This is a genomic window from Plantibacter sp. CFBP 8798 (assembly GCF_014841195.1).
GTDB lineage: Bacteria > Actinomycetota > Actinomycetes > Actinomycetales > Microbacteriaceae > Plantibacter > Plantibacter auratus.
Map to the genome: position 1 here is coordinate 395,765 of NZ_JACYTS010000001.1, position 57,432 is coordinate 453,196.

At 70.3% G+C, this 57,432-nt stretch carries 49 protein-coding genes (2 of these 49 only partly in view); 23 read left to right on the forward strand and 26 right to left on the reverse strand.

The genetic code is table 11. From position 1 onward, the window contains the following. Positions 1–681: the 3' end of a glycine--tRNA ligase gene (locus IFU30_RS01870; protein WP_064295424.1), read on the forward strand. It extends 711 nt beyond the left edge of the window; only the last 681 of its 1,392 coding nucleotides appear in the window; its start codon lies off the left edge, out of view; its stop codon occupies positions 679–681. 96 nt (positions 682–777) lie between these two features. Here the strand turns inward: IFU30_RS01870 and IFU30_RS01875 are convergent, their stop codons facing one another. Then, complete coding sequence (locus IFU30_RS01875; RefSeq protein WP_192004111.1) at positions 778–1,521, reverse strand: dienelactone hydrolase family protein; 744 nt, start codon at positions 1,519–1,521, stop codon at positions 778–780. A 251-nt stretch (positions 1,522–1,772) separates the two neighbouring features. On the opposite strand from IFU30_RS01875, the gene IFU30_RS01880 reads away from it, so the two are divergent. The 5 genes from IFU30_RS01880 (at position 1,773) to IFU30_RS01900 (ending at position 10,881) form a co-directional block, all read left to right on the forward strand. Next, positions 1,773–6,476 carry a type I polyketide synthase gene (locus tag IFU30_RS01880; protein WP_192004112.1) on the forward strand — a complete coding sequence of 1,568 codons (4,704 nt, stop codon included), beginning with the start codon at positions 1,773–1,775 and terminating at the stop codon, positions 6,474–6,476. A 35-nt stretch (positions 6,477–6,511) separates the two neighbouring features. Next, the gene (locus IFU30_RS01885; RefSeq protein ID WP_192004113.1) at positions 6,512–8,629 is read left to right on the forward strand and encodes an MMPL family transporter; all 2,118 of its coding nucleotides are present in this window, start codon (positions 6,512–6,514) and stop codon (positions 8,627–8,629) included. Continuing rightward, positions 8,630–9,637: a hypothetical protein gene (locus tag IFU30_RS01890; protein ID WP_192004114.1), complete on the forward strand. Its 1,008-nt coding sequence runs from the start codon at positions 8,630–8,632 to the stop codon at positions 9,635–9,637. It abuts the gene before it with no gap. Continuing rightward, positions 9,630–10,316 carry a 4'-phosphopantetheinyl transferase superfamily protein gene (locus tag IFU30_RS01895; RefSeq protein WP_192004115.1) on the forward strand — a complete coding sequence of 229 codons (687 nt, stop codon included), beginning with the start codon at positions 9,630–9,632 and terminating at the stop codon, positions 10,314–10,316. Before IFU30_RS01890 ends, IFU30_RS01895 begins: the two co-directional genes overlap by 8 nt. A gap of 64 nt (positions 10,317–10,380) precedes the next feature. Then, positions 10,381–10,881, forward strand: a complete 501-nt coding sequence (locus IFU30_RS01900) for a DUF2087 domain-containing protein (RefSeq protein WP_342450787.1) — start codon at positions 10,381–10,383, stop codon at positions 10,879–10,881. 168 nt (positions 10,882–11,049) lie between these two features. On the opposite strand, the gene IFU30_RS01905 is transcribed toward IFU30_RS01900, so the two are convergent. From IFU30_RS01905 to IFU30_RS01945, 9 genes are all read right to left on the reverse strand, one after another. Continuing rightward, the gene (locus IFU30_RS01905; RefSeq protein WP_192004117.1) at positions 11,050–12,681 is read right to left on the reverse strand and encodes a beta-N-acetylhexosaminidase; all 1,632 of its coding nucleotides are present in this window, start codon (positions 12,679–12,681) and stop codon (positions 11,050–11,052) included. Between the two features lie 115 nt (positions 12,682–12,796). Beyond that, a complete protein-coding gene (locus tag IFU30_RS01910; protein ID WP_079704496.1) occupies positions 12,797–13,147 on the reverse strand; it encodes a hypothetical protein in 351 nt (116 codons plus the stop codon). A gap of 354 nt (positions 13,148–13,501) precedes the next feature. Beyond that, positions 13,502–15,244, reverse strand: a complete 1,743-nt coding sequence (locus IFU30_RS01915) for a DUF5605 domain-containing protein (protein WP_192004118.1) — start codon at positions 15,242–15,244, stop codon at positions 13,502–13,504. Positions 15,245–15,333: 89 nt separating this feature from the next. Beyond that, positions 15,334–18,162 (reverse strand): family 78 glycoside hydrolase catalytic domain, encoded by a 2,829-nt coding sequence (locus tag IFU30_RS01920; RefSeq protein WP_192004119.1) that lies wholly within the window; start codon positions 18,160–18,162, stop codon positions 15,334–15,336. Next, entirely contained in the window at positions 18,159–20,636 is a 2,478-nt protein-coding gene (locus IFU30_RS01925; RefSeq protein WP_192004120.1) for a beta-glucosidase family protein, read from the reverse strand. The genes IFU30_RS01920 and IFU30_RS01925 overlap by 4 nt, the downstream gene beginning before the upstream one ends. Before the next feature lie 196 nt (positions 20,637–20,832). Then, positions 20,833–21,684, reverse strand: coding sequence for an ATP-binding cassette domain-containing protein (locus tag IFU30_RS01930; protein ID WP_064295413.1), 852 nt, complete (start codon positions 21,682–21,684; stop codon positions 20,833–20,835). Beyond that, positions 21,681–23,540 (reverse strand): dipeptide/oligopeptide/nickel ABC transporter permease/ATP-binding protein, encoded by a 1,860-nt coding sequence (locus IFU30_RS01935; protein ID WP_124768000.1) that lies wholly within the window; start codon positions 23,538–23,540, stop codon positions 21,681–21,683. Before IFU30_RS01935 ends, IFU30_RS01930 begins: the two co-directional genes overlap by 4 nt. After that, complete coding sequence (locus IFU30_RS01940; RefSeq protein ID WP_079704501.1) at positions 23,537–24,478, reverse strand: ABC transporter permease; 942 nt, start codon at positions 24,476–24,478, stop codon at positions 23,537–23,539. The genes IFU30_RS01935 and IFU30_RS01940 overlap by 4 nt, the downstream gene beginning before the upstream one ends. 161 nt (positions 24,479–24,639) lie before the next feature. Beyond that, the gene (locus IFU30_RS01945; protein WP_192004121.1) at positions 24,640–26,160 is read right to left on the reverse strand and encodes an ABC transporter substrate-binding protein; all 1,521 of its coding nucleotides are present in this window, start codon (positions 26,158–26,160) and stop codon (positions 24,640–24,642) included. Positions 26,161–26,407: 247 nt separating this feature from the next. Between IFU30_RS01945 and IFU30_RS01950 the strand changes: the two genes are divergently transcribed. After that, complete coding sequence (locus IFU30_RS01950) at positions 26,408–26,968, forward strand: TetR/AcrR family transcriptional regulator (protein WP_240043986.1); 561 nt, start codon at positions 26,408–26,410, stop codon at positions 26,966–26,968. Between the two features lie 96 nt (positions 26,969–27,064). Here IFU30_RS01950 and IFU30_RS01955 read toward each other — a convergent pair whose 3' ends face one another. Beyond that, positions 27,065–28,195, reverse strand: a complete 1,131-nt coding sequence (locus IFU30_RS01955; protein WP_192004122.1) for a VanZ family protein — start codon at positions 28,193–28,195, stop codon at positions 27,065–27,067. Between the two features lie 117 nt (positions 28,196–28,312). Between IFU30_RS01955 and IFU30_RS01960 the strand changes: the two genes are divergently transcribed. Beyond that, positions 28,313–28,912 carry an NAD(P)H-dependent oxidoreductase gene (locus tag IFU30_RS01960; RefSeq protein ID WP_192004123.1) on the forward strand — a complete coding sequence of 200 codons (600 nt, stop codon included), beginning with the start codon at positions 28,313–28,315 and terminating at the stop codon, positions 28,910–28,912. A gap of 182 nt (positions 28,913–29,094) precedes the next feature. On the opposite strand, the gene IFU30_RS01965 is transcribed toward IFU30_RS01960, so the two are convergent. Next, positions 29,095–29,832 (reverse strand): FadR/GntR family transcriptional regulator, encoded by a 738-nt coding sequence (locus tag IFU30_RS01965; protein WP_064295407.1) that lies wholly within the window; start codon positions 29,830–29,832, stop codon positions 29,095–29,097. Positions 29,833–29,995: 163 nt separating this feature from the next. Between IFU30_RS01965 and IFU30_RS01970 the strand changes: the two genes are divergently transcribed. The 8 genes from IFU30_RS01970 (at position 29,996) to IFU30_RS02005 (ending at position 39,069) form a co-directional block, all read left to right on the forward strand. Then, a complete protein-coding gene (locus tag IFU30_RS01970) occupies positions 29,996–31,375 on the forward strand; it encodes an MFS transporter (protein ID WP_229940051.1) in 1,380 nt (459 codons plus the stop codon). Further along, positions 31,372–33,156, forward strand: coding sequence for a dihydroxyacetone kinase family protein (locus IFU30_RS01975; protein WP_192004124.1), 1,785 nt, complete (start codon positions 31,372–31,374; stop codon positions 33,154–33,156). The genes IFU30_RS01970 and IFU30_RS01975 overlap by 4 nt, the downstream gene beginning before the upstream one ends. Then, on the forward strand, positions 33,153–33,623 hold the full coding sequence (locus IFU30_RS01980; RefSeq protein WP_064295405.1) for a ribose-5-phosphate isomerase: 471 nt from the start codon (positions 33,153–33,155) through the stop codon (positions 33,621–33,623). Before IFU30_RS01975 ends, IFU30_RS01980 begins: the two co-directional genes overlap by 4 nt. After that, positions 33,623–34,477 (forward strand): triose-phosphate isomerase family protein, encoded by an 855-nt coding sequence (locus IFU30_RS01985; protein WP_192004125.1) that lies wholly within the window; start codon positions 33,623–33,625, stop codon positions 34,475–34,477. Before IFU30_RS01980 ends, IFU30_RS01985 begins: the two co-directional genes overlap by 1 nt. Next, positions 34,474–35,271, forward strand: a complete 798-nt coding sequence (locus IFU30_RS01990) for a sugar phosphate isomerase/epimerase family protein (RefSeq protein WP_192004126.1) — start codon at positions 34,474–34,476, stop codon at positions 35,269–35,271. Before IFU30_RS01985 ends, IFU30_RS01990 begins: the two co-directional genes overlap by 4 nt. Further along, on the forward strand, positions 35,268–36,140 hold the full coding sequence (locus tag IFU30_RS01995) for a phosphogluconate dehydrogenase C-terminal domain-containing protein (protein ID WP_079704514.1): 873 nt from the start codon (positions 35,268–35,270) through the stop codon (positions 36,138–36,140). Before IFU30_RS01990 ends, IFU30_RS01995 begins: the two co-directional genes overlap by 4 nt. A 222-nt stretch (positions 36,141–36,362) precedes the next feature. Continuing rightward, on the forward strand, positions 36,363–37,115 hold the full coding sequence (locus IFU30_RS02000; RefSeq protein ID WP_192004127.1) for an SDR family NAD(P)-dependent oxidoreductase: 753 nt from the start codon (positions 36,363–36,365) through the stop codon (positions 37,113–37,115). Between the two features lie 10 nt (positions 37,116–37,125). Beyond that, entirely contained in the window at positions 37,126–39,069 is a 1,944-nt protein-coding gene (locus IFU30_RS02005) for a hypothetical protein (protein WP_192004128.1), read from the forward strand. A gap of 7 nt (positions 39,070–39,076) precedes the next feature. Here the strand turns inward: IFU30_RS02005 and IFU30_RS02010 are convergent, their stop codons facing one another. Further along, positions 39,077–39,592: a GNAT family N-acetyltransferase gene (locus IFU30_RS02010; RefSeq protein ID WP_192004129.1), complete on the reverse strand. Its 516-nt coding sequence runs from the start codon at positions 39,590–39,592 to the stop codon at positions 39,077–39,079. 220 nt (positions 39,593–39,812) lie between these two features. Here IFU30_RS02010 and IFU30_RS02015 point away from each other — a divergent pair, with 220 nt between their 5' ends. Next, on the forward strand, positions 39,813–40,091 hold the full coding sequence (locus tag IFU30_RS02015; RefSeq protein ID WP_138945899.1) for a hypothetical protein: 279 nt from the start codon (positions 39,813–39,815) through the stop codon (positions 40,089–40,091). Between the two features lie 10 nt (positions 40,092–40,101). Beyond that, complete coding sequence (locus IFU30_RS02020) at positions 40,102–41,421, forward strand: MFS transporter (RefSeq protein ID WP_192004130.1); 1,320 nt, start codon at positions 40,102–40,104, stop codon at positions 41,419–41,421. A 26-nt stretch (positions 41,422–41,447) separates the two neighbouring features. Here the strand turns inward: IFU30_RS02020 and IFU30_RS02025 are convergent, their stop codons facing one another. From IFU30_RS02025 to IFU30_RS02035, 3 genes are read right to left on the reverse strand one after another with little or no spacing between them, the layout of a single operon-like run. After that, positions 41,448–41,996 (reverse strand): PIN domain-containing protein, encoded by a 549-nt coding sequence (locus tag IFU30_RS02025; protein WP_192004131.1) that lies wholly within the window; start codon positions 41,994–41,996, stop codon positions 41,448–41,450. A 9-nt stretch (positions 41,997–42,005) separates the two neighbouring features. Continuing rightward, positions 42,006–42,521, reverse strand: a complete 516-nt coding sequence (locus IFU30_RS20810) for an excisionase family DNA-binding protein (RefSeq protein WP_192004132.1) — start codon at positions 42,519–42,521, stop codon at positions 42,006–42,008. A gap of 37 nt (positions 42,522–42,558) precedes the next feature. Then, positions 42,559–43,569, reverse strand: coding sequence for a diacylglycerol/lipid kinase family protein (locus IFU30_RS02035; RefSeq protein ID WP_124768036.1), 1,011 nt, complete (start codon positions 43,567–43,569; stop codon positions 42,559–42,561). A gap of 170 nt (positions 43,570–43,739) precedes the next feature. On the opposite strand from IFU30_RS02035, the gene pdxY reads away from it, so the two are divergent. Then, on the forward strand, positions 43,740–44,588 hold the full coding sequence (gene pdxY, locus IFU30_RS02040) for a pyridoxal kinase PdxY (protein WP_079704522.1): 849 nt from the start codon (positions 43,740–43,742) through the stop codon (positions 44,586–44,588). Positions 44,589–44,811: 223 nt separating this feature from the next. On the opposite strand, the gene IFU30_RS02045 is transcribed toward pdxY, so the two are convergent. From IFU30_RS02045 to IFU30_RS02080, 8 genes are all read right to left on the reverse strand, one after another. Continuing rightward, positions 44,812–46,320, reverse strand: a complete 1,509-nt coding sequence (locus IFU30_RS02045; RefSeq protein WP_124768040.1) for a PucR family transcriptional regulator — start codon at positions 46,318–46,320, stop codon at positions 44,812–44,814. Next, the gene (locus IFU30_RS02050; protein WP_124768041.1) at positions 46,317–47,372 is read right to left on the reverse strand and encodes a DUF917 domain-containing protein; all 1,056 of its coding nucleotides are present in this window, start codon (positions 47,370–47,372) and stop codon (positions 46,317–46,319) included. The genes IFU30_RS02045 and IFU30_RS02050 overlap by 4 nt, the downstream gene beginning before the upstream one ends. 9 nt (positions 47,373–47,381) lie before the next feature. Beyond that, a complete protein-coding gene (locus IFU30_RS02055; RefSeq protein ID WP_124768043.1) occupies positions 47,382–48,530 on the reverse strand; it encodes a DUF917 domain-containing protein in 1,149 nt (382 codons plus the stop codon). Continuing rightward, on the reverse strand, positions 48,527–49,621 hold the full coding sequence (locus IFU30_RS02060) for a DUF917 domain-containing protein (RefSeq protein WP_192004133.1): 1,095 nt from the start codon (positions 49,619–49,621) through the stop codon (positions 48,527–48,529). Before IFU30_RS02060 ends, IFU30_RS02055 begins: the two co-directional genes overlap by 4 nt. Further along, positions 49,618–51,171: a hydantoinase/oxoprolinase N-terminal domain-containing protein gene (locus IFU30_RS02065; RefSeq protein WP_192004134.1), complete on the reverse strand. Its 1,554-nt coding sequence runs from the start codon at positions 51,169–51,171 to the stop codon at positions 49,618–49,620. Before IFU30_RS02065 ends, IFU30_RS02060 begins: the two co-directional genes overlap by 4 nt. Positions 51,172–51,238: 67 nt before the next feature. Further along, positions 51,239–52,591, reverse strand: a complete 1,353-nt coding sequence (locus IFU30_RS02070) for a purine-cytosine permease family protein (RefSeq protein WP_192004135.1) — start codon at positions 52,589–52,591, stop codon at positions 51,239–51,241. A gap of 139 nt (positions 52,592–52,730) precedes the next feature. After that, on the reverse strand, positions 52,731–53,459 hold the full coding sequence (locus tag IFU30_RS02075; protein ID WP_192004136.1) for an alpha/beta hydrolase: 729 nt from the start codon (positions 53,457–53,459) through the stop codon (positions 52,731–52,733). A 62-nt stretch (positions 53,460–53,521) separates the two neighbouring features. Next, positions 53,522–53,809, reverse strand: a complete 288-nt coding sequence (locus IFU30_RS02080; protein ID WP_159876848.1) for a hypothetical protein — start codon at positions 53,807–53,809, stop codon at positions 53,522–53,524. A gap of 52 nt (positions 53,810–53,861) precedes the next feature. On the opposite strand from IFU30_RS02080, the gene IFU30_RS02085 reads away from it, so the two are divergent. The 3 genes from IFU30_RS02085 to IFU30_RS02095 all read left to right on the forward strand — a co-directional run bounded on the left by IFU30_RS02085 (position 53,862) and on the right by IFU30_RS02095 (position 56,017). Next, on the forward strand, positions 53,862–54,419 hold the full coding sequence (locus IFU30_RS02085; protein WP_192004137.1) for a GNAT family N-acetyltransferase: 558 nt from the start codon (positions 53,862–53,864) through the stop codon (positions 54,417–54,419). Between the two features lie 160 nt (positions 54,420–54,579). Continuing rightward, entirely contained in the window at positions 54,580–54,783 is a 204-nt protein-coding gene (locus IFU30_RS02090) for a hypothetical protein (RefSeq protein WP_124768057.1), read from the forward strand. 46 nt (positions 54,784–54,829) lie between these two features. Beyond that, the gene (locus IFU30_RS02095) at positions 54,830–56,017 is read left to right on the forward strand and encodes a cobalamin-independent methionine synthase II family protein (RefSeq protein WP_159876852.1); all 1,188 of its coding nucleotides are present in this window, start codon (positions 54,830–54,832) and stop codon (positions 56,015–56,017) included. A 21-nt stretch (positions 56,018–56,038) separates the two neighbouring features. Here IFU30_RS02095 and IFU30_RS02100 read toward each other — a convergent pair whose 3' ends face one another. Both IFU30_RS02100 and IFU30_RS20210 read right to left on the reverse strand, forming a co-directional pair. Beyond that, positions 56,039–56,947 carry a cation diffusion facilitator family transporter gene (locus tag IFU30_RS02100; protein ID WP_079704532.1) on the reverse strand — a complete coding sequence of 303 codons (909 nt, stop codon included), beginning with the start codon at positions 56,945–56,947 and terminating at the stop codon, positions 56,039–56,041. Between the two features lie 79 nt (positions 56,948–57,026). Continuing rightward, complete coding sequence (locus IFU30_RS20210) at positions 57,027–57,239, reverse strand: DUF2945 domain-containing protein (protein WP_192004138.1); 213 nt, start codon at positions 57,237–57,239, stop codon at positions 57,027–57,029. A gap of 145 nt (positions 57,240–57,384) precedes the next feature. Here IFU30_RS20210 and IFU30_RS02110 point away from each other — a divergent pair, with 145 nt between their 5' ends. Beyond that, positions 57,385–57,432: the start of a hypothetical protein gene (locus IFU30_RS02110; protein ID WP_192004139.1), read on the forward strand. 159 nt of this gene lie beyond the right edge of the window; the window shows 48 of its 207 coding nt (coding positions 1–48); its start codon is at positions 57,385–57,387; its stop codon lies off the right edge, out of view.

Sequence of the window (57,432 nt, forward strand, 5' to 3'; positions counted from 1 at the left end):
GCCTGGTTCATCGACCTCGGCATGACGCCCGACAACATCCGTTGGTTCGAGCACCCGCAGGAGAAGCTGGCGCACTACTCGAAGCGCACCGTCGACATCGAGTACAAGTTCGGCTTCGCCGGAAGCGAGTGGGGCGAGCTCATGGGCGTCGCGAACCGCACCGACTACGACCTCAAGGTGCACGCCGAGCAGTCCGGCAAGGACCTCAGTTACTTCGACCAGGCCAAGAACGAGCGGTACATGCCGTACGTCATCGAGCCGTCCTTCGGTCTGACCCGTGCGCTCATGGCCTTCCTCGTCGACGCGTACGAGGAGCAGGAGCTGCCGCCGAACGCCAAGGGCAAGATCGAGAAGCGCACCGTGCTGCACCTCGACCCGCGTCTCGCGCCCGTCAAGGTCGCCGTGCTGCCGCTGTCCCGCAACGAGGCGCTGTCGCCGCTCGCCCGCCAGATCGGCGACGAGCTGCGCGGCTCGTGGAACATCGACTTCGACGACTCGGGTGCGATCGGCCGCCGCTACCGTCGTCAGGACGAGATCGGCACCCCGTACTGCGTGACCGTCGACTTCGACTCGCTCGAGGACAACGCCGTGACGGTCCGCGACCGCGACAGCATGCAGCAGGAGCGTGTCGCCATCGACGAGCTGTACGCCTACCTCGCCACCCGCCTCAAGGGCGCCTAGGCCTCCGCCGTTTCACCCGAACGCCCGCTCGCCCATGTTTGGGCGAGCGGGCGTTTCTTCGCCCAGAAACGGGCGAACGGACACGGATGGCTCGGGCTAGGCGTTGCCGAGCGAGGTGTCGAGGAACGCGAGCGTCTTCACCCAGGCGTCGGCGGCCGCGTCCTCGCGGTACGTGATCGTGTTGGTGTCGTTGAAGAAGGCGTGACCGGCGTCGGGGTAGACGGTCGCGGTGAACTCGACACGCGCGTCCTCCATCGTCGTGGTCAGCTCGGGCAGGCTCTGCATGAGGCCCTCGTCCTGGTCGCCGTAGAACGCGAGGACCGGGCAGGCGATGCTCGTCACAGCCTCGGGCTCCGGCGGGTAGCCGTAGAACGGGACAGCGGCGCGGATGCGGCGGTCGGCCGCGGCGAGCGCGAAGCTGTAGCCGCCACCGAAGCAGAAGCCGACGACGGCGACGCGGCCGTCGATACCCTCCTCGTCGAACAGGGCGTCGACGGCCTTCCCCAGGTACCCGAGCGCCTCCTCGGCGTACTCGGGCGACTTCGAGGCCGAGAGCTTCTCGCGCAGCTTCGGCTGTGCCGCGGTCCTCGTCGCCTCGTCGCTGTTGAAGACGAGGCTCTCCAGCTCCGCACCGATGTCGGGTGTGACGCCGGCGCCACTCAGGATGTCGGGTGCGATGACGAGGTACCCCTCCGCGGCGAACCGGTCGGCGACGTCGGTGATGTGCGGGACGAGGCCCCAGATCTCGTGGATGAGCACGAGCCCGCCGCGGAGCTCGACGCCCTTCGGCGGGTCGGCGCGGTAGGCGGTGAGGCCCTTGGTCAGCGTGATGGTCGTCATATCGCCAGTGTTCCAGCCGACCCTCCGCACCGGCTGGGGGTTGCGCTGCCTCGCGAGTTATCCACAGATTCCGAACGAGCATCCGAACTGATGTTTCAGATGACTACAGTCGAGCTGTGGCGTGCCCACGGGCCGGCTCTCCTCACCGCGAGGCGGCCCCTGGACCTCGACCCACTCCGCTCGGAGTCGTCGACATGCCGACCTGCCCCCTCGTTCCATCCGCGATCAACACCCTCGGAGGTTCTCTCGTCGTGCCCGTTCGACCACTCGCCATCGTCGGCCTGTCCGCCCGCTTCGGTGGCGCGGCAGACGCCCACCAGTACTGGCGCAACATCCTGGCGGCCCGACGCAGCGGCTCCGCCGTCCCCCGCTCGAGATGGGATCACGCCTCCTTCTTCGCGCCGCACGACCCCCGAGCGGTGCATCACGCCTACTCCGACCAGGGCTCCTTCATCGACGACGTCGAGCAGTTCGCGGCACGGCACTTCCGCATCCCACCCAGCCGGGCGCACGCGATGGACCCGCAACATCGCCTGCTCCTCGAGGCAGCGCGAGCCGCCTGGATCGACGCCGGGTTCGAACGTCGTCGCATCGACCGGTCGTCCATCGGCGTCTTCGTCGGGATGGCGGCGAACGACTACCGCGAACTCTCCTCGCTCCGCATCCGGGCGCAACTCCTCGGCGACGATTCGGTCCACGCGGAACACGCCGGTCCCGACCTCACGGCGGCGATGGGCGCGCGCGTCGCCGGTGTGCGCCCGTTCCACGCGTTCTCGATGCCGGGATGCCTGCCCAACATGGGGCCGGCGCTGGTGAGCAGCACGCTCGACCTCGGCGGCCCGAGCTTCGCGGTCGACGCCGCGTGCTCCAGCAGCCTCGTCGCGCTCCACCAGGCGATCGCCGCCATCCGGTCCGGGCAGTGCTCGGCGGCGCTCGTCGGCGGTGTCAACCTGAGCCTCGTCCCGGATGCGATGGTCGCCTTCTCCCGGATCGGTGCGCTGTCACGGAGCGGCGTGTGCCGACCGTTCGACGGCGATGCCGACGGATTCCTCCTCGGAGAGGGCGTCGGCATGATCGTCGTCAAACCGCTCGAGGCCGCCATCGACGACCACGACGACGTCTACGCGGTCATCCGCGGCTCCGGGGTGTCCAACGACGGCCGGGCCGAAGGGCCGATGACGCCGACGACCGACGGACAGCTGGCAGCGCTCCGCCGGGCCTACGAGGACGCCGCTGCCGACCCCGCCGACCTGGGCGTCGTCGAGGCGCACGGCACGGCCACCCCGGTGGGCGACCGCACCGAGCTGGAATCGCTGGCGGCGCTGCGTCGTCTCGGGACATCGCCGCATCGGACCGCCACGGTCACGGCGGTGAAGGCGCTCGTGGGGCACACGATGGCGGCGGCCGGGATCGCCAGCATCGTCAAAGCAGCGCTCATGGCGAGGCATCGGGTCGTCCCCGGGCAGCCCCGCCTGCGTTCCGAGGCCCACGCCGAGACCCTCCGAGACGGCCGCCTTGCGCTCGCCTCCCGCACCATCGACCCGGGCGACGACGGTCTGGGCCTCATCGGCGTCAGCTCGTTCGGGTTCGGCGGCACCAACGCGCACGTGGTGCTCGAATCCCCGGCGACGCGAGCAGGTCGAGTCCGTCCGCGTGCCGCTGGGGGAGCGGCCGACGAAACGCTCCCGCACCTCCTCGTGTTCTCGGCCGCCGACCCCACGCTGCTCGGCGAGCACCTCCGTGCGGTCCTCGCCGTCCTCCACGCCGCCGACGCACCGTCCATCGCCGGCCTCGCACGGACTTTGAGCTTCCGCTCGCTCGCGAGCACCCGTCTGGCGATCGTGTGCCGCACCGCCGCCGAGCTGATCTCCGGGCTGTCGGTCGCCGTGGAGCAGCTCGCTAGCGGAGCCACCGGGGTGATCTCCGCGGACGTCTGCACCGGTGTCCGTGTCGACGAGGCCGCTCAGCGGATCGCCTTCGTCTTCCCCGGGCAGGGTAGCCAGACCCCGCGGATGCAGTCGGACCTCCTCGATCGATTCCCCGCCTTCCGTGCAGCGGCCGAGACCTTGAACGAGCAGGTGCTCGACGAGACCGGGGTCGATGTGCTCGCGGCGCTCTCCGCGGCCGACGCCGACACCCCCTCCGGAGTCGACCGTCTCACGTCCACCGAGGTCTGCCAACCCGCGCTCGCGGTGACGGCGCTCGCGGCCGTGGCGCAGTTGCGCGAGATCGGCGTGGAGCCCGACCTCGTTATCGGGCACAGTGTCGGTGAGCTGCCCGCCATGGCGACGGCGGGCGCGCTCGAGGCGCCCGCCGCCGTGCGGCTCGCCGCGGTCCGCGGACACCACATGCGGTCGGCTGCGACGCGACCCGGCGACGGCATGACGGCCCTCGGCTGCGACGCCGAGCGGGCCGCAGCGCTCCTCAGCGGCATCGACGACGCGTGGATCGCGGCCGCCAACGATCCCCGGCAGACGGTGGTGAGTGGAACCGGCGAGGCCCTGCGCACCGTTGCGGAACGGTGCGTCGAGCACGGGGTGTCGACACACCCGCTGCGCGTCGCCACCGGGTTCCACTCGCCCCTGCTCGAGCCGATCCGGCCGGCCCTCGTGGCGGACCTGTCGCGATTCCGGCCTCGCGCGCCGCAGGTGCAGCTCGTGTCGACCGTGACGGGCCGCGCGGTGGAGACGAGCGAGGAGCTGGGCCGTCAGCTCGAGGAGAACGTCTTCTCCACGGTGCGGTTCCGCGAGGCGATCGAGTCGGCGTCCGCATCCGACGTCGGTGTCTACGTCCAGATCGGTGGGGGTTCGGCGCTGCTCGGGTCCATCCGGCGCTCCCTGGGCGATGCGCCCGACGTGCACGTCATCCCGAGCAGCGCGTCGGCGCCGGACGGCGCGGCGACCTTCCTCCGACTGCTCGGCCGGCTGACGGTGCTGGGAGCCGACCTCGACCTGTCATCGCTCGTCCCGCCAGACACCGCGGGTGTGGCGCTGCCGATCGCGCCGCTGCCGACCGAGCCGTACTGGGTCGTCCGACCGGACGCCTCCGACCCGACGACCACACCCCGAGAACCCACATCTGAACCGCACCGACCACCCTCCCCCGTCGAACAGGATCCCCACTCCATGCACCACAACCCTCGCGATCTGCCGTCCTCCCCCCTCGCCGGACGACCGTCGGCACGACCGCCGATCCAGCCGCGAGCCGCCGACGCCCAGGCCGACCACCTGCCCGGACTGCTCGCCCTCATGAACCGCCAGCTGAGCCTCATCGAGGGTTCCGGGCAGGCCGGTCACGTGCCCGTGTCGACGCATCCGTTCCGCTGGTCCACGGAACCCGGCTCGCCGCAGGCGGAGGTGGTCGCCCGGATGGGCCTCGCAGCCTCCCGGTCGCATCGCGCCGAGTCCGACGCGGTCATCCTCGGCATGGTGTCGCGCATCAGCGGGTTCCCGCTGGACCTGATCCGGCCCGACATGCACCTCGTCGAACAGCTCGGATTCGATTCGCTGATGATGCGTGAGCTGATCACCCAGCTGCACACCGAGTGGCCATCGTTGCCGACCCCCGCCCAGCTCGGCGAGCGCTTCGCCGGGCGGCCCACGGTGGAGCAGGTGCTGGACGGCGTCGGCTCCCTGCTGCACCCGTTCGCCGAGGAGCCGCAGCACCGGCTTCCGCGGGTCGAGACGGAACCGGTGCCTGCCGCTTTCCCGGCGCCGGCCGACCGCCCGACCCGATGGGCCGAGGCCGACGCCCGCATCGAGTGCTTCCCGGAGGCGCTCGCCATGCGGGAACGCCGGCAGCAGACGGACCGCAACCCCTACTTCCTGCTCCATGAGGGGATCATCGACGCGACGACGACGATCGGCGACGCCCAGCTCGTGAGCTTCTCGAGCTACAACTACCTCGGTGTCACCGGCCACCCCGTGGTCGCCGAGACGATCGCCGACGCCGTGGCCCGATACGGCAGCTCGGTGTCCGCCAGTCGGTTCCTGTCCGGTGAGCGCCCGATCCATGCCGAGCTCGAGCAGGAGCTCGCCGACCTCCTCCAGGTGGAGTCCGCGCTCACCCTGGTGAGCGGCCACGCGACGAACGTGAGTGTCATCGGGCACCTGGTGGAACCGGGCGATCTCATCGTCCACGACAGCCTCGCGCACGACAGCATCATCCAGGGGGCGAAACTCTCCGGAGCCACCCGGCGGTCCTTCCCCCACAACGACCTGAGCGCGCTCGACGAGCTCCTCGGCGCGATCCGCGGCGGGTTTCGCCGAGTCCTCATCGTCGTGGAGGGCGTCTACAGCATGGACGGCGACCTCGTGCCGCTCCCGCAGCTCATCGAGCTGAAGCGGCGGCACGGCGCACTGGTGCTCGTCGACGAAGCGCACAGCATCGGAACGGTCGGCGCGAACGGGGGCGGGGTCGGCGAACACTTCGGCGTCGACCGCTCGGACATCGACCTCTGGTGCGGCACGATGTCGAAGTCGCTCGCCGGATGCGGCGGCTACGTCGGTGGCACCGCCGCCGCGGTCGACTACCTCAAGTACTCCGTGCCCGGGTTCGTGTACAGCGTCGGCATCACCCCGGCGAACGCGGCCGCGTCGCTCGCCGCCCTCCGGCTCATGCGCGACGAGCCCGAGCGCCTCAGCCGCCTGCGGCAGAACGCCGACCGCTTCCGCGAGACGGCCCGGGCCGCCGGCATCGACATCGGCGACAGCGCCGACTCGCCCGTCGTGCCGTGCATCGTCGGCAGCTCGGAACGGGCGCTCGCCCTGGCGACGGCGCTCTTCGACCACGGCTTCAGCGTCAACCCGATCCTGTACCCGGCCGTACCGGACGACCAGGCGCGGCTCCGCTTCTTCATCACCGCGGAGCACACCGCCGAGCAGATCCAGCGGGTCGTGGACATCACGGCATCCGAACTCAACCGCATCACCCACGACATCGAGGTATCCGCATGACGAACCACTCCAGAACGACTCCCAGACGACGGGCGGTGATCACGCTCCTGATCGGCCTGGTGTTCGCGATCGTGGCGGGCATCGCGGGGGCCGACGTCCTCGACAACCTCAAGACGGGCGGGTTCGACGACCCGCAGTCCGACTCCGTGGCTGCAGCGGACGTGCTCGCCGACCGGTTCCCCGGCAGCGACCCGAAACTCGTCCTCGTCGTGGACGTCTCCGACGGACTCGACAGCGCCGCCGGCAGGGAGGCGCTCGACGACATCGTCGGCGCTGTTGACGATGTGGACGGCGCCAGCGTCACCGGCTCCTACGCCGACGCGGAGCAGCTGCGGAGCGACACCGACCGCGGCGTCGTGCTCGTGGCGCTCGCCGGAGACGAGGACACCGTGCAACGCGCGACCACCGCGCTCCGCGGGACGATCACCGAGGAGGTGACGTCGGCCACGGTCCGGTTCGGCGGCATCGCGGGGATCAACGACGACCTGAACGCGCAGGTCAAGACGGACATCATCGTCGCGGAGACGATCGCCATCCCGATCACCCTCGTGCTGCTGTTCTTCGCGTTCCGCGGTGTGGTGGCCGCGCTGCTGCCCGTCGGCGTCGCGGGCGTCACGATCCTCGGTTCCCTCGGCCTGCTGAACGTGGTCGCGCAGCTCACCTCGGTCTCCCTGTTCGCAGTCAACCTCGTCACCGCGTTGGGCCTCGGACTCGCCATCGACTACTGCCTGCTGTTCCTCACCCGCTATCGGGACGAACGCTCGGGCGGAGCCACCGACGAGGAGGCGTTGCGGATCGCTCGGCGGACGACCGGCCGGACCATCGTGTTCAGCGGCGTCGTCGTCGCCGCGGCGCTCGCCACGCTGATGCTGTTCGACCAGTACTTCCTGCGCTCGTTCGCCATCGCGGGACTCGTCATCGTGGCCTGCTCCGTGGTGGGCGCGGTCGTCCTGCTGCCCGCAGCCCTCACCCTCCTGGGCCGCCGGATCGACTGGGGCCGTCTGCGCTCGCGGCGCCCGGCCGGGGCCGAGGGTCGGTTCTGGTACCGGGTGGGCGACCACGCGTATCGCCGTCCGTGGTTGGCAGTGCCCGTGATCGCGCTGCTCATCGCCATGGCCGCGCCGTTCGCGCACGCGGAGTTCGGGGTACCCGACGAACGAGTGCTCCCCGCCGACGCCGAGAGTCGTGTCGTGGCGGACATCATGCGGTCCGACTTCGACGTCGCCGAGGCGGACGCCGTCTCCGTGGTCACCGAGGACTGGGCGGGGACGGACCGCGAGCTCGAGGAGTACGCCACCGAACTCTCCTCGATCGCGGGCGTCGAGGCCGTCACGACGTCCCTCGGCAGCTTCGTCGACGGACGCCTCGTCGCCCCGGCCGACGCGCGGACGGAGCAGCACTTCCGCGACGGTTCGGCGCTCTGGCTCCAGGTCGCGACCGACGTCGTCCCGTACTCGCCCGAGGGCTCGGAGCTCGTCCGCGACGTCCGTGCGGTGGACCCTGGAGCCGGCTCGACCGTCCTGGTCGGTGGCCTCGCGGCGCAGATGATCGACATCGGTGACTCCATCTCGGCGCGTCTGCCGTTCGCCGCCGCGGCCATCGCGCTCATGACCCTGATCATCCTCTTCCTGTTCACGGGGAGCGTGCTGCTCCCGATCAAGGCGCTGGTGCTGAACGTGGTCGGTCTGGTCGGCATCCTGGGCGTCATCGTGTTCCTCTTCCAGGACGGCAATCTGTCGGACGTGCTCGGCTTCACCCCGTCGCCCATCGCCATCTCGATCCCGATCCTGCTGTTCTGCATCGCCTTCGGGCTCTCGATGGACTACGAGGTGTTCCTCCTCGCGCGGATCCAGGAACGGTTCCGTGCCACGGGCGATCTCGCGGAGGCGGTGCGGAGCGGGCTCGGTGCGAGCGGCCCGATCATCACGGCCGCTGCGGCGATCCTCGCGGTGTCGTTCTTCGCCATGGCGACCTCCGGGGTGTCGATCATCAAGATGCTCGGCATCGGTACCGGTATCGCGATCCTCATCGACGCCATCCTGATCCGCGGCGTGCTCGTCCCGGTCTTCATGCGCGTCGCCGGACGATACAACTGGTGGGCGCCGCGGTGGCTCGCGGCGATCCACCGTCGCATCGGGATCACGGAGGGCTGAATGGACGCGCGGTTCAGCGGCCTGTCGGCCGATGACGACCTCTCGGCGCTCGTGTCCGAGGCGACTCGTGCGGCGAACGCCCACAACACGCAGCCGTGGGGCGTGGACCGTCAGGGCGACGAACTCGTCCTCCGCCGGGATCGCACTCGCACCCTCGGCGCGAGCGATCCGCGAGGACGCGACACGCTGCTGTCGTTCGGAGCGTTCGTCGAGTCACTCCTCATCTGTGCGGCGTCGGCCGGTGTCGGACTGCGCTTCGAGGCCTCCACCGGCGGTGACGCGGAGACCGATGAGGTCGGCCGGTTCTCGCGCCGCCCGGAGGGCTACCAGACGACGTTCTCCTCGGCGGACGTCCGTGGACGACGCGTCTGGCGAGGGCGATGGCGGGACGGCGCTCCTCCGCCCGACGTCCTCACGGCGGCCGCTGCGGAGGCGGAGCGTGCGGGGTTCCGGCTCGTCTCGATACCGACCCGGGACGCCCGTCCGTTCCTCATCCGAGCCAACCGGTGGTTCTTCGGCGACGCGGCGATCGTCGCCGAGCTCCACCGGTGGACCCGCCTGTCGCCGCGTCACCCCGACTACGGCGAGGACGGACTCAACGACGCGATGCTCGTGCTGTCGAAGGTCGAACGAGCCGGCCTGCGGACGCTGATCAGCCCGCGGGTGTTCCGCGCGCTTCGCGGCGTCGGGCTGCCCGGGTTGTTGGCGAGGATGTCGGCCTCCGCGACCCAGGGCTCCGGCACCGTCCTCGGCGTGGTCAGTCCCACCGAGGCTCCACAGGAACTCGCCGCAGGGCGACTGCTCACCCGGCTCTGGCTCGGCTTCCAGCGCCACGGCCTGTACGTGCATCCCCAGAGCGCGCCGCTCGACTGTCCGGAGACCAGAGCCATGCTCGAAGAACGCTGGCAAATCGCCCGGGACGAGCAGCTCGTCGCCTGGTTCCGGGTCGGCATCCCCGCCTCCGACCCCGCGGCGCGCGTGGCGTCCCCGCGTCGGTCGGGTGGCTGAATCCGCAGCCGCGGTCGTCGACGCTCTCCGGATGCAGGTGCCGTCGGGCGTCGTCGTCTCGGCGTCCGTCGGCACCGCACCCGGGCCGTTCGGGGACCGTCCGACTCAGGCTCTTCAGAGCACCGAATCCCGCTCGGCGCGCGACTGCGCCAGGGCGGCACTCGCGACGCTCGGCCAGCGCTCCGCGGACATCCCGACGGGGGAGGGCGGGCAACCGGTCTGGCCGACCGGCTTCGTCGGGAGTCTCTCGCACTGCCCCGGTTTCACGATCGCAGCGGTCGGTCGCGTCGGTGTCGCGAGTGCCATCGGGATCGACGTCGAGGTGCACCGGCCCGTCCATCCCGCCGTCGCGGCGACGATCGTCTGCGGGAGTGAGGCGTCCATGCTCACGCGGCTCGCCTCGAGCCATCCGGCCGTCGCGTGGAGCGCCGTGCTGTGGAGCGTCAAGGAGAGCGTCTTCAAGGCGTGGTACCCGCTCACCGGCCGGTGGGTCGACTACACGGCGTGTGAGGTGGTGATCCACCCGGATCGTGGGTCGTTCGATGCGCGGGTCGTCGTGCCGGCCGGTCGGACCGCGCGCTCGACCACGCCGCGCACCTTCGCCGGACGATGGTCGGTGGTGGGCACCCACCTCTGCAGCGTCGTCATCGTCCCGGCCTCGCAGCGACAGGACGGGTGATCGGCTGTTCCGGTCGACGCGGGTACCGTTGAGGACGATGTCGTCGACCGCAGGAGGATGGGTAGTGCCGGACGAGGAACGGACGACGACGGATTGGCGTGCACTGGCCGCCGCCCTCGCGAACGACGACGCCCGGACGGTGTACGCGCAACTCGTCCTCGGGCAGGAGCCCGACCTCGGCGCCACCCAGCGTGCTGTGCGACGGGCCGAGCAGAGCGTTCAGACGTTGTCTCGGGTGGGCCTGCTGGATGTTGACGGACGCACTTCGGGCAGGGTGTTCCGGGACCTCCTCGCGGCCGCCGCACCGCCGAAGCGCGAAGGGATCGACCGCTTCCTGGTCGACGGTCGGATCGTGCAGTACCCGTCGAATCCGGACGAGCGGCAGGCGCTGTTGCAGCGCGTCGCGGCATCAGCGCTCCAGCCGGGCGAGGTGGTCGACGAAGCCGAGATCAACGAGCGGTTGTCCGCGTTCCACGACGACGTCGCGGTGCTCCGGCGGTACCTCGTCGACGCGCAGCTCGTCGAACGCACGCGCTCGGGGACCGAGTACGCGCTCGTCACCTGAGGAGGCCGCCCTTCGACAGGCTCAGGCACCGGTGCGCGCGACGGTGGGCCTCTTCCGGTCACTGAGCGTGTCGAAGTGCGTGCGGGGGCTTGCGGGGCCGCCCTTCGACAGTCAGGGACCGGGTGTGGCTCAGTGACCTGCGGCAAGTCCACGGCCCGCCGGCCGGCGTCAGGCGCGGATGTCCTTCGTGAGCTCCTCCACGAGGGCGGCCCGCTGCTCGCGGGTGGACGGCCGACCCTCGGCGTCGGGACGCTCCTGCCACGGGAACGGTCCCGAAGCGCGGCGGTACTCGACCCCGAGGGCCTCGAGGCGGACGATGTGCTGCTGCAGCCGCGCCTCGAAGCCCGCGAGGTCGCGCTCGCGGCCGACCCAGGCGACCTCGGCGAGGGCGCACAGCCGCGGGTATGCCTGGTAGTCGATGACGCGGGCGGAGTCCATGTGCTCGGTCCAGATGTTCGCCTGCACCCCGATGATGTGCTCGGCCTGCGCCTCCGTCAGCTCAGCCGGCACCGGCTCGAAGGCGTACACCTCCGCGACGGTCAGCGGTGGCCCGACCGGGATCGGCTCACCCGGCAGCTCCGACTCGCGGTAATCGAGGTAGACGCGGTCGTCCGGGCAGGCGATGACGTCGTACCCCTGGCGTGCGGCGGCGACCGCACCGAACTCGCCGCGCCATGAAGCGACGGTCGCGTCCTTCGGCAATCCGCCGCCCTCGAGGATCTCGTCCCAGCCGTACAGGCGTCGGCCGGCGGCGGACAGGTGCGCCTCGAGTTGCCGGATGAACCACGCCTGCAGCGCTTCGACGGAGTCGAGCCCGCGCTCGGCCATGAGGGCTCGCGTTCGAGCGCTCGCTGCCCAGCGGGTCTTCTTCGCCTCGTCGCCACCGACGCCGATGAAGGTCGATGGGAAGAGCTCCATGACCTCGTCGAACACGGTGCGGAAGAACGCGACCGTCTCCTCGCCCATGTCGAGGATCGCCTCGTTGATGCCCCACCTCGTCCACACCGACGGCTCGTCCGCGTCCTGCGCCACATCCGGCACGCCCAGCTCCGGGTACGCGGCGATGATCGCTCGCGCATGACCGGGCAGGTCGATCTCGGGGACGACCGTGATGGACCGCTCAGCGGCGTAGGCGACGATCTCGCGCAGGTCGTCCTTCGTGTAGAAGCCGCCGTGCGGGCGGCCGTCGCCGGGAGCGTGCCGTGCTGCGCCGTGCTGGCTCTCGGTCCGCCACCCGCCGACCTCGGTCAGCTTCGGGAACGCGTCGATCTGGATCCGCCAGCCCTGGTCGTCGGTGAGGTGGAAATGGAGGACGTTGAGCTTGTGGCGCGCGGCGAGGTCGATGAACCGCAGCACGTCGGACGTGGGGAGGAAGTGCCTGGCCACGTCGAGCATGACGCCGCGCCACCCGAAGCGCGGGGCGTCGTCGATGGTCGTCGCCGGGACGGTCCAGTCGACGCCGGGGACGAGCGCACGGCGGTTGACCGCAGGGGGGAGGAGCTGGGTCAGGGTCACCGCGCCGGAGAACGCGCCGGAGGCGTCGGCGGCGACGATGCGCACACCGTCCGCGTCGACCACGAGCCGGTAGCCGCCGGCCGCGACGGTGTCGTCGTGGATGAACGCGATGCTGTCGGTCCGCAGGTCGATCCGTGCGTCGAGGTCGAACCCGGTCGACGTCTGCAGCACCCCGCGCAACCAGCGGGTCGCGGCCGAGAAGCGGCGGTCACCGCCGAGCCCCGTCGTCTCGCTCAGCGTGAAGGCGCCGTCGTGCTGCTGGATGGACACGGGCAGTGGAAGCATCGGTGGTTCTCTCCTCGAATGCTGATGGGCCGTTCTCAGGACATCTGCGGCGCGGCTGGCCGGGAACCCGGTGACACGCCGGAGGACTCCTGAGAAAGGTCCCGGATGGTGGAGGTCAGGACGGGCGGTCGACGAGGGTGGTGAGCCGGTCGGCGATCAGCGTATCCGAGACGACGGTGAGCGGCGACTGACCGGCCTCGGCGGCGAGCTCGGCGATGCTGCGGCCGACGAGCTCGCGGAGGTCGGGGTGCGACACCTGCGCAATGCGCACAGCGGACCAGTCGACGCGCTCGTCGAACGGCGGCTCGGCGAAGGCGCGTTCGAGTTCGTCGACGATGGCGTCGTCCCGGAGACGGTCGATGACGGCGTCGCCGCCACCGCCCGTCACCCAGGTGGGCAGCAGGGCGGTGAGGGCGGTGCCGCGGAGGACGCCGCCCGGGAGGATGGTGCCGGTGCCGTGATCCATGGGCCGCACTCCAGTCGTCGGGCGATTGCGCATGTTGCAACGGGGGTTGCGTCAATGCCCGACAACTGTAAAGGGTCCGAACAAACGTGTCAACGCTGTGGAGACGGGGTTGCGGGGGAGGGTTGCTCGGCACTTCGACAGGCTCAGTGACCGGGGAAGGGTGGGCCTCGTGACCGGTGGCCGGTGGGCCAGCGAGCGGGGAGGGCAGATCGGCACTTCGACAGGCTCAGTGACCTGGGATGCGGCTCAGTGACCGCGGGAGGGCGGCTCGGTGGCCGGGGGAGGCGGGCTCGGTGACCGGACCCGCCCGGCTCAGTGACCGGGCGGGTCCGGGCCCGGCGGCCGGGCGGGCGGCTACTCCACCAGGCGGAGGCGGACCGCCATGAACTGGCGGCCGGGCAGGTCGACCCGGACGGTACCGGTGTACGTGCCGGGCAGAGTCTCGACCGTCATGTTCCAGGTGTCGAGCACGTCGACGTGGAACTCGCCCTCGGGGAGGAAGACGTTGCGGAACCGCGGCCGGTTGAAGCCGAAGTAGCCGATGACGTACCGGCCGGCCACCCCGCCCCACGGCACGTCCCAGTCGCCGGGGAGCGGGTCGAGGACGCCCGTCGGGGACTCCGCCGAGATGCGCTCCAGGAATGCGATGCGGTCGGGACTCGAACCGATGAGCGGACCGCCCTTCGACCAGAACAGCTCCTCCCGGTCGTTGAGGTAGGTCTCGCCGTGGCCGACGTAGCCGCCGCGGATCGCGCCCTCCCAGAACCGTCGCACCATCTCCTCGCCGGTGATGTTGCCCCAGCCCTGGTCGATGTCGCCCTCGTACGCGCACTCGTCGATGACGATCGGCTTGCCCCACTGCTCGCGCCAGGCGTCGGTGTTCTCCGCGGTCCGGTAGACGTCGACGCGCTGCACGCTGCAGTGCGTGATCCAGGGCTTCGTGTAGTCGTAGAACCCCTGGCAGTTGTGGATGGAGTTGAGGTGGCCGTGCGGGTCCTCCGCGCCGACGACCGCCGCGAGTCGCTCCCAGTCGTCGTTCGTCTTCGCCCAGAGCAGGTCGTACTCGTTCGCCATCGACCACCACACGTTCGCGAACGCGGTGAGCCGGCGGACGGCGTAGCGGAGGTACCGTTCGTCGACGGCCGGACCGAGGTCCGCGAAGCCCCAACGGTCGTAGGCGTGGAAGAGGATCAGGTCCGCCTCGATGCCGAGCGCGCCGAGCTGGGTGATGCGCCGCTCGAGGTTCGCCCAGTACGTCGGGTCGAAGCGCTCGTGGTCGAACCCGTCTGCGAGTGAGCCGACGAAGGGGAACGTCTCCGGCTCGTTCGCGTTGTAGAGGTACGACTTCGGGAACACGCACATCCGGATCTTCGTGAACGGCGCGGCTTCGAGGGCGCGGAGCGTCTCCTCCTGCAGTTCCTCGAGCTGGTGCGTCCAGGCGTAGGCGGTCGTGCCGAGCGGGCGGTGGCGGGTGCCGTCGGCGTGGGCGAAGTGGAAGCCGTCCACGCGCACCGGTCCGTGGCTGCCCGTCGCCGCGGCCGACACGGTGAACGCGCCTGCGACGCCGTCGAGTGATCGGGCGGTCGAGCTCGTGGTGAACGACCACTCGCCCTGCTCCTCGGCGAGCAGCCGCACCAGGTACCGGCCGTCGCCGTCGTAGAACCCGCCGACGGTGAGCTCGCGTGCGCCGTTCGTGAACGTCGCGCCGAGTTCCACGTCGACGAACGGGTTGCCGTGCGACGGCCCGTCCAGCCGGATCTCGACGACGCCGTACTGCGGGACGTCGCCGGGGACCGTCAGGGTCGCCGAGCCGCGCGGGACGTCCTGGCCCTCGTAGTCGGGAGCGGGCTCGATCGCGGCGCCGTAGGGTGCGCGGGCGTCGGGACCGTCGTCGACCTGTGCGAGCGCCGCCCAGAGACGATCCTTCGCCGCATCGTCCTGCAGCTCCGGCACGATCGCCGACAGCTGCCCGAGACGGATGCTGCGGAACTGCTTGGCCATCGGCGAGGCGGCGATGCCGGGCAGGAACTGCTCGAGGACGGTGCGACCCGCCGGGCTCTCGATGACGTCTCCGAAGGCGGAACTGCGGTCGAACATGGATCTCCTGTGATCAGCCGAGCGGGTCGGCGGCGGGTGCTACTGGTGCAGGCGGTGCGAGTGTTGCACGTGGAACAGTCGAGTGGGGGTTATCGCGCAACTCCTGATGCCGGAGTGGCTGCAGCAAGCGCTGCGTCCACGTCGTCGAGCATCGACGGCGGCGTGAACATGAGGAGCTGACGGACGGTCCGACCACGACTCCACTGGGTGCTGCGGCGGATGTCGTCGGCCTTGGCCTGATCGTGGGCACCCACCGAGCTGAGGAGGGCGTCGTACGCGGCCGGTCGGTCGATGATCTCGGAGAGCGGCGAGTCGAGGCCGAGCGTGATGTCGTCGTCGGCACTCGAGCCGGCGTCGGGGACCTCGACCGTCCAATCGTGGCGACCGGACCCGATCGTCTCCTCCGCGGCACCCGGCAACGCGACCGTCGCCGTCGTGTTCGGCGGCACGACCGCCGACACCCGGAGGGACGACCCTTCGCGTCGCCACGCCACCGACGCCTCGCCGTAGGGCGTGACGTGTCGGGCCTCGGCGTGGTCGAGTCCGTCGATCGGCCGCGGTGCGATCCGGAGTTCGCGGTAGCCGGCACCCGTGGGAGCGAGGCCGGCTACGGTGCGGTGCAGCCAGTCGGCGACGGCGCCGAGCGCGTAGTGGTTGAACGAGGTCATCTCGCCCGGGTTGACCGAGCCGTCCTCGAGCAGGCTGTCCCAACGCTCCCAGATCGTGGTCGCGCCCTTGGTGACGGGCGAGAGCCAGGAGGGGTTCTCGGTCTGGAGCATGAGGCGGCCGGCCGCGCGGAGGTGTCCGCCGTCGGCGAGTGCGTCGGTGATGAGCGGCGTTCCCACGAAGCCGGTGCCGATGCGGTAACCGTCGGCGCGGACGAGGTCGGCGAGGCGGTCTGCGAGGCGTTGCCGCAGGGCGGGGTCGTCGACGAGGTCGAACCGCAGGGCGAGGGCGTACGCGGTCGGCGCGTCGGACATCATCCGGCCGGCGGGCGTCACGTACTCGGCGGTGAAGGCCGCCCGACTCCGCTCGGCCAGTTCGCCGTACCGCTCCGCGTCCGCCGTCTCCCCGAGGAGCCCGGCGGTGTCGGCGAGGATCCGGAGCGATCGCGCGTGATAGGCGCTCGCGACGATGTCCGAGTCGACCCTGGCCTTCGCCGGCTGGTCCGGCGGCGCGCTCGGGTCGAGCCAGTCGCCGAGCTGGAAGGTGTTCGACCAGAGACCGTCGGTGCTCACCCGGAGGACGGCCTCCACCCAGGAACGCATCGACGGGTACTGCTCGCGCAGGATCCCGAGGTCGCCGTAGCGCTCGTGGAGCACCCACGGCACGACGGTCGCGGCATCGCCCCAGGCCGCGGTCGGCCCGCCGCCGGCGAAGCCGGACAGCGCGGCCGGGACCACCATGGGGACGACACCGTCCTGGTGTCCCTGCTCGAGCGCGAGGTCGCGCAGCCAGGAGTCGAGGAAGGCGGAGCTGTCGTAGAGGAAGCTCGCGGTCGGAGCGAAGACCTGCAGGTCACCCGTCCAGCCGAGCCGTTCGTCGCGCTGCGGGCAGTCGGTCGGGATGCTCAGGAAGTTGCCGCGCATGCCCCAGACGACGTTCTCGTGGAGGCGGTCGAGCAGCTCGTGCGAGGAGGAGAACCAACCCGTGCGCGTGAGGTCGCTGTGGAGGACGACGGCGGTGACCGACGCCGGGTCGAATGCGCCCGGCCAGCCGTCGATCTGCGCGTAGCGGAAGCCGTGGAAGGTGAAGCGCGGCTCGATCGTCTGTTCGCCGTCGCCCGAGAGCGTGACGTGGTCGGTGGCTGCGGCGTTGCGGAGGGGACGCAGGGCGAGTTCGCCCTCGTCGAGGACCTCGGCGTGCCGGAGCGTGAGCGTCGTGCCCCGCGGGCCGGCGACGGTGAGCCGGAGGCGGCCGACGAGGTTCTGGCCGAAGTCGAGGATGGTCGCGCCCGACGGCGAGGTGAGCACCTCCGCGACCGCGCGTTCCTCGATGCGGCGGACGGGCGCGGCGATCCGGGCCTCCGGCACCGGGTGCGCAGCGTCGTCGACGAGGGCCGGGGCCCAGGTGGACGCGTCGAGCGCCGTCGTCGACCAGCCGGGTTCGACCAGGGTGGTGTCGATCGCCTCGCCGGCGTAGATGCCGCTGTCGACGAGCTCGGCACCGTCTGCCGCCGACCAGCTCGCATCGGTGACGAGCGTCTCCGTCGTCCCGTCGAGGTAGTCGAGCTGCAGCTGGGCGGCGAAGCGTGGCTGGTCGCCGTAGATGCGCTCGGCGAACTGGAAGAACCCGTACCGCTCGGTGTACCAGGCGCCGGCGACGGTCGCGGCGATGACGTTCTCACCCGGCTCGACGAGCGCGGTGACGTCGACGGTCTCGTGCACGAGGCGGTCGCCGTAGGCGGTCCAGCCGGGGGAGAGGACGTCTTCCGAGGCGGGCATCCCGTTCAGCTGCGGTTCGGCGGCACCGAGCGCGGTCCAGAACAGCCGGGCGCGACGGACGGGCCCGCCGACCGTGAAGGTGCGGCGCACCCGGATCGGTTGCGCAGGACGCTCGGGCGCCGCGAGACCGATGAAGCGGGCGGTCCAGGCTCCGTCGGCCAGGTACGCGGCCTCGACGACGGCCGGCTCGCTCCAGGGTGTCTCCTCCCCAGCAGTCGACGCGGCACGGACTTCGACGGTGCGCACCTCGTCCGGGGCGAGTGGTGGGAACGGCCAGGAGACGAGGACGGAGTCGCGGCCCTCGACACGCGCCGTGGCACCACTGCCGTCCCGGAGCTCGGCCCAGGCCTGCACCCAGTCGGAGCCAGCGGTCTCGACGGTCCAGCTCAACCGAGGCGTCGGCGTCGCAACCGCGGGGCTGTCGTCACGGGTCTCCGCCCGCAGCCGGCCGATCCGCGCGACGTGCGCGGTCATCGGGAGATCCCGGCTGCGATGGTGACGACGTGCTCGTCCACGAGGTCGACGACGGACGATCCGATCCGGAGGGTGACGTCGCCTGGCTCGACCTGCCAGCCGTCCGCCCAGTGGGCGAAGACCCGGGCCGGCAGCGCGACCTCCCAGGCGACCGACTCGCCGGCACCCGCGCGGACGACAGCCGATCCGACGAGCCAGCGCACGGGGCGGTCGACCGATGAGTCCGGTCGCTCCGCGTACACCTGCACGACGTGCTTGCCGGCGCGGTCGCCGGTGTTCGTCGCGGTCCCGGAGACGCGGGCGTCACCGGAGGCGACGTCACCCGAGACCTCGCCACCGTCGATGGACCAGCTCGTGTACCCGAGCCCGTGGCCGAACCAGTATGCGGGCGTGGCACCCGAGCGGAGCCACGCGCGGTAGCCGATGTGGATGCCCTCCTCGTAGCGGAGCACGCCGTCCACCGGGGTGACGTCGAGCACCGGGACCTCGTCGAGCGCCGCAGCCCAGGTGGTGCTCAGGCGACCACCGGGTTCGGCGACCCCGAGCAGCACGTCGGCCAGGGCGTTGCCCATCTCCTGTCCGCCGAACCAGCCGAGGAGCACGGCGGCGACCTCGTCGCTCCAGGGGAGCAGGACCGGGGCGCCGGAGTTGACGATCACGACGGTGCGCGGGTTCACGGCGGCGACGGCGCGGACGAGCTCGTCCTGACGGCCAGGGAGGGTGAGGTCGCTGCGGTCCCAGCCCTCCGATTCGACCTTCGAGTTCGTGCCGACGACCACGACGGCGACATCGGCCGCGCGGGCCGCCTCGACCGCCTGGGCGATGAGGGCGTCGGGGTCGGAGTCGTCGGGAGCGCGACCGACGGTGACGCTGATCGCGCCGAGACCGTTCTCGCTCGGGGAGAGGTCGAACTCCGCGCGGAGTTCGACGGCGACGTCGGCCTGGGCGGCGAACGCCCCGGTCGCCGACGGCGGGGCGAGCAGTGCCGCGCCGAGGTCGTTCCCGACGACCACGGGTTGCTCGTCGACGAGGAGGACGCCGTCGACGAAGAGCCGGCCGTGGAGCCCCGTGGCGAAGCCGAGCCGCAGCTGCTCGGTGGCCTCCGGCGTGTACGTGGTGGTGAGGACGAGCTGCGACGCCGTGGTGACCGGAGCGTCGCCGCCGAACCAGACGAGCGCGGTGGATCGGCGGTCCTCGGTGAAGAGTTCCACACCGTCGGCGTCGAGGAACGTGGCGACGAGACCGGGGTCACCCGTGCGCGGATTGGTGAGGCGCTCAAGCGGGAGTTCGGCGACGCCCTCCTGCACGATCGCGCCGACGGCGTAGTCGATCGTCGCCTCGGGGAGCGCGAGTCGGAGTCCCTCCAGCGGGCTGACGGTGTGCTCGGGGAGGACCGTCGCGCTGCCACCGCCCTGGGTGCGCGAGTCGCGGGCGTTGTGCCCGATGACGGCGACGCGGGTGAGCGCGGCGGCGTCGAGGGGGAGCGTGCCGTCGTTGTCGAGCAGCACGACGCCCTCGGTCTCGGCCTCGCGGGAGAAGGCGACCCCGTCGACCGGGGCCGGCGCCAGCGCTTCCTCGCCGAGGGCACCGACACGGGCCGCGAGGGCGAGGAGTCGGGCGACCTTGCGGTCGACGTCGGCTTCGGCGACGCGGCCGTCGCGGACGGCCTCGACGAGGGCCGCGCTCCATGCAGGAGCGGGGCCGGGCATGGCGAGGTCCTGCGACGCCGGCGCCGAGCCGAGGCTGCGGACGCCGGTCCAGTCGCTGACGACGACGCCGTCGAAGCCCCACTCCGAGTTGAGCGGCGTCTCCAGGAGGTCGTTCTCGCTCATCGTGACGCCGTCGACGGAGTTGTAGGCGCTCATGATCGCCCAGGTGCCGGCCTCGGTCACCGTGCGCTCGAACGGCGCGAGGTAGAGCTCGCGGAGGGCGCGCTCGCTCGCGTGCACGTCGACCGTGAAGCGGTCGGTCTCGGAGTCGTTGGCGACGTAGTGCTTCGGGGTCGCGGCGACGCCGTTGTCCTGCAGGCCGCTGACGTAGGCGGCCGCGAGCGATCCGGTCAGCTCCGGGTCCTCACTGAACGCCTCGAAGTGCCGCCCGCCGAGCGGGGAACGGTGGAGGTTGATGGTCGGGCCGAGGACGACGTCGACGCCCTTGCGGCGGGCCTCGGCCGCGGCGACGGCGCCGTATCGGTAGGCGAGCGACGGATCCCACGATGACGCCAGCGCGGTCGCTGACGGGAGGTTGATCGACGGCGAGCGCTCGTCCCACAGCGGACCGCGGACGCCGGCCGGCCCGTCGGACAGGACCATGGCGCGCAGGCCGATCTTCTCGAGCGGCACCGTGGTCCAGAAGTCGGCACCGGAGACGAGCGCGACCTTCTCCTCGAGGTCGAGCCGGGCGACGAGGGCGTCGATCGCCGCGGTGTCGACGGGCTTCGTGGCGGCGGCGTGCCGGGGAGTGGTGATGGTCATGCGATGTGGGTCCGTTCTGGGGTGGCCCTTCGACAAGCTCAGGGACCGGATGGTGGGTCTCGGGGACCGGTTGTGGGTCTCGGGGACCGGATGTGGGCCCTTCGACGAGCTCAGGTGCCGAGCGATGTGCGTGGTGCGCCCGGCCGGCCAGGTTCCTGGCCCCGGCCGACCGGGCGGTCGTGGTGATCCGGACGGATCAGGCGGCTGACTCCGCCGCACGCTGCTCGTCGATGAGGCGGCGTCGCTCCACCCGACGGTCCTCCTGGCGGTCCGGGTCGGGGATCGGTGCCGCCATGAACAGGCGCTGCGTGTAGGGGTGGGCCGGGTGCGCCGTCACCTGGTCGCCGTCGCCGGACTCGACGATCTCGCCGTGGTACATGACCGCCACGCGGTGGCTGATGTGCCGGACGACTGCGAGGTCGTGCGAGATGAACAGGTAGGCGACGCCCGTCTGCTCCTGGATGTCGATGAAGAGGTCGAGGACCCGCGCCTGCGTCGACAGGTCGAGGGCCGACACCGGCTCGTCGCACACGATGAGCTTCGGATCGAGGGCGAGCGCCCGGGCGATCGCGATGCGCTGCCGCTGGCCGCCCGAGAACTCCCGGGGGAGCCGTGAGGCCGCGCCGGTCGGCAGCTGCACCTGGTCGAGCAGGGATCCGACGCGCTTGCGGGCGTCGGCACCGGAGACACCGCGGACGGTGAGCGGCTCGGTGAGGATCTGCTCGATCGTGAGCGAGGGGTTGAGTGAGGAGTACGGGTCCTGGAACACGACCTGGATCTCCGAGCTGAGTGCCCGGCGCTCCTTGCGCTTCAGGTGCCCGATCTCCTGGTCGCGGTAGCGGATGCTGCCGCCGGTGACCGGGGCGAGGCCCAGCACGGCGCGACCGAGCGTGGTCTTGCCGGAGCCGGACTCGCCGACGAGACCGACGGTCTCACCGGGCTTGATGTCGATCGACACGCCCTTGAGCGCCTTGAACGACTGGGCACGGAACCCCTTGCCCGGGTACTCGACTTCGAGGTCCTTCACCTCGAGCAGTGACGACGTCATCGGGTCTCTCCTGTCAGGTTCGTCGCGAGTGCCGGTCGGGCGGGACCCTCGTCGAGGATCGCGCCGAGCAGCGACTGCGTGTACGGGTGCTGTGCGTGGTTGAAGATCGAGCGCACCGGCCCGGTCTCCACGATGAGGCCGTTCTGCATGACCGAGACGCGGTCGCAGAGGTCGGCGACCACCCCGAAGTTGTGCGTCACGAGGAGCATCGCCATGTGGCGCTCCGCCTGGAGGTCGCGCAACAGGTCGAGGACCTCCGCCTGCACGGTCACGTCGAGGGCCGTGGTGGGCTCGTCGGCGATGATGATGTCCGGGTCCGTGGAGACGGCGCCGGCGATGAGCACACGCTGCGCCATACCGCCCGAGACCTCGTGCGGGAACGCGGCGAAGGTGCGCTTGGGGTTCGGAATGCCGACCCGCTCGAGCAGGGCGAGCGCCTTGTCCGTCGCCTCCTTCTTGCTCAGGCCGAGGGTGACGCGCAGGGGTTCGACGAGCTGGCTGCCGATCGTGAACGCCGGGTCGAGGTTCGACATCGGCTCCTGCGGGATGTAGCCGATGCGCTTGCCGCGGATGGCCGTGTACTCGCGCTCCCCGAGGGTGTCGAGTCGGGTGCCCTCGTAGCGGATCGTGCCGTCGGTGACCCGGCCGCCGCGGGGCAGGAGTCCGAGGACGCCCCACGCCGTCTGGGTCTTGCCCGAGCCGGATTCACCGATGAGGCCGTGGACCTCGCCCTTGCGGATGTCGAGGTCGACGCCGTGGACGACCTCGGTGACCCGGCCGCCCTCCTGGTCGTAGCCGACGCGGAGGTCGCGGACGCTGAGGACGAGCTCCTCGGCGCGAGCGGAGGCGCGAGCGTCGTCGTCGTGACGGATGGGCGGGACGCCGACGATCTCGTCCTCGCTGATCCCGGAGGTGCTGATCGACTGGGTGACGATCGTGTTGGAGCCCGTCTTCGACGTCGTCACGATCTTGCGACGGCGCCGACGGACGGACACGGTGCGCTCGAGCTCGTCGCGCATCGCGTTGGCGAGCAGGGTGAGCGCGATGCAGGTGAGTGCGATCGCGAGCGACGGCCAGACCATGAGGATCGGTGCCTTGTAGATGTTCGTGAAGCCGTCGTTCAGCATCGAACCCCAGGTCGGCACCGACAGGTCGCCGAGACCGAGGAACTCGAGGCCGGACTGGATCGCGATGGCGATGCCCGCGATGATCGCCGACTGGATGATGATCGGTGCGCGGACGACGGAGAGGATGTGCTTGCCGATGATGCGCGGGTCGCTGAGGCCTGAGACCCGGGCGGCGTCCACGTAGAGCTCCGAGCGCACGGCCGTGACCGCCGCATAGACGAGGCGGAAGTAGGAGGGCGAGAGCAGGATGCCGAAGATGGCCATCGAGATCCAGACCGACGGGCCGAGGACGGCGCGGGCGGCGAGGAGGACGACGATGCCGGGCAGCGCCATGATGAGGCCCGTGAACCAGGACGACACGGAGTCGAACCAGCCCTGGTAGTACCCGGCGATCAGCCCGGCGACGACCCCGATGACGATCGCGACGACGAGGGCGAGGAGCGCTGCGGCGACGCTGATCTGGGTGGCGGCGAGCAGACGGGAGAACACGTCGCGCCCGGCGCTGTCCGCTCCGAGGAGATGGTCGGCGCTCGGTGGCGCCAGGACCTGTTGCAGGGACGCGAGGTTCGGGTCCTGCGGGGCGATGAGCGGTCCGAAGATCGCGACGACCCCGATGAGCGCGAGGAACACGAGCGACGCGGCGCCGATCGGGCGCTTGAGGAGCCGACGCAGGAGGTTGACGCGGACCTGCGGGGTCGGGACGGTGAGCGGGGTTTCGATGGCGGTCATGACAGTCGCACCTTCGGGTTGAGCGCAGCCTGCGCGAGGTCGATGAGCAGGTTGACGACGACGACGATGATGGCCGTCGCGATGACGACCCCCATGACGATGGGGATGTCGCCCTGAGTCGTGGCCTGCACGGCGAGCTGACCGATGCCCGGGAGGGCGAAGATCTGCTCGATGATGACCGCGCCACCGAGGAGGCCGATGAACTGCACGGCGAGGACCGCGAGGGCCGGGCCGCCGGCGTTCCGCAGCACGTGCTTGTAGATGACGCGGCCCGTGCCGAGCCCGCGACTGCGGAGCGTCCGGACGTAGTCCTTCGACATCGCGTCGACGACCGAACCGCGCACCTGCTGCGAGACCGTCGCGATGGCACCGATCGCGAGGGCGATGATCGGCAATGTCACCGAGGCGACCCAGCCGGAGAAGGACGTGGTGATCGGGATGTACCCGGTGGCCTTGAACAGGCGGAGGTTGATCGCGAAGGTGATGACGAGCACGAGCGCGATGAGGAAGCTGGGGATCGCGAAGCCGATGACGGAGATGAACTGGACGACGTTGTCGATCCATCCACCGCGACGGGCGGCGAGGACACCGAGGATGACGGACACGATCGCGGCGATGATGGTCGCGCCGAGCACGATCGAGAGGGTGACGGCGAGGCGGCCGGTGACGCCGGAGGAGACGAGCTGGCCGGTGAACCACGAGCGGCCGAGGTCGCCCTGGAAGGCGGAGGTGATCCAGTCGAAGTACTGCACCGGCAGCGGGCGGTCGAGGCCGAGTTCAGCCGCCTTCTTCGCGACGGTCTCGGTGGTGGCGCTCTGGCCGAGGATCCGGCGGGCGATGTCGCCGCCGCCGAGGTAGAGGAGGGAGTACGCGATCACGGAGATCACGAAGATGAGGACGACGCCGGACACCAGGCGTCTGAGGATGAATCCGAGCATGGGTCACTCCAGGAAGTGGGTGAGTGAGGGGTGTTGGGGCCGGCCCGTCCGAGCGCTGGGCACTCGGGCGGGCCGGGGTCGAACCGACGTGCAGCCGGCCGGTCCCGGTCCCTTGAGCCGGTCGACGGGCGAACCCCTCGACCGGCTCAAGGATCAGCGGACTACTTCGGCTGGATGTCGTAGATGGACGGGTACGCGTTCGTCGGGATCATCTTGACGGTCGTGTTGGCGTCCGTCGCGAAGCTGCCCTGCACCCGGTAGAAGGGGGCGAACCAGGCCTGCTCGACGATGTAGGCGTTGAGTTCCTTGGCGACCTTGCCCTGCGTCGCCTCATCGCCGTACTGGATCTGCTTGATGTACTCGTCGACCTTCGGGTCGTCGTACTTGAAGGGGTTGAAGACGGCGTTCGGGGCGATCATGAACTGGATGAGCTGCCAGTCCGGGTTCTGCTCCAGCGCCATGAAGGAGACGGGGAACTTCGGGGCCAGGAGGTCGGCGATGAAGTTGTTGCCCGGGTCCGTGTACTCGGCGGTGATGCCGACGTCGGCCAGCTGCTGCGAGATCAGCGTGTAGGTGGTGGCGCCGAGCACCGTGGAGGACGGCATCGAGAGCGTCAGGCCGTCGGCGTAGCCCGCCTCGGCGAGCAGTTCCTTGGCCTTCTCGGGGTCGTAGCCGTAGCGGTCGTCGAGCGACTTGTCGTAGGCGGGGGAGTTCTCCGGGAAGACCTGACCCGTGACCGTGCCGTTGTCGTTCTGCAGCGCCTTGAGCAGCGCCGGGCGGTCGAACGCGTAGTTGATGGCCTGGCGGACGCGGACGTCGGCGATCGCCGGGTTCATCGTGCCGGCGCGGTCGAGGAGCAGCATGCCCTGGAAGTCGAGTTCGTTGGCGTTGACGGTCCAGCCGGCGCCCTCGACCTCGGCGAGGTTGTCGTTGTTGGCGAGCTTGATGCCGTTGACCTCGCCCGACTTGACGGCGTTCAGGCCTGCGGTCGCGTCCTGGAGGACGTTGATGGTCAGCTTGTCGTAGTGCTGCCAGTCTTTGTTCCAGTAGTCGGGGTTCGCGGTGTAGCCGTAGCTCGTGCCCGTGACGGTCGCGGCCGTGTCGAGCATGTACGGTCCGGAGCCGACCGGGTTGGTGGCGAGGTCGGGGCTGTCGAACGACTCGGCGCTGGCGATCAGGCCGGGGTCGCGGGTGAGGTAGTTGAGCATGGCCGGGTCGGGTGCACTCAGGGTGATGACGACGGTGGTGTCGTCGGGTGCCTCGACGGAGGCGACGCCCGCGAAGTAGCCGGCGTCGGGGGAGGTGCCGGTCTTGAACCGCTCGAGGTTCTGCTTGACGACGTCGGCGGTGAGCTTCGACTTGTCGGTGAAGGTGACGTCGTCGCGGATCTTGAGCGTCAGGACGGTGTTGTCGTCGTTGTACTCGTAGGAGGTCGCGAGCGACGGGACGATCTCACCGTCGGCGGTGGCGACGAGCAGGGTGTCGAAGACGGCCTGGTAGAAGGGCGAGCGGTTGCCCCACTCGGAGCCGGCCGGGTCGAACGTGGTGGGGGGAGTGATCGCACCCAGGATCAGGGTGCCACCGGAGCCGCTGTCAGAGCCGGAGGTGCTACCGGAGCATCCGGTGAGCACGAGTGCAGCAGCGGTGACCGCGACGGCTGCGGTCGTCTTCCATCGGAACATCTTTGTCCATTCGCTGTGAGCAATCCCTCATCGGATCGCTGGTGATTGAGGACGCTAGCATGAAACCCGAGTGGTCACTAGCTTTTTGTTTTCGGCCATGTCACAGTTGGATCACGACCAGGCCGCGGCGTTCGACGGGGAACGCGCTATCGTGAAGCCGTCCGAAGGGGGAGGTCGTCCGATGACATCGGTCAAGACCGGGAACAAGCCGCAGGGGAAGCCCCGCGGCGCATATGCGAAAACCGGTATGAAGCGCGTCGCGATCCTCGACGCCGCGCTCGCCGTCTTCGCCAACGGGGGATATCGCGCGGGTTCACTGCGGGAGGTGGCCGCGCAGGTGGGGATGAGCGAGGCCGGGCTCCTGCACCACTTCCCGAACAAGAGCGCGCTGCTCGCCGCCGTGCTCTCGCACCGCGACGACCTCTCGGCGACGCTCGTGCCGATGGACGGCGACGACCCGATCGAGACGCTCCGGGGGCTGGTCGCGCTCGCCCGGTACAACGCTTCCGTGCCCGGCGTGGTCGCGCTCTACTGCACGCTCTCGGCGGAGGCGACCTCGCCCGACCACCCGGCGCACGACTACTTCGTCGAGCGCTACGAGGGCACGCGCGGGCGGCTCGAGCGCACCTTCGGGCTGCTCGTCTCCGCAGGACGGGTGCGGGCTGACTTCCCCACCACCAGCGCGGCCTTCATGACCCTCGCGCTCATGGACGGACTGCAGGTCCAGTGGCTGCTCGCACCGGAGTCGGTCGACATGGCGGACGAGCTCCACGCCTTCCTGTCGGGGCTCCTCGGCGCAGAGCTGTAGCGGCCGAGCGGCCGGCGCGGTAGCAGGAGATCCGCGCGGTGGCAGGAGCCTCTGGGTGAGTGCGTCCTGCTCCGGCGCTGATCTCCTGCTGTCGCGCTACGGCGTGGTCGTGCGGGCGTCGCGCAGGTCCGCGCCGACGGAGGCGTAGGAGACGCCGCGGCGGTGCCGGGTGAACGATACGGAGACGACGGCCGTGGTGACGATGATGAAGCTGAGGATCCCGATGATCCCGACGATCGTCTGCGTGAGGCCGCTCGTGGCGTCGGGTATCTGCGCGGCGGTCGTCGTGGCGATGTACGGCAGGGCCACGACGGACCCGCGGTAGAGGCGCCGCGCCGCCGATCCGCGTCCGTCCGGCCACTGCGGAGCGAGCCAGACGAGGCGTTGCCCGAGCGACGCACCGCTCCCGATGAGCGCCGGCAGCACGATCACGAGGACGACCGTGCCCGCACCGATGCTGAGGACCTCGGGCAGCGTCGGGTCGTTGGCGGTCCCGGTCGCGCCCGTGAGCAGGACGCGTGGGACGACGAACACGAGCGACAGCACCGTGATCGAGAGGTTCACGGCGAACGCGTCGAGCACCATGCCGAACCATCGGCGCCAGACGGTGATGGGTCGCGCCCGGTCGCGGGTGGCGCGCAGGGCTCGCGCGCTCGGCATCCACCCGAGGATGATCGGGGCGATGAGTGCTCCGATCGCGGCACCGGCCGTGTTCGTGATCACGTCGTCGACGTCGGCCACCCGGTAGGCGCATTCGTACAAGCCCCAGATGCCCGTGTACTGCGTCGACTCGATCAGCAGGGAGACGAGCGCCCCGAGCAGGATGGAGACACCGAGCCCACGGCTCCAGTACCGCCGCGCGATGGCGCCGAACGGGATGAACAGGATCACGTTCAGGACGACCTGGAGGAACGCGTGGCTCGTCAAGGTGCTCAGGACGGAGAGCCCAGCGGTCTCCCGTGCGATGTCCCCGATCGAGTGTCCAGGGATCAGCTCGAGCGCGCCGTGGGCCGTGCTGCAGTTCGCGCGCTCGTCCGGCAGCGGCAGCAGCGTGTACGCGACGAGGGCCACCGCGTAGACACTGACCGCCGCAGCGCCGATCACCCGGGGGAGCGACATCTGGCCGTAGCGACGGAGCTGCACGAGCAGGATCGGGCCGAGGACGGCGAAGAAGATCAGCGTGCCGCCGACGAGTCCGACCCACGCCTGCCATGTCCATCCGCTCATTCCGACAACTGTAGGGCGCTCGCCGCGCCGTCGGCATCAGTCGGCGGACGGACCCCGGTCATCCTGCGGAGGGTGCCGAACGGCTGACCCCGCGTCCGATGCAGGCGATGATGGAGTGTGCCGACGCTCATCGTGACCACCCACCCCGACTCCGACTCCCTCACCCATCACCTCGCCCAGCGGCTCGCGCAGGAGCTGCGATCGACCGCCGGCTCGACCAGCGTCGAGGTCGCGGACCTCGCTGCGGAGGGCTTCGACCCGCGGTACACGCTCGCCGACCGCCACACCTACCGAGTCGGTGGCGACTTCACCCCGGACGTGGCCGCTGAGCAGGGGCGGCTCGACCGGGCCACGGACCTCGTCCTCGTGTTCCCGGTGTACTGGTGGTCGGCGCCCGCACTCCTCAAGGGCTGGTTCGACCGCGTGTTCGTCAATGGCTGGGCGTTCGGCCTCGACGCGGACGGCGGGATCGTCCGGAAGCTCGACCGCCTGCGCGTGCACCTCGTACCGATCGCGGGCGACGACGCCGGGGTCTACGACCGCCACGGCTACGAGCAGGCGATGCGGACGCAGCTCGAACACGGCATCGTCGACTTCTGCGGCGCTCGCCGCGGGGTGACGGCGTACGTCCACGACTCGGAAGGCGAGGACGCGGATGCGCGGACGCGTGCGGTCGAGGCGGCGGTGGCCGCGGTCGTCGAGGCGATCCGCGCCTGACCGCCCTTCGACAGGCTCAGGGACCGGGACAAGCGCCCTTCGACAGGCTCAGGGACCGGGACAAGCGCCCTTCGACAGGCTCAGGGACCGGGACGACCGCCCTTCGACAAGCTCAGGGACCGGGACGAGCGCCCTTCGACAAGCTCAGGGACCGGGACTCGGTCACTGAGCCTGTCGAAGTGCTACGCCGTGAGCGTGCGGTTCAGCCGTTCGGTCGCGGTGTCCATGTGGTGCTGCATCGCGGCCGTCGCGGCGGCGGGGTCGCCCGACATGATCGCCTCGTAGACGGCCTCGTGCTCCTCGAAGGCGCGCTGGGCGTCGACGTCCTCGTGGATGCCGCGCTCCACCCAGATGCGGAGGAGCGAGCGGATGCTCTGCAGGAGGTCGGACAGCACGCGGTTCCCGGTGGCGGAGGCGAGCTCCAGGTGGAACTTGAGGTCGGCCTCGATGAACTTGGTGCGGTTGGCACCCGCCTCGCTCATCGCGGTGAGGTGGTTGCGGAGCCGGTTGCGTGCCATGTCGTCCATGCGCGTCGCGGCGAGGCCGGCGGCGAAGACCTCGAGCTGCCCACGCACCTCGATGAGTTCGCGGGTCCGTGGTTCGCCGAGCATGAGGCCCCAGCTGAGTGTCTCGGGGAGGAGCTCGGAGACGCTGCCGCGGAGGTAGGTGCCGCTGCCCGGGCGGACGTCGACGACGCCGAGGATCTCGAGCGCCGCGAGTGCCTCGCGGACGGCTGAGCGCCCGATGCCGAGGGATGCGGCGAGCTGACGTTCCGGTGGGAGGCGGGTCCCCGGGGCGATCTCACCGCTCGTGAAGTGGTCGAGCAGACGCTTCGCGACTGCGGAGACGGCGGATCCCACGGCGACCGGTCCGAGGCTGGACGAGATGTCGTCGGTCGGCCGATCCGGGAACGCAGGCATGGGTTCACTGTATCGCGGCCCTTCGACAAGCTCAGGGACCGGGAGGGGTGCTCGGGGGCCAGCGATGCTTGAATTGGTCAACCGGTTGATGTATCGTTCATTCCGGTCCGGCCCGGACCACGCCCTGCCCGCGGCATCGATGCCGCCCACCCGAGGAGTCATAGTGGACACCACCGCCCCCGCGGCCAATCCGGCTGTCGAGCGATCAGCCATCCGGAAGGTCTCGATCCGTCTCGTGCCGTTCGTGGCGCTGATGTTCTTCATCAACTACCTGGACCGCACCGCGATCGGCTTCGCCGCCCCCAACGGCATGAACGAGGATCTCGCGCTCTCCGCCGCCCAATTCGGCTTCGCATCCGGCGTCTTCTTCATCGGCTACATCCTGCTCGAGGTGCCCAGCAACCTCGCGCTCAACAAGTTCGGTGCCCGCCGCTGGCTCGCCCGCATCATGGTCACCTGGGGCATCGTCGCGGTTCTGTTCACCTGGGTCGCCAACTTCGAACAGCTCGCGATCCTCCGCTTCGTGCTCGGTGTCGCTGAAGCCGGCTTCTTCCCCGGCGCGATCCTCTTCCTGAGCCTCTGGGTCCCGGCCAAGCACCGCAGCAAGATCCTCGCCCTCTTCTACCTGGCGCAGCCGCTCACCACCGTCATCGGCGCACCCCTCGCCGGGTGGCTCATCGGCCAGCACGGCGTGTTCTTCGGTCTCGAGGGCTGGCGCTTCATGTTCCTCGGCGTCGGACTCCCGGCCATCCTCATCGGCGTCATCGCCTGGTTCTACCTGAAGGACCGCCCCGCGGACGCCAAGTGGCTCACCACCGAGGAGCAGGTCTGGCTCACGGCGGCCCTCGCGCACGAGAAGGCCACCACCGAGCAGAAGCAGGGCCACGTCAGCCTCAAGCACGCGTTCACGAGCGGTCGCGTCTGGATGCTCGCGTTCATCTACTTCGGCTTCATCTACGGCCTCTACGCGCTCGGCTTCTTCCTCCCCACGATCATCGAGGGCTTCCAGGAGACGTTCGGCACCGAGTTCAACGTCATGCAGAAGGGCCTCATCACGGCGATCCCATACGTGCCGGCCGCCATCGCCCTGTACTTCTGGTCGCGTGACGCGACGCGTCGTGGTCTGAAGACCTGGCACATCGTGATCCCCGCGATCGTCGGTGCCGTGAGCATCCCGCTCGCGCTCTTCGCCAACTCGCCCGCCCTCACCATCGCGATCATCGCGGTCACCGCCATGGCGATCTTCGCCGCGCTGCCGAACTTCTGGACGCTGCCCACGCAGTTCCTCACCGGCGCGGCAGCGGCCGCGGGTATCGCACTCATCAACACGGTCGGCAACCTCGCCGGGTTCTCGGCGCCGTACATCACCGGTGCCGTCGCGGACCTCACCAAGGTCGGCGACACCCCGCAGTACGTCGTCCCGATGTTCATCGTCGGTGGCTTCATGATGATCTCCGCCACGCTCATGGTCATCCTCTCGAAGCAGCGGAGCTCTCGCGAGCTGCGCGTCTCGCACGACGACCTCACGGGTAAGACCCGATGACGCGCCTCTTCAACGACCCGGCGGACTTCGCCGACGAGATGATCGACGGCTTCGTCGCCGCGAACCGCAACCAGGTCCGGCGCGTGACCGGCGGCGTCGTCCGGAGCACCCGGACGCCCGAGGGCACGGTCGCGCTCGTCATCGGCGGTGGCTCCGGCCACTACCCGGCGTTCGGCGGCATCGTCGGCCAGGGCCTCGCGCACGGTGCGGCGATGGGCAACCTGTTCGCGTCGCCGTCCGCCCACCAGGTCGAGTCGGTCGCGAAGGCCGCGCAGCGCGGGGGCGGCGTCCTCCTCAGCTACGGCAACTACGCGGGCGACGTGCTCCACTTCACCCAGGCGCAGGACGCGCTGAACGCGGCGGGCATCCCCACCCGCAGCGTCGCCGTCACCGACGACATCTCGAGCGCGCCCCTCGCCGAGAAGCACAAGCGTCGGGGCATCGCCGGCGACCTCACCGTCTTCAAGTCGGCCGCCGCCGCAGCCGAGGCTGGCTACGACCTCGACGAGGTCGTCCGCGTCGCCACCCACGCGAACGAGCGCACCCGGTCCTTCGGCGTCGCGTTCAGTGGCTGCACCCTGCCGGGCGCGACCGAGCCGCTGTTCACCGTGCCCGAGGGTCGGATGGCGGTCGGCATGGGCATCCACGGCGAGCCCGGCATCGACGAGACCGACGTGCCGACGGCCGATGAACTCGCCACCCTGCTCGTCTCCTCGCTGCTCGCGGAACTGCCCGAGGGCGTCTCCGAGGCCGCGGGCGCTCGCGTCGGCGTCATCCTCAACGGGCTCGGCTCGGTGAAGTACGAGGAACTGTTCGTCGTCTACCGTGCGGTCGCCGCGCAGCTCGAGGCCGCAGGGGTGGAGATCGTCGACCCCGAGGTCGGCGAGCTCGTCACGAGCTTCGACATGGCCGGCGTCTCGCTCACGCTCTTCTGGTTGGACGAGGAGCTCGAGGGCTTCTGGGCTGCCGGTGCCGACACCCCCGCCTACCGCAAGGGCGTCGTCGCAGCGGCCGAGCAGCTCGACCCCTCGGAGCTCGTCGCCGAGACGGCTGCCGAGATCCCCGAGTCCACCGACGCGTCACGGGCCGCCGCCGCGGTCGTGGTCGAGGCCCTCGACGCGCTGGTCCAGGTCATCGACACGAACGTCGAGGAGCTCGGACGGATCGACGCCGTCGCGGGTGACGGCGACCACGGCATCGGCATGCAGCGCGGTGCTCGTGCCGCCGTCACCGCCGCACACACCGCCGCCGATGCCGGGGCCGGTGCCCACACCGTCCTGCACCTGGCCGGCGACGCCTGGGCGGACCGCGCCGGCGGCACGTCCGGCGCCCTGTGGGGCCTCGCGCTCCGCTCGGTCGGAACCGCCCTCGGCGACGAGGCCGCACCAGGCCGCAGCGACGTCGCGACCGGCGTGCAGGCCGCGGTCGACGGCATCATGTCGTTCGGCAAGGCCGAGGTCGGACAGAAGACGATGGTCGACGCGCTCGTGCCGTTCACCACCACGTTGAGTGCAGCCGTCGCCGACGGTTCCGACCTCGTCGCCGCCTGGACGACCGCCGCTACGGCTGCCTCCACCGCTGCCGCTGAGACCGCGGACCTCCTGCCGAAGATGGGCCGCGCCCGTCCGCACGCCGAGAAGAGTCTCGGTACCGTCGACGCCGGTGCCTACTCGTTCGGCCTGATCGTCACGGCGATCGTCCCCGTCCTCGAGCGCGCCGCCGGCACCACCGCACCGGACGGCTCCACCAGCACCACCACCAACGAAGGAGTACACGCATGACCGATCAGCTGCGCATCGTCATCGGCTCGGATGACGCCGGGTTCGACTACAAGGAGATCGTCAAGCGCGACCTCGAGCAGCACGACGGCGTCGCCTCGCTCGTCGACGTGGGCGTGGACGCCGATGGCCACACCGCCTACCCGCGCGTCGCGATCGCCGCCGCGGAACTCGTCGCGTCCGGCCAGGCCGACCGCGCGCTCCTCTTCTGCGGCACCGGCCTGGGCGTCGCGATCGCCGCCAACAAGGTCGCCGGCATCCGCGCCGTCACCGCACACGACAGCTTCTCGGTCGAGCGCGGTGTCCTCAGCAACAACGCGCAGGTCCTGACGATGGGCCAGCGCGTCATCGGCATCGAGCTCGCCCGCCGCCTCGTCCGCGAGTGGCTCACTTACCGCTTCGACGAGACCAGCGCGAGCGCCGAGAAGGTCGCCGTCATCGGTGAGTACGAGGCGACGGGCTCCTGCTGATGACCACCCCGTCCCCGTCGGCCGTGCCCACGTCGACCGCGCCCCGCGTGGTCGGCGTGAGCCTGAAGATGTACTTCGGCCACGCGCAGACCCTCGAGTGGATCGAGCAGGTGGGCGCCTTGGCCCGTCGGCACGAGGCCGTGGTCGACGGTCGCGTGCGACTGTTCGTCATCCCCGGCTACCTCGCGGTCGCGCCGTCGGTAGCGGCCCTCGCCGGGACGGGCGTGCTGGTCGGAGCACAGGACCTCGCGAGCGCGGACCGTGGCGCGTTCACCGGTGAGGTCGGCGGCCCCGAGCTCGCCGAAGTCGGCGTCGCCGTGGTCGAGGTCGGCCACGCGGAGCGCCGCTCCCTCTTCGGCGAGACCGACGAGGTCGTCGCCGAGAAGACCGCCGCGGCCCTCCGCAACGGCCTCTCGCCGGTCCTCTGCATCGGCGAGGTCGAGCGCACGACGCCCGAGGCGGCTGCGACGGAGTGCGTGCGCCAGCTGGACTCCGCGCTCGCCGATGCCGTGGCGGGGCCGGTGATCGTCGCCTACGAGCCCGTGTGGGCGATCGGTGCGGCTGAACCCGCGTCTGCCGAGTACGTGCGAGCCGTCGGCGCGATCCTGCAACAATCGATCGCCGAGCGTCCCGACCGGGTCGGCAGTTCCGTCGTCTACGGCGGCAGTGCGGGTCCCGGTCTGCTGACCGCCCTCGGTGACGACGTCGACGGCGTGTTCCTCGGACGCTTCGCCCACGACGTCGCGGCGCTCGAGGCCGTGCTCGACGAGGCCCTTCGACAGGCTCAGGATGGCACCCTTCGACAAGCTCAGGATGGCACCCTTCGACAGGCTCAGGGACCGAGGACAGCATGATCGGCTTCGGCACCTACACCTTCTTCTGGGAGGGCTCCGAGCTCGCATCCGAGCGCTTGAGCGTCATCGGCATGATCGAGCGCACGGCCGACGCCGGCGTCGAACTCTTCCAGATCTGCGACGACGCCCGCATCGAGACGATGTCCGACGATGAGCTGCGCCAGATCGCCGAGGTCGCGCGCGAGCGTGGGGTCACCCTCGAACTCGGGACGAAGGGGATCGCGGTCGCGCACCTCGAACGCTTCCTCCACATCGCCACCGTGCTGGGCGCGAAGCTCCTGCGCAGCATGGTCACGTCGGGCGACGACCGGCCTTCCCACGCGGACGCCGTCGATCGACTCCGCGCGGTGCTCCCGGCGTTCGAAGCGGCCGGCGTGACGATCGCGCTCGAGACCTACGAGCAGCTGTCGTCGCAGGAGCTCGTCGACCTCGTGAGCGCCGTCGACCACCCGAACCTCGGGATCTGCCTCGACCCGGCCAACACCGTCGCACGACTCGAACACCCGAGCGACGTGATCGCCCGCACCGCCCCGTACGTCCGCAACATCCACGTCAAGGATTTCGCGTTCACCCGTCGGGGTGGCTGGGTCGGCTTCACCCTCGAGGGTGCCCCGCTCGGCACCGGCCTGCTCGACTACCCCGCCCTCACCGCCGTCGTCCGACCGGACGAACGCGGTGTCAACCAGATCATCGAACACTGGCTCCCGCTCGGCGACTCCATCACGGAGACGATCGAGCTCGAGCGCACGTGGACCGCACACAACCTGCAGTACCTGAGAGAAGGAAGATCATGACCGACACCACCACCGTCGCGGACCAGCTCACCATCGCCGTCATCGGCGCGGGCGGCAAGATGGGCATGCGCGTCTCCAACAACCTCGTGAAGACCAGCCACACCGTCTTCTACAGCGAGGTCTCGCCCGCCGGCCAGGAGCGCGTGACCGAGGCCGGTCGCGAGCTCACCGAGACCGATGCGGCCGTCACCGACGCCGACGTCGTCATCCTCGCCGTCCCGGACCTCGCCCTCAAGGCCGTGTCCGCCGGCGTCGTCCCGCTCATGAAGTCGGGCGCCGTGCTCCTCACGCTCGACCCGGCCGCAGCGTACGCGGGTCTGCTGACGCGTCGCGACGACGTCATCCAGGCCGTCACGCACCCCTGCCACCCGTCGGTCTTCGTCGAGCGCCACACGCCCGAGGAGTACGCGGACACCTTCGGTGGCATCGCCGCTCTCCAGGACGCCATCGCGGCGATCGAGTCCGACGACGCTGAGAAGCAGGCGCAGGTCGAGGCCGTCGTCCGGGCGATCTTCGCCCCAGTCGGTGAGGTCCACTGGGTCACGGTCAAGCAGCTCGCGCAGCTCGAGCCGACCCTCGTGGAGACGATCGCCTGCATGATCGGTGCGCTCCTCAAGGAGTCGCTCGACGAGGCCGTCAACACCATGGGTGTGCCGGAGCCGGCCGCTCGTGCGATCCTCCTCGGCCACACGCAGGTCGCCCTCGCGAACTCGCTCAAGGGCGACAACCCGTTCTCCGACGCATGCCTCATCGCGATGGACTACGGCCGCAGCGCGATCATCAAGGACGACTGGAAGAAGGTCTTCCAGGACGACGAGCTCGACAAGAACCTCGCCGCCATGCTCCACCTCGACAAGATCGAGCGGTAACCCACTTCCCCGACTGTTCGCAATTCAGGACGTGCCCGGCGCGTCGGCCCGCTCCACCCCCGATCCGGGTCGGCGCGCCGCGGCGGTCCTGAATTGCGAACGTCGCATGCGGTCAACCGGTTGTGCCGGATAGGCTGCAGACGACCCGATGCACCACCCCGCGACAGCCACTGCGACACCCGCGACACCACCCCCCCAACACCGCACGAGAGACAGGCGACGATGACTGGACGACTTGCAGGAAAGACCGCGCTCGTGACGGGTGCCGGATCGGGGATCGGACGTTCGGTCGCCGAACGGTTCGCGCGGGAGGATGCCGCCGTGGTCTTCTCCGACCGCGACATCCAGGCCGCCCGCGATGCGGCGGCACCCTTCCCGACCGCCATCGCCGTGCGACTCGACATCGCCGACGAAGCGAGCGTCGAGGCCGCCTTCGCGGTCATGGACGCCGCCGGGAAGACCCCGGACGTCGTCGTCGCGAACGCCGGCGTGCAGCTCTTCGGCCAGGACGCGAAGATCGCCGACCTCGACCTCGAGGTCTGGCAGCGCACGGTCGACATCAACCTCACCGGCACCTTCCTCACTGCGAAGCACGCCGTCCGCGCCATGCTCGGCCGGGGCGGCTCGATCATCCTCACGGGCAGCCCGACCGGTCTCAACGGCGAGGGCGCCGACTTCACGGCGTACAGCTCCACGAAGGCCGGGATCCACGGCCTCGGCCGGACCGTCGCCGCGGCCTACGCCGATCAGGGGATCCGCGTGAACACCGTCGTCCCCGGCTACACGGAGACCCCGCTCGTCACCGCGATCTCCGGCGACCCCGAGTCCCGCGCCGCGATCGTCGGGCGCATCCCGCTCGGTCGTCCCGGCCAGGCCTCGGACGTCGAGGGCATCATGGTGTACCTCGCCAGCGACGAGTCGAGCTTCGCCACCGGAGCGACCTTCCGGGTCGACGGCGGCATGACGAGCCTCTGAGCCGACGATCATGACCTCGCGTTCGGGAACCACCTTCGGCGTCGCATCCGACCTCCTGCTCGACCGCGAGCGCGACGCCCTCGCCGTCGGCCGGGGGCCCTGGTCGGCCTCGCTCCGCGGCTCTGAGCTGGACGACATCGCCTTCGACGGCGAGCTCGTGCTGCGCAGCATCCGCTTCGTCGTCCGCGACCAGGACTGGAAGACGTTGCCCGTCATCGTCGACGCGGTCGACCACACGACGAGCGGCCTGCATCTGCGCGGCCGCGCCGGTGACGACGGCGAGGTCGTCGCCTGGTCCCTGTCGGTCGACCTCGGCGCGTCGACACTGCGGGTCGCCGTCCGGGCCGAGGTGACCGCCGCGTTCCGCCGGGCGCGCATCGGCCTCATCGTGCTGCAGTCGCCGACCCTGGCCGGCACCGAGCTCATCGTCGGCCACCCGGAGGGCTCCACGACGACCACGCGCCTCCCGGATCACGTCGCTCCGCATCAGCCGGCGATCCGCATCGAGTCCCTCGCCTGGACCGGCGACCGCATCGCGACCACGGCCCGCTTCAGCGGTGACGTCTTCGAGATGGAGGACCAGCGCAACTGGACCGACGCCTCGTTCAAGACCTACTCGACGCCGCTCTCGTTGCCGTTCCCCGTCGCGCTGGCGGTCGGTGACGTCGTCGAGCAGTCCGTCGAGGTCAGCTGTGCGCGGGTCGACGCTGCCGAGCCCGCCGACGCCCCGCTGGCGACGCCGCTCGCCGTGACCGTCGTGCCCGAGACGGAGTTCGCGGCGCAACGAGAGGACCCGGTACCTGAGCCTGTCGACGGGCGGATCGGCACGCCACTCGACAGCGTCGTCCCGGCGATCTCGACCTCGGTCTCCAGCGACCCCGATGGCGGTCGCGCTGGTGCGGTGGTCCCCGACACGATCACCGGGATCCTCGTGGAGATCGATCCGACGAACCAGGACTGGCCGGCCATCCTCGACCGAGCCGTGCGCCAGGCCGGCACCAGACCCCTCGACCTCCGACTCGTGCTCGGGACGGGCGAGGAGGCCGAGCCGGTGCTGCGACGGCTCCGCGACGCGGCCGTGCCCGTCATGCGCGTCGGGGCGTTCCATCGCCGCACCCACCTCTCGGAGGTCACGCTGTTGACCGCGCTCGGCGACGTCCTGCGAACCCTGTGGGCCGAGGGCCCACCGCACCCCGAGCTCGTCGGCGGCACCCGCGCGCACTTCACCGAGCTGAACCGCAACCACGCGCGCCTCGAGCGCTGGACGGGCCCCGTGGCGTTCAGCATCACGCCGTTCATGCACGACCGCGGCGGGCACCAGCTCGTCGAGTCGCTCGGCATGCAGGCGGTCGTCGTGGCGGACGCTGTCAGGATCGCCGACGGCCGCCCGCTGCACCTCGGGCCGGTCACGCTCGGCGCCCGCTACAACGCGGTCGCCACCACGCGGGCGAGCGCCGGTGACTCCCGTGACCCGGAACTCCGTGCGGGCTTCGGCGCGGAGCACGTACCCGGCGCGACGGACGACCGGCAGTCGGCCGAGGCACTCGGCGCCTGGGTCGTCGGCAGTGTCGCGGCGCTGGCCGTCTCCGGTGTCGAATCGCTGTCGTACTTCGAGGCGACCGGACCGCGTGGGCTCGTCGCGGCCGACGGGACGCTCACGGTCGCGGGCCGGGCGCTCGGGTGGATCGCCGAGCTCAGCGGACGGCAGCGCGTCGCGGTCGAGATCGGCGGGGTGTCGCTCGGTGCCGGGTCGTCCGTCGCCGGGCCACCCGTCTCGTCGGCCGGTGTGACCGCGATCGCCGCCGTCGATGCCGCCGGCGAGACCGTCGTGATCCTCGGCAACCTCGGCGAGACATCGGTCCGGGTCGTCCTGACCGGCACGTCCGAGCCGCGCGCCGTGGAACTCGCTGCGGGTGCGGTGGACCGGGTCGTGATCGCCCGTTCGGGTTCGTAGATCCTGCTCAGGCGAGCGTGCGGCGCAGGATGGCGAGGTCGAGCCAGCGGCCGAACTTCGTCCCGACCTCCGGCAGCAGGCCGACCTGCTCGAACCCGAGCTTCGTGTGCAGGGCGATCGATGCGGTGTTCTCGGCCTCGATGAGGGCGAGCATGACGTGGTGGCCGTCGGCCGTGGCGCGTTTCAGCAGCTCGACCATGAGCGCCTTCCCGAGGCCGCGTCCCTGTGCGTCCGGGTGCACGTACACGGAGTTCTCGACGGTGTGGCGGTACCCGTCCTTCGCGGCGTACGGACCGTAACTGCCGTAGGCGAGGACGTCACCCTCGGGGAGCGCGTCGTCGGGACCGTCGGCGATGGCGACGAGTGCGACCCGGCCCGGCTCCTGGTGGCGGGCGAGCCATGCCTCGCGCTCGGCGAGGTCGGGTGTGACCTCGGTCCAGATCGCGACACCGTTCGCGACGGCGTCGGTGTGGATGGCGAGGACGCCAGGCAGGTCGGCGGGTTCGGCGAGACGGATGTGCATGCATCGATCGTAGAGCGCCCTTCGACAAGCTCAGGGACCGGTGGAGTTGGGCTCAGGGACCGGTGATGTTGGGCTCAGGGGTCGGCCGTAGGGAGCCGGGGCGCCCTTCGACAAGCTCAGGCACCGATGGTGTGCGGCTCAGGGACCGACGGTGTCGGGCTCAGGGACCGGGAAGCCCAGGGCTCAGGGGCCCGTTGCCCGCGACGGGTAGATTCGAGGCATGTCCTCTTCCACTCCGCTCCCGATGGAGCAGCTCACCGCCGTCCTGAACGCCGAAGTCGCCCGCTACGCCGCGCGCGGATGGACGGTGTCGTCGGTGCAGGGCCAGCAGGCCGTGCTGCAGCGACAGAAGCGCATCGGCTGGTTCTGGAACCTGATCCTGACGCTCATCACCGGCGGACTCTGGCTCATCGTCGTGATCATCCGCGTCGTGAACCGCAAGGTCGAGTCGCTCATCGTGACGGTCGACGCCTACGGTCGCATCTCCACGCGACGCTGACGGTCGGAGCATGAGCGAGCGCGGCGAGAGCGATCCCCGGGAGACCGACGCCAGAGCTGTCATCGCCGCCGAGCGCGCCCGCGTCCAGCGGCGGACGCTCACGGTCGTCGTCATCAGCCAGGTCCTCGGCGGCGCCGGTCTCGCCGCCGGGGTGACGGTCGGGGCGCTCCTCGTGCAGGACGTCCTCGGCAGCATGAGCCTCGCGGGCGTCGCAGCCGCGCTCCTGACCCTCGGCTCCGCGCTCACCGCCTTCCTCGTCGGGCGCGTCACCCAGCGGCTCGGCCGGCGCATCGGGCTCGGACTCGGATTCGCGGCGGGTGGCGTCGGCGCGATCGGTGTGGTCGTGGCCGCCACCACCGCCCTGGTGCCGCTCCTCTTCCTGTCGCTCTTCGTCTACGGCGCTGGCACGGCCACGAACCTCCAGGCGCGCTACGCGGGGACCGACCTCGCGACCCCGGCCCGACGTGGTTCGGCGATCAGCGTCGCGATGGTGTCGACGACACTCGGCGCCGTCGCCGGACCCAACCTCGTCGAGCCGCTGGGATCGTTCGCGACCGGCCTCGGGCTGCCGTCGCTCGCCGGGCCGTTCCTCCTCGCCGCGGTCGCCTACCTCGCGGCCGGGACGGCGTTCCTCGTGCTGCTCCGACCCGACCCGTTCCTCCTCGCTCGACGTCTCGATGCCGAGCTCGCGCAGCTGGAGGTGGAGCGGACCGCCGCGGAGCAGGTGGGATCGAAGCAGGTGTCGCCGACGACCGCCGCACGCCCGCGTCCCGGCGTCGGCGCCTACGTCGGCGCCGCGGTCATGGTGGTCACGCAGATCGCGATGGTCGCCATCATGACGATGACGCCCGTGCACATGCGGGCGCACCATCACGGCCTGGGCGAGGTCGGTCTCGTGATCGGCATCCACATCGCCGCGATGTACCTGCCGTCGCTCGTCACCGGTGTCCTCGTCGACCGCATCGGCCGCACGCCGATGGCGATCGCCGCGGGCGTGACCCTGCTGCTCGCGGGTGTGACGGGAGCCCTCGCTCCGGTGGATTCGCTGGGCCTGCTGATCCTTGCGCTCGCGCTCCTCGGCCTCGGCTGGAACTTCGGCCTCATCGCGGGCACCGCGCTCGTCGTCGACCACACCGTGCCGGCCAACCGCGCACGCACCCAGGGCACGCTCGATGTCCTCATCGCCCTCGCCGGCGCAGGTGCCGGCGTCATGTCGGGTGTGGTGATGGCCGGGGTCGGCTACGAGGCGCTGTCGATCGCGGGCGGGGTGCTCGCGCTCCTGCTCATCCCCGTGCTGCTCTGGGCCCGCCGGGTCACGCCTCGCGGGTGAGCCCGCTCGCCGCTGAGCTGGCGACTTCAGAGGAATCGGTAGACATCCTGGGCGAACTTCGGCACACCCGCCTGAGCGAGCGACTGCAGCAACTCGTCCATCGTGAGCGAAGGCGACTCGTAGGTGGCGTCGAGATGCTCGAGCACTGAAAGGGTGACACCCGGGTACAGGTCCAGCTGATCGAGGAGGAACTCGTCCGGATGGACGACCTCGATGTCGAACAGGCTCACGGACTCCGGTGGGAAGTCGGTGATGTTGAAGGTCACCAACACCTCGGCATTGGCGCGGACCGCCGCGGCCAGGACGTGGCGGTGCTTCGGATCACAGGTCATCCCATCGATCAGATCGTCGTATCCGCTCACCAACGCGTCGGGGAAGGCGCGCCCCATCGTGGACAGCCGTTTCTCGACGAGCGTCACGTCGACCCCGTGACCCCGAAGATTCCGGTCGAGCTCGGTCATGACGCCCACCGACCACAGCGGTCGGAACGCGCCGCGGTGGGCAAGCCACAAGAACACGTCATTCAGGGTCGAACCGTACAGCGCACACGTGTCGAAGAATGCGGGAAATGCCATGCCCTCGCGTCAGTCCTCGTCGAGGCGCTTCAGCGTCGGCATCGACTCGGAACGAAGTGCGGATCCTTGGCCCGCCCGAGCCAGATCCGTCAGCGCGTCGCGACGTTCGCTCCGCGCTTGTTCCTGGAACTCGACGACATCGCGAAGCATCACCCGTCGGTGGCGTCCGCGCTTTTCGTGAGCGATCTCTCCCTGTTCGAGGAGTTTCACCAACGTCGGTCGCGATACGCCGAGGAAGTCGGCCGCTTCCTGCGTCGTCATCTGCGTGCTGTAGGGCGCGACCGTGACTCCGTGACCGTTGGCCAACGCGTTCGCGACCTGCTCGAGCGCGCGGAAGATCTCGTCGGGGATGGACCGCTGGGAGCCGTCAGGAGCCACGAGCGCCGCCTGGCTCGCGTGTGTGGTGAGGTACGACTCGATCGCCCGGAGCGTCTTCGCGAAATCGACGATGTCGGCCCGGGTGTCGCCGTCGGGAAGGTAGGTGCGAGGCTTGCTGGTCGCGCGAGGCGTGTCGAGGGGATTCACAACTCGATTCTATTCGAAAGATTCGAAAAGAACCTGGCTATTCGGCTGCGGCGGGTACGCGGACCGTGAGGGCGCCGGGCTCGATCCAGGTGTTGATCGCGACGGCCTTGCCGAAACCGTCGCCGTCGAGCTCGATCTCCTCAGGCTTCGACATGCGGGCGATGAAGCGCTTCGCGGTGCCGTAGCGGAGCTCGCCGTCGTCCTTCTGTTTGCCGGCAAGGGCCTTGCCCGCCTTCGTCCGGCGGAGGACGCCGTTCACCCAGGCGACCTTCGCCCAGATGCGGATCCAGCCGAGGATTCCGCCGGGACGCATGAACATGAGGTCGAACAGCCCGTCGTCGACGACCGCGTCGGGCAGCAAGAGGATGTTGGCGGGGAGCGAGCCGCAGTTCCCGATGATGACGGTGTGGACGGTCGCGCGCGTCTGCGGCTCGTCGTCGATCCGGAACCGCAGGTGCAGCTCGTCCGGGTCGCGCAACGACTTCACGATCGCATCGACGTAGGCGGCCCAACCGGCCTTGGCCTTGAGGTCGTCGTCGGTGTTCTTGATCATCTTCGCGTCGATGCCCATGCCGGCCATGACGACGAACACATGGCGGTCGCGGGAGTGGTCGGCGCGCTCGATGTCGATGACACCGAGGTCGATCGCCTTGTCCGTGCCGGTGAAGGCCGTGATGACGGAGCCGGGCAGGTCGTTGAGCGTGAGGTCGAGGTTCCGGGCGAGCAGGTTGCCGGTGCCCGACGGGAGCAGGGCGAGCGGGATGCCGCTGCCGCGGAGGCCCTCCGAGACGGCGCGGACGGTGCCGTCACCGCCGGCCGCGATGACGAGGTCGACGCCCGCTGCGATGGCATCGGCGGTGACCCCCTGGCCGACGTCGTCGACGGACGTCTCGAACCAGAGCGACTCGGCCCATCCTGCGTCGGACGCCGAGCGCTCGACCGATTCACGGAGTGCGTCGAGGTCGACCTTCACCGGGTTGTAGATGATGGCGGCGACCTTCGTGGCGGTGGCGTCGGCCGGCGCGGTCGTGCTCTCAGGAGTCGTCATCCGATCAGCATAGGAGCGGAGACGCGGACGAGGGGGATCCCGCTCACGGGTTGACGCGGCACGTGGGTTCTGTAGATGGCGGAAGAGTATCGTTGACTGCTTGCAGGCACCGTCCATGCCCGCCACGAACGCAGTGTCCGCGGCGGCCTCCCCATCGTGATTGCGACATCGTGAAGATCCTCTCCATCCAGTCAGCCGTGGCCTACGGGCACGTCGGCAACTCCGCGGCAGTGTTCCCCCTCCAGCGCATCGGCGTCGAGGTGATCCCGGTCAACACGGTGAACTTCTCGAACCACACCGGGTACGGCGCGTGGCGCGGGCCCCTGATCTCGCCCGAGCAGGTCGGCGAGGTCATCACCGGTGTCGAGGAGCGCGGTGCGTTCCCGCAGATCGACGTCGTGCTCTCGGGCTACCAGGGCGGCGTCGGCATCGGCGACGTCATCGTGGACGCGGTACAGCGGGTCAAGGCGGCGAACCCCGACGCGCTCTACGCGTGCGACCCGGTCATGGGCAACGCGAAGTCCGGCTGCTTCGTCGCCCCGGAGATCCCCGACCTGCTGCGCGACCGCGTCGTGCCGAACGCCGACATCATCACGCCGAACCAGTTCGAGCTGGGCTTCCTCACGGGCACCGAGCCCGCGTCCCTCGAGTCCACGCTGGCGTCGGTCGAACTCGCGCGCGCGATGGGTCCGTCGGTCGTCCTGGTGACGAGCGTCGAGCGTCCCGACCGCGACCCCGAGACGATCGAGATGCTCGTCGTGGACGATGCCGGTCGGTGGATCGTCCAGACGCCGCTGCTGCCGTTCAAGGCGAACGGCTCGGGCGACGTGACGGCCGCCCTGTTCGCCGCCCACTACGGCGAGACGCGCGACGCGAAGCTCGCCCTCGAGCGCACGGCGTCGAGTGTGTTCGACCTCGTCGAGCTCACGTACCGCTCGGGCCAGCGGGAGCTGCAGCTCGTCGAGGCGCAGGAGTTCTACGCGAACCCGCGGATGCAGTTCACCGCGACGGCGGTCTGAGCCCGACTCCAGCTCCTCCGCTCCCCTTCCGGTCCCTCCGCTCCCTTTCCGGTCCCTGAGCGCCCCATCCGGTCCCTGAGCTTGTCGAAGGGCGGGGTTGTCCGTGTGCACTTCGACAGGCTCAGTGACCGGGGAAGGTGTCTCGAACGGTTTCCGATCCCTCAGCTTGTCGAAGGGCGGCACTTCGACAAGCTCAGTGACCAGGGTGGCTCAGCGCCCTCCGTCACCGCACGGCGCGGCAGGCGAGGTGGAGCGCGAGGCGCACCTCCGGGTCCGCCATGTCGACGCCGAGGAGCTCCTGCGCGCGGGTGATCCGCGTCGCGACGGTGTTGCGGTGCAACCCGAGCGCGGCGGCCGTCGGTGCGACCGCGGACTCGTGGTCGAGGTAGGCGGACAACGTCGTCAGCAGCTCACCGTTGCCGGTCTGCAACGGTGCGAGGAGCGACCGCGCCGCCGGGACGAAGGTGTCGTTGCCGGTCCAGGCGAGCAGGAGCTGTTCCAGGCCGAGGCCGTCCACCCGCACGAACCAGCCCGTCGTGGACCGGTTCGCGGCGATGCGCACCGCGTCGGACGCCTCCCCGAGTGATGAGGTGAGACCCGCCGATCCGCTCGCCAGCGACCCGACGGCCGTCGCGACGTTGAACGAGCGCCGCGCCTCCACGTGCAGGTCGCGGAGGGCGGCGATGTACCGCTCGACCTGCGGTGGCTCCGGTGGCTCGGCGAAGGTCAGCCAACCGCTCACCCCGCGTCCGCTCGTCGTCGCGTGGGAGTCCACGGCGATCCGACCGAGCGCACCGGTGACGAAGCGGAGGAGTTGTAGGGCGTCGACCCGGCTCCGGCCGACGATGCGGAACGCGAGGTGGTAGCCGGTCGTCCGCCAGCCCCGCTCGAGCATCCGGCGCTCGACGTCGGGATCGGGGCGGCCTCGGAGGTCCACGAAGTCCCGCAGGACGCCGGACGACACGGACGCGTCACTGACTTCGGCGACCTCATCGATGAGGATCCGCGCCGCGACGGCGGGCATGGCGACCTCGGCTGCGACCGCGAGCGCACTCAGTTGTCGGTCGTCGAGTCCGTCCCCGAAGAACGCGACCCGGAGGCCCTCCCGACTCGGGCTGTCGACCCGGACCGATGCCGCAGCGCCCTGCCCGGCCTTCGTCAGGTCGACCCAGGGGCCGAAGTCGATCGCCGCGTGCACCTCCGACGGTAACCGCCCGCCGGCCTCGAGCAGGACGCCCTCGCTGTCGATGAGGGCGATCCCGTGGCCGATGCTCGTCGAGAGGTGGCGGAGCAGGTCGGCCAGTCCCTCGGCGTGGTACTCGATGGACTGCGCGACCTTGCGGACGTACCCGAGGGTCAGGGAGTCGCGGGCCTCGACGAGCTGCCAGCACGCCTTCGCGAGCAGCATCGGTCGGTCGACGTGCAGGAGCGAGAAGCCGAGTCGGTCGGCGAGCGCGCGCGTCCCCGCGCCGAAGCCGTCGGCCTCCGGGATCGCCAGGGCGAGGAAGCCGCGATCCCGGGTGCGACGGACGAGTGCGTCCTGCTGCCATGGCCTCGTGGGTGGGGCTCCGGTCACCACGGCGAGTCGGCCGGCGCCGTCCTCGGGGAGGGCCGCCTCGTTCGTCTCGACCACCACGCCGGCCCAGTTGGCGTCGGCCGGGCCGGCGACGAGCCGCACGCCACCGTTGTCGGGGTGCGCGAGGAGCGCGCCCAACTGCAGGCGATCGCTCATGCCGGGACCTCGTCGGTTCGGACCTCGTCGAGCTCGTCCAGGCCGTAGGCGGACGGGAGCACATGGCGGAGTCGCTCCGGGGAGCCGGACCACCAGTCCGGACCGTCGACCCGGATGACGGCGACGTGTCTCGCCATCGAGATCGCCGTGACCTCGAGGATGTCCCGGGAGACCGCGTCGACCACGACGATGAGGTCCGGCGCGGCGGCTTCGAGTCGTCCGTCGGTCATGAACGCGAGCGTCTCGGAGCGGGCGACGAGACGGTGCAGCGCGCCACTGCTCCCGTCGATCCCGAAGGTGAGCACGTGCGGGTCCCGGGAGTCCGGCTCGATGCTGCTGACCCGTCCCTCCGCGAGGAGCCGTCCACCCAGCGACTCGGCCAGGGCGGTCAGCGGGCCGTCGATCCGTGCGAGGAACGCCCCGCCCAGCTCGAGTGCCCGGGCGGCGTTCCCGACGATGGCGTGCGCGCGGAGGTCGCCGACGGTGAAGCCAGCGAACACCATGCCGCCGCTGCCGCCGGCCTGCACGATCGCCGCGCGGACGACGCGTTCGATGTCGAGAGCACGCTCGGTCTCGACGAGCGCGACCCCGCCGGCACCGGTGTCGCAGGTGACGACGATGCCCGGGACCTCGTCCACGAGGATCGACATCTGGTCGAGCGAGGGGACGGCACGCCCGGTCAGATCAGCGTCGACGATGGTCCTCCCCGCGGCGAATGCGAAGGGGGTGAGCCCGTTGACCCCGCCACCCTCCAACGAACAGATGGCCGGGATGCGGTGTCCGAGCCAGCGTTCCGCGGCCCCGATCAGCCGCCCGAACGGGTCCGTGCCGGGCAGGCGCTCACTGAGCAGCATCGTGGAACCGACGAAGCCGACGGCGAGACACGGGGTCTCCGGGTCGAGGTCGTCGACGCTGTGGAGGTCGAACGGCCAGGCGCGCTCGTCGCGGAGCGCCAGCTCGAGCATCGTCGTCGCGCCGCCACCTCCCGAGCCCAGGATCGCGAACCCCGTCGCCAGGGCGGGGAGGCGATCGCGCTCGAGGAGGGTCGGCATGCCCTCAGCCTAGGCTCGGACCGCCTGACCAGCTGCGAACGCATCCGCGGCTTCCGCAGCCGCTGCCTCGCCCTCGACCGGGACGAACGGCTCCGTCAGCCCGAACGCGGTCGGTCCGAAGGCGCGCAGTGCGTCCGGCGTGCGCATGAGTGCCGGCGTCGAGATCCCGAGGACTCGGACCCGTTGTCCGTAGCGGAGGCCCTCCGTGGTGATCGGCTCGGCGGTCTCGTGGTCGACGATGCAGATGAGGTCCGGCACGATCGCGACGACCTCGCCGTTCCACCGTGCGATGAGGTTCTCGTTCTGGAACGAGATCTCGAGGCGTTCGGAGCTCGACGGGTCGGCCGACCAGATGACGGCCGTGCCCTTGGCGAAGCCCTCGGTGGTGCGGCGCTCCACGTCGGCGACCTTCCCGACGAACAGCTCCCGGACGTGCGAGTAGAGCGTCGTGGACAGCGTGTCGGCGATGGCGGCGAACGGCGAACGGTGCTCCTCGCGCGCGACCCGGATCGCCCGGCCGAGGGCCAGAGCCATCGAGATCGTCCGCGGCACCGCGGTGCGGCGCACGTCCGCCCCGCTCATCGCGTACTCGGCGATGTGCGCGACGCCGCCGAGGCGGATCGCGATGCCGCGCGCCAACCACTCCATCTGTCGGTCGTCGTCGCCGGTGTCGATGATCACGCGCTCGCCGCGTTCCCCGGCGATGGCGAGCGGCGAACCGTGCACGCCGTACACCGCGAAGGTCTCCATGGAGAGCTCCGGGAAGGCCCGGCCCATGCCGTCGGCGTCGACGACCGGCAGCCCGGTCTCGGCGGCCACGATGAGCGGGATCATCGAGTTGATGCCACCGCACTCGATCGGCATGGTCGCGTCGGCGGTGCGCCCGAGGTGCTCCTCCAGTGTCCGCAGGGCGAGTGTCGGTTCGAACCCGGCCGGGATCTTCTCGACCATGACCGTTGGAGCGCCCATCTGCGCGGTGGGGATGACGAAGAGGTCGTCGGCGAGGTCGTCGGGGTCGAGGATCGTGATGGAGCGGTCGCCGAGCACCTGCTTCACGAGCATCATGCCGATGTACGGGTCACCTCCGCCGCCGGTCCCGAGGAGGGTGGCGCCTCGAGCGAGGTCGGGCAGGTCGTCCGCGGTCAGCGTCCAGCTCATGCGGCGACCTCCGGCGCAGGCGTCTCGGCCGTGCCGTCGAAGCGGTGCGAGGGCACCTCGTACCCGAAGTACCCCGGCCCGACCATCGCCAGCGCCTCAGGACTGTGCCAGCGGTCGTCGCTCGGTGCCGAGATCACGCGGACACGCTGTCCGTAGCGGAGCCCCTCGGTGGTGATGGGCTCGCCGGAGTCGTGCTCGAGCACCATGATGAGGTCGGGCGTGGTCACGAGGGTGACGCCGTCGAGCGCGGCCATGAGGTGCTCGTTCTGGAACGACAGCTCGAGGCTCGCGTCGACCCCGTCGATCCGTGCGCGACCTCGGGCGAACCCGGTGGTGGTCGCGCGCTCGACGTCGACGACCTTGCCGGAGAACAGTTCGCGACCGCCGAGCAGCTGCACGGTCCGCTCCACGGGGTCGGCCTTCTCGGCTCGGGCCGCCTCGATGCCGTCGCCGATCTCGCGGCACAGCGACAGCGAGTCGGCGACGAGCGCCTCGCGGGCCTGCGCGCCGGACATCGGGAAGCCGGAGATCATGACCGAGCAGCCCATCTCGACACAGGCCACGCGGGCGATGCGTTCGGTCCAGCTGTTGTCGACGGTCGTGAGGACGCCGGTGTTGCCCTTCTCGTCGCTGAACGCGAGCGGGGAGGCGTCGATCCCGTACAGGGTCGGGAGCACCATCTGCAGCTCGGGGAAGGCCCGCCCCATCCCGTCGGCGTCGATGAGGGGGAGTCCGAGCGCTGCGGCTGCGGCGATCGGGATGGTCGAGTTCACCCCGCCGACCTCGGCGCACGCGATGTGCGTGACCGGGCGACCGAGGGAGGCACTGAGGGCGTGGACCGGTGCGACGACCTCGGTGAGGCTCGGCAGCTTCTCGACCATGACGGTCGGGGCGCCCATCATCGCGACGGTGAGGACGAGCGCATCGTCGGGGACCTCGTTGAGCGTGACGACGGTGACGTCGCCGTGCTCGCGGAGCGCCTGCGCGGCGAGGAGCGCGCCGATGTACGGGTCACCGCCACCGCCGGTCCCCAGGACGGCCGCACCGCGGGCGAGGCCGGGGATGAGGTCGGCCGAGATGGTCCAGCTCATCGGAGGCCTCCCATGTCGAGGTCGCCGACGGCCTTCACCCGGATGCGCGTGGCGTTCCCGGGGAGATAGGGGATCGGGACCTCGTCGAAATCGACGATCGCGACCGACGCGGGGGAGGCGCCGGCCGCGATCGCCTTGTCGATCGCCTCGGCACGGACCTCGGCGATCGCCTCCTCACGCCGGCCGGGTTCGATGGCGTAGACCTTGTCGATCTCGCCCCCGACCTGCGCGATGGAAGCACCGATGGCGTTCGCCACGGCGTAGTTGTCGGGCCGGTGGACGGCGCCGAAGAGGGGGAGTTCGTCTGAGAGCAGGATCGACCCGCCGCCGACCGCCACCACGGGGATCGGCTCGGGGGAGGTGCGCATGCGGTCGACGGCCTCGGCGATGCGTTCGCCGATCCGCTCGAGGACGCGCCCCACGAAGACCGGGTCGAGGTGGGCGACCTTCGAGGCGTCACCGATCGACGCGCGACCGGCGGCCACGGCGATGTCCGTCGCCGTGAGGGTGCTGCCGCCGAAGACGAGGGCCTCGGTCATGAGTTTGTACCCGACGGAAGCCGGCCCGACCTCGGCCGTCTCCTCGTCGACGATGCTGCCGCCACCGATGCCGATCGACAGGACGTCGGGCATGCGGAAGTTGGTTCGGATGCCGGCGACCTTGACCTCGTTCGCCGTCTCGCGGGGGAAGCCGTTGATGAGCAGACCGATGTCCGCGGTGGTGCCACCGATGTCGACGACCGCGCAGGTCGCGAGTCCGCTCGTCAGTGCCGCCCCGCGCATCGAGTTGGTGGGGCCGGAGGCGAACGTCGCGACGGGGTAGAGGCGCACGTAGTCCTCGTCCATGAGCGTGCCGTCGTTCTGGCTGAGGAAGATGGGTGCCTCGATGCCCTGCTTCCGGACGGCGGCGGTCAGACCGTCGACGATCTCCGAGGCGAGCTCGCGCAGGGCTGCGTTGATGATCGTCGCGTTCTCGCGCTCCAGGAGGCCGATGCGCCCGATCTCGTGCGAGAGCGAGATGGCGACGTCCGGCCCGAGGACCTCGCCGACGATCCGAGCCGCCTCGACCTCGAGGTCGTGGTTGACGGGGCTGAAGACGGAGGAGATCGCGACCGAGCGGATGCCGTTCGCGCGCATGTCCTCGGCGTGTGCCCGCAGCTCGTCGGGGTCGATCGGCGAGATGGGGCGTCCGTCGAACTCGTAGCCGCCATGCGCAAGGTAGCTGCGTGCACTGATCGCCTCGACGAGCTCCGCCGGCCAGTCGACGAGCGGCGGCAGTGCGCGGGTCGCCGGGAGCCCGAGCCGCAGTGCCGCGGTGGGTGCGAGCCGCTTGGCCTGCACGAGGGCGTTGATGAAGTGCGTCGTGCCGATCATCACCGCGGTGATCTGCTCGCCGTCGAAGTGGTGGCCGCTGCGCAGTTCGCCGATCGCCTGGACGATCCCGTCGGTCACGTCCGGGGTGGTCGCGTGCTTCACGGCCGCCAGGGTGGTGGTGCCGTCCATGAGCACGGCGTCGGTGTTGGTGCCGCCGACATCGATACCGATGTGCATATGAGGGGTTCGCTTTCTGTTGGTGCGGTGGAGCGGTGTGCGGTGGAACGGTGCGCCGGGCGCCGGGTCAGTTCGTGGCGGGGGAGGTGGCGTCCGCCTGCTCGGGTGCGGCGATCTGCGAGGTGTGGGCGACGCCGACACCGCGGACCAGGCCGAGCTTGCCCGCCGCGATGTACAGCACCATCGAGAGGATGAGCGACAGGACGGCTGGGATGCCCCAGGTGACGAAGTACCCGGTGATCGCGGACACAGCCCAGATGATGATGGTCGCCGGAACGATGCGCGGCGCGGTCGTGGGCAGGCGGCCCGAGGCGCGGGTCTCGTCGAGCTCGCCGCGCCAGCGCTTCACGATGAAGTACTCGGCGACCATGATGCCGGCGATGGGCGGGAAGGCGACGCCGAGGATGATGAGGAAGCCGGAGAACTGCCCGAGGATGCCGACCGCCGCGAGGATGGAGCCGACCACGCCGAGCACGATGGTGGTGGTCACACGGTTGAGGTTCTTGCCGAACGCGGTCGAGATGAAGTTGACCAGCCCGAGCGTCGACGAGTACAGGTTCCAGTCGTTGATCTTGAGCGTCCCGGTGATGACGATGATGAGGCCGATGAGCCCGACCGACGACGTGACGATCGCGACGACGTTGCCCGACGCTGCGGCGTGGGCGAGCAGGACCCCGGAGAGGCCGATGACGAACTCACCGAGCGAGACGCCGACGACGGTCTGCTTGATGACATCGGCGCGGGACCGGTTGAAGCGGGTCATGTCGGCGGTGATGATGGCGCCGACGATGAGACCGCCCGCGACGATGCCCGTGCCGGCCCAGACGCTCATGGTGGGGCCGGGTGCCGGGCCGGTGACGAGTTCCATGAAGTCGTGCTGGGTGAGTTCGCTGATGATCGACCAGCCGACGAGGATGAGGAACAGCGGGACGGTGATGTTCGCGAGCCACTGCATGCCCTTGAACCCGTAGGCGACGATGGCGGTGACGGCGAGACCGAAGATGAGGCTCCAGGCCCACACCGGCATGAAGCCGGGGAGGAGGGCGTCGAGCGACTCGGCGGAGATGGCGCTCTGGATGCCGAACCAACCGATGAGGCTGATGCCGATCGCGAGTCCGACGAGTGACGCGCCGATCTCGCCGAAGCCGGTCCAGCGGGCGAGGAGGGCGGTGTTGAGGCCCTCCTTCTGGCCGATGATGCCGACGATGCACATGATCACCTCGAGGATGATCGAGCCGAGGAGCAGAGCGAGGAACGCCTCGCCGAAGGTCATGCTGTAGCCGAGGGTGGCGCCGAGGAGGAACTGGGACAGGGCCGACACCTGTCCGAAGCGCTGGACGGCGATGCCGAACCAGGGCTTCTGTGCGTCGGGACGGACGCGGGACAGGGCGAAGTCGTCTGCGTGTGCCATGCGAGCCATGCTGGTCTCCAGAAGTGGGGGAGGGAGCGGTGCGGGTGGCGGCAACGTTACTGACGGCTCGCCCGCAGCAGAATGTGCATCATGCAGGAATGTGCGCGCGATATCAGCACTCTGCACAAGCGCTCCGGTCTGCTGGCGCTCAGAGCGACGCCTGGATCACCTCGAAGGTGCGTGCGCCGTCGAGTGCCGCCATGTCGTGGCGGATGCCAGGGAACCGCGTGACGGTCCAGCCGAGCCGGTCGTACGGCTCGACGTCCGCTCGCGGAACGACGAGCTTCGCGTCGTCCGACAGCACCAGCGTCGAGGGGACGATCGGCGCCGACGGCGTCACCGGGTTCGCTGCGACGTCCTGCAGCACCTCCGCGATCATCGAGCGGTCCCACGCGGCATGGGCGGCCTCGGCGAGCGCGACGTTCGCGGGACCCGTCGCTGGGTCCGTGCGGTCGTAGAACCAGGCCAGGAGCCGCGGCAGCCCTGGGATGCTCCAGAACAGTCGTGCGCCGAGGCCTCGGCCCGGCAGTTTCAGGCCGAACCCGGGATCGAGGTAGATCGCGTGCGCCGGGCGGAGCGGCCCCACGATGTCGATGAGGAGCCGCCCGCCGAGGGAGTGGCCCACGATCGCGTCGAGGCCGTTCGGCAACGTCTCGACGAGGTCGGCCGCGAGCGAGGTGATGTCGTACTGCTCGCCCCGGGGCCGATCGGCGCGTGGGCTGGAGCCGTGACCGCGGAGGTCGACGAGCAGGAACGTGTACCGCTCCGGGTCGGCCGCTGCGACGACATCGGTCCAGGCGGCTCCGTCGGCCAGGAATCCGTGGATGAGGGCGATCCGGACCGGGCCGTGCCCGCGTTCCTCGACGTGCAGTCGCATGGCCCTCCTCCGTCGGTGCTGGGGACGACTCTACGCGGCGACACCACGCTCCGTCGCTGCGCTCAGGACCGCACGAGCAACCAGGCGAAGGCGCCGAAGGACACGAGTCCGAGTGCTGCGCCGACGATCGACCCGATGAGGCTGAAGGTGGGCCAGGGAGCGCCGGGTTGGCGACTCATCCTGATGCCCTGGGCCGCGAACAGCAGCGGCACGAAGCAGGCGAGCACCGAGAACGTCCATGATCCGCCGTCTCTCGCCGTCGACGCGACGATGAAGATCGAGAACGCGGCGATGGCGATGCTGAGGATCGCGCACGCGCGTGCCGAGATCGGTTCATTCTTCGCAGCCATGGGCACAGGGTATCGAGTGGAGCCAGCCGCCGACCAGAGCAGAATGGAGGGCATGACCGACGCCACTCCGCCGACCCTGACGGAACGACTGACGCTCACCCGCCCCACCGATCGGGATCTGCCGGAGCTCCACGAGCTCCATGCCGACCCCGCGGTCTGGACGCACCTGCCGTCCGCCCGACACACGGCGCTCGCCGAGACCCGTGACCTGATCGACCGGTACCAGGCCGGTTGGGAGGCGAACGGTCTCGACGTGTGGGTGGCGCGTGACACCGCGACGGGTGCATTGGTCGGCATCGGCGGCCCGAGCCTGCGTGGCGGGGTCGCCTGGAACCTCTATTACCGCCTGGCGCCCGCGGCCTGGGGGCGCGGATACGCGCAGGAGCTCATCGCGGCCGCGCGAGCCGCGGCATCGGTGTCGGCACCGGACCTGCCCGTGGTGGCGTTCCTCCTGGAGCACAACGAGGGTTCACGACGGGCCGCCGAACGCGCGGGGTTGGAGGTCGTCTGGCGTGGCCCCGACGCGGGCAACCCGGATCCCGATGCCGTGCGCCTCGTGTTCGCCGACCGGGTACTCAGCGACGCGGCCCTCCGCGTGTTCGTGGACTGAACGCCCGCCGCACCCGATCTCCGAGCGTGCAGAAGGACGCCGCTTCCGGGCGCGATCGGGCATTTTCGGGCAACCGGCCGCGAAACGCAAGCAGTCTGTTCACCGACGACGTTCCTCGATACGGTTGGAAGATATGTCAGCCACGGTCGAGATGGAACACATGAGTCAGGTAGAACGCGAACGCCCGCTCCTGCGCAAGGGGAGCGAGGCGAGTTTCGTCCGGTGGGCCTTCGACGGTCGCTCCTGGTGCGCCGACCTCGTGAGCGGGCAGTACCGAGGCGCGACGAAGACCGGTTGGCTCCTGCAGACCGAGAACGAGCAGCGGGAACTCTCCAATCAGGAGTGGGCTCCCTGCATGGCGTGAGCGTGCCGTCCACATCCACCCGCGCCACGCACCGAGGAGCCCACGCATGACCGACCGCATCCTGACCACGCACGCCGGGAGCCTGCCGCGCACGCCCGAGTTGACCCGGTTGCTCGTGGCCCGCGACCAGCGGCGGTCGTTCGACGTCGCCGAGCTGGAGGAGGTCACGGCGGATGCGGTGGCCTCGACGGTCGCCGCGCAGCTCGCCACCGGTCTCGATCTCATCAACGACGGCGAAGTCCCGCGCGTTGGCTTCTCCACCTATGTACTGGAACGCATCGAGGGCTTCGGCGGTGCAGGACACCGCAAGCCGACGCTCGACTCCGTGCGATTCCCGGACTACGCGGCGTTCCAGGCGAAGCAGATCGTCGAGGGGGCAGACGTCGCACGGGTGTGGGATCCGCCGATGGCCCAGGGGCAGCTCGTGTACGACCCGACGCTGTCCGGCATCACCGCCGATCTCGACGGCTTCGAACGGGAGCTCGCCGTGCAGGCAGGCCAGGGACGCACACCCGCCGGCACCTTCTTCTCCGCGGCGACGCCCGGGATCGTGTCGACGACGCTGCTGCTCGACGCCGCGAACCCGTTCTACGGCGACGACCGCGCCTATGTGTTCGCGCTCGCCGAGCAACTGCGGATCGAGTACGAGGCGATCGTCGCCCGGGGTCACGTCCTGCAGCTCGACGCCCCGGACCTCGCCATGGAGCGGGTCATCCAGTTCGGTGACGCGACGCTCGAGGAGTTCCTCGCGGCCGTGGACCTGCACGTCGACGCCCTCAACCACGCCATCCGGAACATCCCCCGCGAGCAGGTCCGGCTCCACGTCTGCTGGGGCAACTGGCAGGGGCCACACCAGGACGACGTCCCGGTCGACGTGCTCCTCCCGCACCTCTACCGGGCGCGGGTGGGCGCGTTCAGCATCCCGCTCGGCAACCCGCGGCACCAGCACGAGGCGCCGGCGTTCCGCGAGCACCCGCTCCCCGAGGGCGCGCTCCTCATCCCAGGGGTCGTCGACGTGACCACCAACTACCTGGAGCACCCGCAGGTCATCGCGAACCGCATCGTCGAGGTCGCCGAAGCGGTCGGCGATCCGACGCGCGTCATCGCCGGCACCGACTGCGGGCTCTCCACGTTCGCGAGCTATGAGTTCGTCGCGACCGATGTCGCGTGGGCGAAGCTCGGTGCGCTCGTCGAGGGTGCTGCGATCGCGTCGAAGCGGCTGTTCGGCGCCTGAGCCCTCGGCTCGTCGCCGCGCTCAGACGGTGATCGACGGCTCGTCGCTCACCGAGAGCGTGAGCACGGCCTTGCCGATGAGGTCGTCCTGCTCGAGGTCGCCCTCGAGTCGGCGCAGCTGACGCGCGACGTCGTTCTCGCGGTCGTCGCCGACGAGGTCGACCGACGCGACGAGGAAGAGGCGTTCCGGTCCGCTGAACTCGAGGTACAGCGCCGTCACCCGTTCGATCTCCGGGTGCGACAGGAGCGCGGTGATCGTCTGCGCGCGGTAGGCGGGGCTCGGCGAGGCCCCGAGGAGATAGCGCCGGTTGCGGTTGATGAGCAGCAGCGCGACCCCGCCGAGCAGGACGCCGATCGCGATCGAGCCGATCGCATCCCACACCGGGTCGCCGGTCACCTGGTGGAGGCCGATGCCGGCCCCGGCGATGATGAGGCCGAGCAGTGCTGCGGAGTCCTCGAAGAACACCGAGCGGAGCGTCGTGTTGGAGCCGTTCACGATGTAGTCGAAGAAGCCGCGGCCGTACTTCTTCGCCGTGCGTCGACCCTCGAGGATCGACTGGGTGAAGGAGAACCCCTCGAGGAGGAAGGCGACGCCGAGCACGAGGTAGCTGAGGGCGTAGTCCTCCATCGCCTCCGGTGCGGTGAGGCTCTGGATGCCGTGCTGGATCGAGACGACCGCACCGACGGTGAAGATCCCGAAGGCGGCGAACAGCGAGAAGATGTAGGCGTCACGGCCGTAGCCGAGCGGATGTGCGGCGTCTCGTTGCTTGTCGGCCCGTTTGTCGGCGATGAGGAGGAAGATCTCGTTCCCCGCGTCGGCCCACGAGTGGGCGGCCTCGGCCAGCATCGACGCCGACCCGGTGAGCGCGGCGACGATGGACTTGGCGATGGCGACGATGACGTTGGCCAGGAAGGCGATCACGACGGTCATGCGCCAACGCTACGCCCAGCCGGGGTCCGTCGTGGACGTCCGGGTGTCTGTGCATCGGGCCGCCAGGGGGGGGAGAGCGTCAGGACTTCAGGACGCGCAGCGCCGAGCCCTTGTGTGCGGCCTTCGCGCCGGTCTTCTCCGACTCCACGATGAACGCGGGTTCGTCCTTCGAGGCCGTGAAGTGCTGGCCGTCGAACTGGAAGTCCGCGGTCTTCCGCTCGATGACCTTCCCCTGCGTCCGTCCCTGGGAAGTGCCCCACGACACGCGGTCGCCCACTCGTACGTCTGCCACGCTGCCTCCTCGGCGCTCCACACCGCGCGCGTGCGGCGTGACATCGACGATGCCAGCGTGTCGCCGGCCGGACAAGCGCTTGCGCCGCGTGAGCGCAGGGGATATCCCCCGAGGCCCAGGGGCTCCGCGGGCATAGCGTGTCCCCATGGCCTCGTTCACTCCGGGAAGACCCCGACTCGCGCTCGGCATCGGC

Excerpts from the sequence above, each read along its gene's own strand:
- IFU30_RS01875 (WP_192004111.1), bottom strand. The coding sequence starts at position 1,521 with ATGACGACCATCACGCTGACCAAGGGCCTCACCGCCTACCGCGCCGAC.
- IFU30_RS01890 (WP_192004114.1), top strand. The coding sequence starts at position 8,630 with ATGGACGCGCGGTTCAGCGGCCTGTCGGCCGATGACGACCTCTCGGCG.
- IFU30_RS01905 (WP_192004117.1), bottom strand. The coding sequence starts at position 12,681 with ATGCTTCCACTGCCCGTGTCCATCCAGCAGCACGACGGCGCCTTCACG.
- IFU30_RS01910 (WP_079704496.1), bottom strand. The coding sequence starts at position 13,147 with ATGGATCACGGCACCGGCACCATCCTCCCGGGCGGCGTCCTCCGCGGC.
- IFU30_RS01915 (WP_192004118.1), bottom strand. The coding sequence starts at position 15,244 with ATGTTCGACCGCAGTTCCGCCTTCGGAGACGTCATCGAGAGCCCGGCG.
- IFU30_RS01920 (WP_192004119.1), bottom strand. The coding sequence starts at position 18,162 with ATGACCGCGCACGTCGCGCGGATCGGCCGGCTGCGGGCGGAGACCCGT.
- IFU30_RS01925 (WP_192004120.1), bottom strand. The coding sequence starts at position 20,636 with ATGACCATCACCACTCCCCGGCACGCCGCCGCCACGAAGCCCGTCGAC.
- IFU30_RS01930 (WP_064295413.1), bottom strand. The coding sequence starts at position 21,684 with ATGACGTCGTCACTGCTCGAGGTGAAGGACCTCGAAGTCGAGTACCCG.
- IFU30_RS01935 (WP_124768000.1), bottom strand. The coding sequence starts at position 23,540 with ATGACCGCCATCGAAACCCCGCTCACCGTCCCGACCCCGCAGGTCCGC.
- IFU30_RS01940 (WP_079704501.1), bottom strand. The coding sequence starts at position 24,478 with ATGCTCGGATTCATCCTCAGACGCCTGGTGTCCGGCGTCGTCCTCATC.
- IFU30_RS01945 (WP_192004121.1), bottom strand. The coding sequence starts at position 26,160 with ATGTTCCGATGGAAGACGACCGCAGCCGTCGCGGTCACCGCTGCTGCA.
- IFU30_RS01950 (WP_240043986.1), top strand. The coding sequence starts at position 26,408 with ATGAAGCGCGTCGCGATCCTCGACGCCGCGCTCGCCGTCTTCGCCAAC.
- IFU30_RS01955 (WP_192004122.1), bottom strand. The coding sequence starts at position 28,195 with ATGAGCGGATGGACATGGCAGGCGTGGGTCGGACTCGTCGGCGGCACG.
- IFU30_RS01965 (WP_064295407.1), bottom strand. The coding sequence starts at position 29,832 with ATGCCTGCGTTCCCGGATCGGCCGACCGACGACATCTCGTCCAGCCTC.
- IFU30_RS01975 (WP_192004124.1), top strand. The coding sequence starts at position 31,372 with ATGACGCGCCTCTTCAACGACCCGGCGGACTTCGCCGACGAGATGATC.
- IFU30_RS01980 (WP_064295405.1), top strand. The coding sequence starts at position 33,153 with ATGACCGATCAGCTGCGCATCGTCATCGGCTCGGATGACGCCGGGTTC.
- IFU30_RS01985 (WP_192004125.1), top strand. The coding sequence starts at position 33,623 with ATGACCACCCCGTCCCCGTCGGCCGTGCCCACGTCGACCGCGCCCCGC.
- IFU30_RS01990 (WP_192004126.1), top strand. The coding sequence starts at position 34,474 with ATGATCGGCTTCGGCACCTACACCTTCTTCTGGGAGGGCTCCGAGCTC.
- IFU30_RS01995 (WP_079704514.1), top strand. The coding sequence starts at position 35,268 with ATGACCGACACCACCACCGTCGCGGACCAGCTCACCATCGCCGTCATC.
- IFU30_RS02000 (WP_192004127.1), top strand. The coding sequence starts at position 36,363 with ATGACTGGACGACTTGCAGGAAAGACCGCGCTCGTGACGGGTGCCGGA.
- IFU30_RS02005 (WP_192004128.1), top strand. The coding sequence starts at position 37,126 with ATGACCTCGCGTTCGGGAACCACCTTCGGCGTCGCATCCGACCTCCTG.
- IFU30_RS02010 (WP_192004129.1), bottom strand. The coding sequence starts at position 39,592 with ATGCACATCCGTCTCGCCGAACCCGCCGACCTGCCTGGCGTCCTCGCC.
- IFU30_RS02015 (WP_138945899.1), top strand. The coding sequence starts at position 39,813 with ATGTCCTCTTCCACTCCGCTCCCGATGGAGCAGCTCACCGCCGTCCTG.
- IFU30_RS02020 (WP_192004130.1), top strand. The coding sequence starts at position 40,102 with ATGAGCGAGCGCGGCGAGAGCGATCCCCGGGAGACCGACGCCAGAGCT.
- IFU30_RS02025 (WP_192004131.1), bottom strand. The coding sequence starts at position 41,996 with ATGGCATTTCCCGCATTCTTCGACACGTGTGCGCTGTACGGTTCGACC.
- IFU30_RS02035 (WP_124768036.1), bottom strand. The coding sequence starts at position 43,569 with ATGACGACTCCTGAGAGCACGACCGCGCCGGCCGACGCCACCGCCACG.
- IFU30_RS02045 (WP_124768040.1), bottom strand. The coding sequence starts at position 46,320 with ATGAGCGATCGCCTGCAGTTGGGCGCGCTCCTCGCGCACCCCGACAAC.
- IFU30_RS02050 (WP_124768041.1), bottom strand. The coding sequence starts at position 47,372 with ATGCCGACCCTCCTCGAGCGCGATCGCCTCCCCGCCCTGGCGACGGGG.
- IFU30_RS02055 (WP_124768043.1), bottom strand. The coding sequence starts at position 48,530 with ATGAGCTGGACGCTGACCGCGGACGACCTGCCCGACCTCGCTCGAGGC.
- IFU30_RS02060 (WP_192004133.1), bottom strand. The coding sequence starts at position 49,621 with ATGAGCTGGACCATCTCGGCCGACCTCATCCCCGGCCTCGCCCGCGGT.
- IFU30_RS02065 (WP_192004134.1), bottom strand. The coding sequence starts at position 51,171 with ATGCACATCGGTATCGATGTCGGCGGCACCAACACCGACGCCGTGCTC.
- IFU30_RS02070 (WP_192004135.1), bottom strand. The coding sequence starts at position 52,591 with ATGGCTCGCATGGCACACGCAGACGACTTCGCCCTGTCCCGCGTCCGT.
- IFU30_RS02075 (WP_192004136.1), bottom strand. The coding sequence starts at position 53,459 with ATGCGACTGCACGTCGAGGAACGCGGGCACGGCCCGGTCCGGATCGCC.
- IFU30_RS02080 (WP_159876848.1), bottom strand. The coding sequence starts at position 53,809 with ATGGCTGCGAAGAATGAACCGATCTCGGCACGCGCGTGCGCGATCCTC.
- IFU30_RS02085 (WP_192004137.1), top strand. The coding sequence starts at position 53,862 with ATGACCGACGCCACTCCGCCGACCCTGACGGAACGACTGACGCTCACC.
- IFU30_RS02090 (WP_124768057.1), top strand. The coding sequence starts at position 54,580 with ATGAGTCAGGTAGAACGCGAACGCCCGCTCCTGCGCAAGGGGAGCGAG.
- IFU30_RS02095 (WP_159876852.1), top strand. The coding sequence starts at position 54,830 with ATGACCGACCGCATCCTGACCACGCACGCCGGGAGCCTGCCGCGCACG.
- IFU30_RS02100 (WP_079704532.1), bottom strand. The coding sequence starts at position 56,947 with ATGACCGTCGTGATCGCCTTCCTGGCCAACGTCATCGTCGCCATCGCC.